This is a genomic window from Luteolibacter pohnpeiensis (assembly GCF_016595435.1).
Classification (GTDB): Bacteria; Verrucomicrobiota; Verrucomicrobiia; order Verrucomicrobiales; family Akkermansiaceae; genus Luteolibacter; species Luteolibacter pohnpeiensis.
Genome location: NZ_JAENIJ010000011.1, coordinates 57672 through 113398, shown reverse-complemented (window position 1 = coordinate 113398; position 55727 = coordinate 57672). Strand labels below are relative to the sequence as shown.

Sequence of the window (55727 nt, the reverse complement as noted above, 5' to 3'; positions counted from 1 at the left end):
TTCGCTCCGGAACGGGCGGAGGTCGATGCGTTTGGTCGCACAGATGCCGATGAAACGATTGAACGCTTCTTTCCGCTTCCGGGGCTTTCCGGCATACTTGCGGAAGCCTTCGTGACTGGCGGTGACCATTACAAAGGGACATTACAAAGGGACAGGCCTTGGCCTTCATTACAAAGGGACAGGCCTTTAGTAAGAATCGAGCTTGCCGAATTTCTTGGATTGGGTAGGGTGAAGCTATGAGACGGGCGCGTTGGCTGGCTGAATGGCGGAACTCGGATGGGAAACCGGTGTTCTACCATTGCATTTCACGTGTGGTGGAGCGGCGGTTTGCGTTCGGGGCGGAAGAGAAGGAAAAGTTTCGCGCACTGATGCGCATGCAGGAGAAATTTACAGGCTGCCGGGTGGTGGCTTATTGCCTGATGTGCAATCACTTCCATTTGCTGCTCGAAGTGCCGCCGATGAGTGCAGAGGGGATTTCAGACGAGTTGCTGTTGAAGCGCTTATCTGCGATTTACAGCGAGGCGTTCGTCGCAGAAATTGCGGAGCAACTGGCCGATGCTCGCAAGCTCGGTCAGGAAAAGCGCATCGCGGAAATTCACGAGCGCTTCACGTATCGCATGCACGACCTGGGCGAATTCATGAAGGGCCTGCTGCAGCGATTCACCCAGTGGTTCAACCGCACGCAAGGCCGGACAGGTCGACTTTGGGAAGATCGATTCAAGAGTGTGATCGTCGAAGACGGATTCGCTGCGAAGACAATGGCGGCTTATATCGATTTGAACCCAGTCCGTGCGGGCATGGTGAAGGATCCGGCGGATTATCGCTGGAGCAGTTATGGCGAAGCGATCGGCGGCGGCCCGAAAGGAAATGGCAAGACAGCCAGGGCGGGATTGGTGCGAGCACTGCGCGCCCATAAAGGTGTCGGTGCGGATGCGGGATTTTGGAAAAATGACGTCGCTCGGGAATATCGCAAGATGCTGATGGAAGGAGCTTTGGAGAAATCCGAAGAGGTGATTGACCGATCCGGAAAACGCGTGAAGCGGACTTTGCGAAAAGGAATTTCACGCGCGGAGGCGGAGAGATCTTCGAAAGATGACGGTGATTTGCCAATGGCTGCGACGCTACGAAGACGCGTCCGCTATTTTAGCGATGGTGCCGTGATTGGTAGCCGCTTGTTTGTGAATGAAGCATTTCGAGCCACTCGCGAGCGCTTTGGTCCTAAGCGGAAAGATGGCGCACGAAAGTTGATCGGGAATGCAGCACCATTATCCGGCCAGCTTTGGAGCATCAGAGATTTGAAGCGGGGAGTTGGGTGACTCTGATAGGTAACGCGTGACAGGTAACAGGGATTTGAGAGCTAATATTTTTCCTTCGCAGTTTCTCTTGGTGCCGATGAGAGCATTTGTGACTTGGTGACTTGAAAAATCTAAGCTGATTCATCAGATGTTGAGTCTCGGTGGAGATCTAACAAATCGAGTTTAACAACGATCAACTAGCGATCTTTTCCCATATATCCCAAGACATCTGCCTGCTCGTCGTTCGGCAGAGTGGCAATCCAGGCTTTGACAGCAGGTGCGTCGTAAGCACTCCAGTTTGCGGCCATGTTGCGAAGCGTCCATTGTCGGGTTGTTCCAGTAGGAAGCTTTTGCACCCATCGGGTTGCAGCGGATGGGTCATTCAATACTAAATTTACGGCGATCTCCGAAGCTTGTTTACTGGTTTGTCTTTCCCAATTTGACATGGTGGATTGCTCCTCATCGGTCGGAGGATGGTTGACAGCGGTAAGAATCAAATCGGCCGCAAGTTTGGTGGGGATGGACGAGACATTACCCGTTTTCACTAAACTCTGGGCCATCTGCGCTTGTTCTGCCGCAGGCAAGGCTTGGATTCTTTTGGCAAAGTTCTGCCCTTCATTTTCGGATATTCTGTAGAGCTTGTTTAGGAGATCCCTAGCATTATCGGAATCATTTGGATTTGCCAACAGCTTGTCGAAAGAAGAACTATATCGATCGGATTCACCTTGCTGGTTAAGTTTCTGGTCGAGTTGTTGCTCCAGCTTATCCTTGAATCCATTTTCATCCTCCTGCAGTTGTTGGAGCCATTCCTTTGCTGCTGCTGGATCTTTCTCAGAGAGAGATATCACCGCTTGTGAGTATGTGTAGCGGAAGGTCTGGTCGTCCAATGGATGATCGGTTAGATATGTCAATGCCTTCTCAGGTTCACTGTATCGCATCACCATCAGTGCATTCTTGCGAAGACGGTCTGCGGTGTTCGTATCAATGCCAGCTGAAGCGTAGTCGGCCTCAAGCCAGCGGCTTGGATTCGTCTGGAAAATGGTTCGAGATTGATCCTTCGCTATGACATCGATCCATTCAGCTGGAAGTTGATCTAAATGGTCAATGAATTGGTTACCGAGTTTTCTGGTGATTTGAAAATTTTGGATGAGTTTGGCAAAACGGACTTTCGCGTCTGGCAGTTCTAGCAAGTGGTCGAGCCCGCTCATGAAATCCTTCTGTAGATGGGTACCCGTTAGAATGGTTTCAGCATTTTCCCGCAGGGGGCTTGGCCATTGGGATGTTGTTGCCTCTAACAATTCAGGATGATGTTCCGCCAGACTAGTTAGCGCCGTACTTGCGTCGAAATACTGGTTTTTTGACGCTTGGAGAATCAAGTCCAGCGCCTGGCTCGGCCGTAATTCCACCAGGCCCTGTAGGAACGCAGACCGGAGCTTATTTGCGATTTTGGGGTCCTCCTGGCCTTCGACGAAAGCCAGCGCGCGATCTGGATCGAGCCGTGCCCACCGGGCGGCGATATCGTTGAACATGGTCCAGTTCTTATTCAGCCCCTCCTCCATCAAACCTTCAGGATCTTCCTCCAGCCAGCGACGGCGGCAGATGTCGAAAAACACGTTTAAGCATGCCGAATCATTGATCCCATATCCGTTGTGGGCGAACCACCCGGGCATCTCGGATACCGGGAGTTCCGATGCTAGCTGGATCGTGGCCCGTAGCCGTTCACGGGCATTCGGTGCGGAGTGCACGGGGGCGAGCCGGGCGATTACATTTGTCGGTAAGGAGGATCGCTTCGACTTGTTTCGCGTATGGCTGGATCGTGTGGATTCCAACGTCATCACGACTGGCTTGTTGGAGCGATTTGTCGGGTGCTTCATCAACCATCCTGCGCCAAGGCCCACGCAAAATAGCAATGCTGTGACGTGTATGGGTTTCATCGATTCGAAGTTTGAAATGTAGGTGAGAGTGCTTCGCGGTCTTCAGCGCTCAGGTTTGCCTGGCTGAACCAGGCGGAAGCGGCGTCGGGATTGTCTGAATACCACCCGCTGATGAATTGCCTCATGATGGATTGGCGATTTTTTCCGGCAATTTGCTCAATGGTGGGAATGAAAGCACCGAGATCACCCTGGCCTTTGTATTTGGAATAAACGACCTCCAAGGCGCTTTTTTGAATGGATGGACTATCAACATGGATTGCCCACTCAGCGAGTGCTGTGGAATCCGTGGTCCCCCATTGATAAAGCATGTTGTAGGTCGTTTGGGTATAAGCATCACCCTGCACGGATAGCGCTGCATTCAAGGTCCCTTCGGGATCGGTTTGGATCAGTCCTTGTATCAAGCTGGCCATCTCACCGCCGCCACCTTCAGAGGATGCTCCATCCTGATATTCGATTTTTTTTGAGCTAATTGCATCCACTTTATCTTCTAACATCTCGGTGAATATTTCCAGTGAACGAGCCGGATCGTCCTTGAGATTGCTTTCTGCAATTTGTGCAAGCTGCTGGGCTGCGATTTTCTTCGAAGGATTGGCTCTCGCTTGCTCCATGGCCTTTTCAGGATCCGATCGGATGAGCTGTTGGAAAATCATGGATTCCACCTGCCTCCGGAGATTTCCATGAGGAAGCGAATCTGCGAGCTGAGGGAGCTGATCAGGGTTCTCACGTTCCAGGGTTTTTAGGGTTTCAACAGTATTGATCCCGCGGATGGCAGTTTGCTTTTCGAATATCCATTTCAAGGCTGCGACAGGATCTTCGCGCAGCCATGCCTCCAGGGGTTTGGAATCGAGGTATGACTGATTCTCAAATGAAAATTTCACCGCAGCCTCAGGGTCGGTATTGGTGAGGCCTTCGATGATGCCGCGGACCGGCAAGCCATTTTTGCCGGCATCCGGGTTCATTTGGAGAAGTCGCATGGCCATTTCTGGCTCCCTTTGACCAATGCCGTAGAGAATTTGTCCGAGTTGATCTGGCTGATGCTCGCAGGCATACTCATACGCGGCAGTCGGATCGTTTTTCGACCACCCCCACCACGGGATATGACTGAAAGAGGTGCCTTCGGCTGCTTGGATGGCGGCAATCGGATCATCACTGGTCCAGCGAATAAACAGCATGTCCAGCATGCGCGTATTCGGCGTGGTTTTTTCACTGAGCGCGTGCCAGCAGTCTTCGTAATCAGCCGGTCCTGCATCGACCAGCCACAAGGCTAGCCTCGGAAAGAGATCGTCCTCATTCAGTGCCATCAAATCATCCAAGCTATCGTAGGATCTTAAATCAGAAGGGATGCTATTTCCTGAGTTTTTGGTAAATGGGCGAGTCTCGTCTTCATGACCACTGGAAGAGGACGATCTTGCCGCTTTGTCAGGTGCTGCCTCTGCAGGTGCTTCTGAATTTGGCGAGGTGGAATGAATCAAATACCCGCTGGCAAATCCCACCGCTAAGGTGGCGACCGACAAAATAGCACGCGGTAAGGATGAGTTGCTTGGAGGCATGATTGAGTTCATTGAATAGAAGAATTGTATGAACTCAAGCATCAAACTTGTGGCGTATTTGACGGTGAAAAATGGTTGATAATGACAACGAAAGGTTGACAAGGGCAACTAAATGAATTCCGTTTGGTCCGGGCTTCTACAAGTCCGATTCGTATTATGGCCAATCCAATTCCATCGCAGAAAGTCCACCGCGTCCGACATGAACTTCATCGGCGTGAGGTCCGGGTAAAGTGCATCGAAAAAATCAGCCCGGGTTTCATGGCGATCACTTTTGCCGCTGATTCGCTGAAAAACTTTGTCTCATTGTCTTTTGATGACCACGTCAAATTGTTCCTGCCCGATGGTGACGGCGGGAGTTTGCGGCGCGACTACACACCACGACGCTTTGATCTCTTGAAGGGTGAACTCACCATCGAATTCGGGATTCATGCCCACGGTGCTGCATCGGATTGGGCACAGTCTGCGAAAATCGGTGATCAAATTTCCATTGGCGGGCCTCGTGGATCGATGGTGATTTCTAAAGATTTCGATTGGCATCTGCTGGTTGGCGATGCGGCAGGACTTCCTGCCATTCACCGTCGGCTGGAAGAACTTCCCGCCGATTCCCGAGTGATGGTTTGCCTGCAGTTGCCCAATCACGAGGATCGGCGCGATTTCTCGGAATTCTCGCATGCGGAGGTTCAGTGGATGTCCGATCCGGATGAGCTGGTCGATGCAATCCATCGGCTTATCCTACCGGATGGTGAAGGTTTCGTCTGGTGTGCGGGTGAGGCAAAGCTGATGTCGGCGTTGCGACAGATATTCGCCGAGGAAAAGCAGGTGGACCGGCAACACATGCGCATCGCCTCCTACTGGAAACATGGTAGTTCCGATTTCCATGAATCATTGGTCAGTCCGGACGTCGATTGAATGACTCAAGTTTGCCATGTTCCCGTTGATTGCGACATTTTGTCTACACCTTAAGTTCCATTGGTTTGCAAAGGTTCCTGATGACGTCCGGAGATCGGATTTGTATCGTCGCGGGCATGCAAAACGTTGATCTGCCATCTTATTTCCGGCGCATCGGATTTACCGGAACCGCTTCGCCTACGATCGAAACTCTGAGCGCGCTGCACCTGGCGCACATTTCCAGCATCCCATTTGAAAATCTTGCCGCGTGGACCGGGCGGCGTGTGCATTTGGACTTGGAGTCGATTGAGGCCAAGCTCGTAGCGGGTCGCCGCGGTGGTTATTGCTTTGAACACAACGCCTTGTTTGCCGCGGTGTTGAGGCAGATTGGATTCGAGGTCACCGAGTTGATCTCACGGGTTACCTGGAATCAACCGCCTTCGGGGTTCACTCACATGCTGTTGCTGGTTGAGCTGGATGGCGATCGCTGGATTGCCGATGTTGGCTTCGGAGCTGTGGGGCAGACGGTGCCATTGCTGCTTGAACCGGATTTGATCCAATCAACACCCCACGAAACGCGGCGCTACCGGCTGGACCAAAATGTTTATACCCAGCAGATGTTGATCGGCCCGAACCGTTGGGAGGATTTATATCACTTCGAGCTCAAACCGGTTCTGCCGATCGATTATGAAGTCGGGAATTGGTATACCAACAGCCATCCGGAATCGTTGTTCCGGAAAACGCTGCTCACGACCTTGCCTTGTGCCGATCACTGGCGGGTGATTGCTTTTGGAGAATACACCTTGCGATATCTTGATGGCCGGGTGCAGACGCGTCCGATCGAAAGCGATGAGGATTTGCGTGATCTGTTAGTTCGGGATTTCGGCATGCCGGAAAATGACCGATCGGTGCTGCAGGCGAGCTTGTTCCCAGCGGAGATGATGACACCTGTGGGATAAAGAAAAAGGGACCAGGCCGACTGACCTGATCCCTTTCGGTGGATCTCAATGGATCAAATCAAGCGGATCGTTAGCGCGCGAGGAGTTCGATTTCCGAGAGCGCTACGTTGTCACCTTCCGAAGTGATCCGCAGCCGGTAGGTGCGGAACGCCTTAGGTTCGGAGATTTCAAATGGCTTGGTTTGGCGGTGATATTCAAAGCTCACCTCTTTCCGCTCGTCCAAAGTGGTCCAATCGCTGCCATTGTCACTGCCTTCCAGCACCCAGGCGGACGGGCTTTCGCCTCTGCCGGGAGCGGTCAGGGTGTAGAACGTTGGCGCGGAGGTCGCGGCTTCGAATTCAATGGTCACGGTTGGCTTGGCGACATTGAATCGGACTTGGGTGGCCGAGGAATCATCGAACAGCGGCTTGACGTTGTTAGACGCGGTCGAGCTGGTCGTCGCGCCTTTCAGGCCGGTGATGTCCGCGAGTGGTTTGGCGACTTCCGTGCCTTGAGTAAGCGATGGGAGCCCATCGTTTTCACCAGTGCCCCAATCGGAGAACTTCGAGTCCATTTCAAAGTTCATGGTGCCGCCGTTCGTGAACAGGTCCGAGTTGATCGTCACGCTGCTGTGTGGGCTGCCGTTGACCTCAAGGGACTGGACATAGACGTTGGACGGGCTGTTGTTCGTGGTGGTGATCACGAGGGATTTTCCGTTGGCCAAATGCACGGTGGCCTTGTCGAACAGAGGTGACCCGACCACCAGTTGGTTGGTTCCGGTTTGCATCGGATAAAGGCCCAGAGCGTTGAAGATATACCATGCGGACATTTCGCCGTTATCTTCGTCACCGGGGTAGCCTTGGCCGATTTCGGTTCCGGCGAAGGAACGTTGCAGGGCATCGCGGACGATCTCCTGAGCTTTTCCGGGAACGCCGGCGGCATTGTAGAAGTAGGGAATGTGGTGGCTCACTTGGTTGCTGACGCCCCATTGGCCGAAGCGGCCGTCGCGAGCTTCGACTTCTTCGTGGATCGGCCCGAGCGAGGTTTCCGGAGTCGAGAAGAAGGCATCGAGACGCGCCTCAAGCTTGTCTTTGCCGCCGTAGAGATTCGCAACTCCTTGCGGATCTTGCGGCGCGTGGTAGCCGAAGTTCCAACCGTTGGTTTCGGTGTATGGACCGAACCATTTGGTCGGATCATATTCTTCCGGTGAAAGGTCCCAGGTGCCATCCGCATTGCGAGCTTGGAAGTAGCCGATCGATGGATCGAACAGGTTCACGTAGTTCTTCGCACGCTCAAGATAGTAGGCCGATTCTTCACGGAGGGTTGCTTTGCGGCTTTCCGGTGTGGCGGGATCTTCCGCGAGTTTGGCCGCCATGTTGCCGATGCCAAAGTCGTTGATGAATCCTTCAGTCGCCCAGGAAACACTCTCGTGCTCCGACTTCGGAGTGAAGCCGAGGAACAATGAAGTGGTCAGGCCTTTGCGTCCGACGTTCTGGTTGCGCGATGGAACGGAGGCGTTTTTCACAGCCGCGTCATAGGTCGCGAGCGGGTCCTTGAGTTTCACGCCGCGGATGTAGGCGTCTGCGAAGGCAACGTCCGAGCTGGTGCCGGTCATGATGTTGGCATAGCCAGGTGAGGACCAGCGGGCGATCCAACCACCATCCCGATATTGATCGGTGAAACCATCGATCAGGTCCGCTGCGATGTTCGGATAGAACAAGGAGTAAGCAGGCCAGGTCGTGCGATAGGTGTCCCAGAAGCCATTGTTCACATACATCCGGCCGGCGACGATTTTCGCGTTGGTTTTGGTCGCAGTCGCATCGCCGGATTTCGGACTGACCGGGCTGGCGTAGCGATAGTCGGGTTGCGCCTCAGTGCCGACGTTTTCGAACTGGGCGTTCGGGTAAATGTTCAAGCGATAGAGGCAGCTGTAGAGCGTGACCAATTCGGTTTCCGATGCGCCTTCAACGGTGATGACGCCAAGTCGATCGTTCCAAATCTTTTGCGCTTCAGCCCGGATGTCATCGAAACTCTTTTCACCGACTTCCATTTCCAAATTGCGGCCCGCTTGTTCCAGACTGATCAGCGAGGTTGCGAGACGGACGGTCACCACTTTGTTTTCACTCGTGTCAAAGGCGGCGTATTTGGTCAGCTGATAGCCGCCTTCGGCAACTCCGGTGGCGATTGGCAGTTGATCAAATTTTCCGGAAACGAACATCCGGCTTTGGCCAACGACGAAGCCGGCGCCTTTGTCGATCCAGCCCGTGATGATGCCGGTTTTGGGATCGATGTTGAATTCTCCGTCACCCGTCGGCGAATCGAGAACCACGCTGCCGCGATCACCCGGGAAGGTGAAGCGCATGATCATGCCGCGATTGGTCGGGGTCATTTCCGCCATCGCGCCGCTGTCCAGTTTCACTCCGTAGTAGTCTGGCTGCGCGGTTTCATTCGCATGATCCATGGTTGTGCCGCGCACGGACGGGTCGCCGCTTGGAGCAGCGCCACCTGGCACCGGCATCAGCGAGAATTGATCGCGGTCGCCCATCCACGGACTTGGTTCGTGGGAGATGGAGAGGCCCTGAAACGGCGTGCGGTTCAGCGAATTGTTTTCATGCTGATACGAATACTCGCGGGATTGCGCGCGGGCATTGGTCACGGGAACCAGGAAGTTGAAACCATTCGGGATGGTGGTGATCACTTCGTTCGAGCCACGGGAAAATGCGCCGGAAGAATTGGTGCCGCGGCGGGTGTCGACGTAGTGGGTCAGGCTGGAGCCGTCGATTTTTGCAGGCTCGGCTTCGATTTTAATATCGTCGATCCATCCACCAAATGCCGTGTCAGCCGTGCCTCCGGGATTGTCGTAGCTCAGCTGGATCGCACTGATGGTTTTGCCCGCGGCAAATTTTCCGATGTCGATGCGAACCATGTTCCATTGATTCGGATACAGAATCTTGCCGGTGCCCTGGCCTTTGGCGGTCGCCGAAATTTCGTAAACGTCCAACGGATTCAGATCGGACAGCTCACTGCCATCGGTAAACTTCAAGTTCACCGCCACATGGGTCGATGGATACTGAAGATCGGTCGCGGTCAGTTCCGGGAAAATCAGGTAGGAAAGACGCGAGTCTTTACCGACCGGAATATTCACATCGAACAAGCGGTTGGTCGCAAAACCTTCTCCCGCAGCGGTGTGACGACCGGCATAGCGGAGCGCCTTGTAGCCGGTGAAGCCCATGTTTTCTTTGATGTTGTAGCCACTTTGCGGACCATTGCCGATTTGCGTGGTCATCGGCGAAAGTTTCGCGGCTGGATCTTCCTGAGTTGCGAGATCCCAGTCGGCAAGTTGCAGGGTGCCGGTCGAATGGTTGGACAGAATTTCCAACCGGTAGAAAGTGTAGTTGCCTGGCGATTTGATGGTGTATCGCTTGGTCACGCCGCGCTGGCGTTTGTCCCATGACTGATCTTTTTGCGCGTCGAGTTCCGTCCAGTCGGAACCATTGTTAGAACCCATCAATTTCCAATCGCGTGGGTCGCGTTCCGGTGCATCGTTGGCGGAAGTCAGGCTGTAAGTTGCTGCGGCACCTGGCTTGGAAAGTTCATACTGGATCCAACCGGAATTTTTGAACACGAGCCATTTGCTGCTCGCGTCCGCGTCTGCCAAACGAGCAGCGGTTTCGTTCGGAGCATTCTCATCGCTGGCGCTGATTTTGGTGATGAATTCAGCGAGGGAGTTGGCAGGTTTGCCAGCGACATTTTGCTGGAACGTCCGTCCGGCGGTCGCGGGCTCTGCCTTGTCGGCGAAAACCTGCGGTGTTTCGTAGGATTCGAAAGACGAGGAAAAGCTCGTTGAATCCGCTGCTACCGATGCGAGTGGCATCGCCATGAGCATCATGGAAGCGGTAAGTCCTGTTGGAAGTTGGTGGCGGAAATGAGGTGTCATGTTCAACGCCGTGAAACCTGACCCACACCCTTCGCGCGGTCAACCTGATCATGGCTGGTGAAGCCGCAGCCGCCGGACCAAAACGAAGGCCGAATCCCCGACGATCCGACCTTCGCCCCGGCAGATCTTTCCTACTGAGTCCCTTACCGCTGGCGGCGGAAGAACCATGGCAGCAGGCCCGCGATGCAAAGAAAAATGGCGCTCGGCTCCGGAACGATCGATACGGTGACATTGTCGACATAACCGTCGATGTAAGCACCCTGCGGAGTTTTGTTTTCGGAAACACTCAACAGCATGCTGCGTGCGCCGACGGGAATTGCCGACTCCAGCGAGTCCGTGTCCCAGCCCCTTGAACCGGTTCCGCCGCTCAAGGTTGAAACGAAATCCGAACCGCCGATTTCGATCGGGCTTCCGAGGTTACCGCCCAATGCATCCAGGAACTGGACGGACACGATCGCGAAATCGTTCTGGCTTTGGTAGGTGCTGAACTGGGCGGCGAGCGTGAGATTGAGCGTGCCGGAATCCACCATCTCGTTGGTGTATCCCAGCTCGGTCAGTGAAAGCTCAGGCGCGCTGAAGGAAACTTCGAACATGACTTCGCCCGCACCGGCGGGATTTCCGCCGTGGGCATAGCGCGAACCGGCTGCCGGTGTCAGCGAGTTGGCCAGCGTGTAGTTTTCGTTGTAACCGTAAGTCGGAAGGCCGAACGCGTTGGTTCCGCCTTCAAAGTCTTCAGTAAAAACGACGGCGGCTGAACCGATCTGGGCGAATGCGATGAGCGGAATGGCGAATCGAACGAGACGATTCGCGAAGTGGGTTGGGTGGATCAACTTCATGGGTATTGCAGTGAGGTATCAAACACCCTGAGGCTCAGTCGTTCAGCGGCGAAAGTTGCATTTTCGTCGAACGCCGTGGATTTTCGTCCAAGCCGGATTTCACTGCGGAATCGTGACCCGATAGAATCGGGCCGCTGCCGCAGGAAGTGGATCTCGAATCGCGATTTTCCAATCGCCGAATCCCTGCGGAGTCGCTGAGTCGATCTTAGAATCCGTGAATGACGGGTCTTCATCGAAAGCCCAGAATGGCAACCATTGCCGCATGTCAGCGGAATGCTCGATCATCAAGCCGTAGCCCAAGGCAAAGTCGGAGATGGAGAAATTGAACGTCGCGCCCGGGCTGGCTGGCGGCTCGATGGCCGGTTGCGGCTCACCGGTTGGAGAAATTCCCAACAGCATGGAGTCCCGGTTGCTGATGCCGTCGTGATTGGCATCCGCTTCCGGCGAATTGCCGAGCTGGGCAAACCAGCGCTTTTCCCAACCATCAGCCATGCCATTCGAATCGGCATCGGCTGCTCCCAATGCGTAGGTGCTTAGGACTGCCGCGTGGTCAGACGGCCAGGAATTTCCACGGATCGGGCTGATGTCGGAGCCATAGCGGCCGATGGTCACTTCGACTTCAGTGTGAAAAACCTGGGAGTCGATCAGTTTCAGGCCAGCTCCCTTGTGATAAACGAAATCGATCCGGTCCTGCGGTTCCTCTCCTTTTTGCAAGGTCGACCAGGTCGTGCCCGGTTCGCTCACCGGATCGGCATGCTTGAGGCGGAATGAATCGATCATGCCAGCAGCGGCGATCTGGCTACTGACCGGCCAGGGAATGGCTCCCACATGGTCGTGCGCGGCTGCATTTTCAGCCGTCCAGTCGAGGTGTGATGGTGCGTTGAAGTCGCCTGTTAGAAAAACCGGGATTTCATCCGCAGCGGAAAGTTTTGCCGTCATCGCTTGCAGGATCGCAGCGATCTGGGTCGCCCGCTGCGATTTGTTTTCTTCGGCCAGCACGCTGCTGACGGTGGCGCCGTCAATCTCCGCCGCATACGGTCCATAATGCGATGAATCGAGATGGCAGTTGAACAGGATCACATCGCGCACCGGATCGGTGGCCAATCGAATGCGCGCACCCACCGCCATGCCAGCGGTGTAGGTTTCCACGATCGGATACCGGCTGATGATTTGTGCGCTGCCGCTGCCACTGGAAGCGCGATGCCATCCCAGTTCATCGGCTGCTTGCTGGGCGACAGCGTTGGTCGATTCCTGGAGGCCGATGATGTCCGCGCCCGATTTCACAATCCCTCGGATCGCCTTGTTGAAACCGTCGTCCATCCGCGTCCATTGATACCAATTGTTGAAACTCATCACCTTGAACCGTGGAACGAGTTGCTCGCCGGGATGGTCGATCTGAATGGTCGCGGAAATTTCGGCGACCGCGTCCGGTTGCGCGCCCGCGACTTGAAAGGTGAACGTCTGCAGCCCGTGGTCGGCCTCACCTGGAGTCCCGGACAACTCACCATTTTCCGCGACGGCCAGCCAATCCGGCCCGGCAGTTTTGGAAAATTTCCTCAAACCACCAGTCGTCGCATACGCGGAGATTTTTCCGGTATAGGGCGACCCGCCGACTGCGTGAAGCAGCTCGATTTTTTCAACCTGCCAAACCGGGATGAAGTTCACATCCGCAGCAACGACCACCGGCACCGGGCCGGCAAGTGCGCTGTAGCCATCGTTCGCCAAAAACCAGGCCTGATAGGTTCCTGCGGCAAGCCCCGGCTCGGTGAAATGGACACTGCCAGAAGTCAAAGACCCTCCGGCGTTCTGGCTGTCGCTGGTGTATTTCCAGATCAAGGAAGGAGGGTTCCCGGACGGTGTGATGCCGGTGGGATAAAGGCCGATCCAATCGGTCGCATTTCCCGGACCGCCGGAGAAATGGAGTGTGATGGTTTCCCCGATCTGGAATTCCGGTTCGCTCGGTTCGAGTGTGGCAGCGCGTGCGATCATGGCGCTGGCGCACAGGCTCAGCGCCAATCCCGACATCAGGCGGATGCCGAATCGCCGGGCAGGCGTGAACGATTTGAAAATTGAGGGTCGGGTTGGGTTCATATCGGTCCCGATTGTTGCCATAGCCGCGTGTTGTGCATGGGTAAGAATCGCTTTCGAGGTGGCATTTTCGTCACATGGACTTTGAATAGGAATGCATTGCCCAGATCCGGGCATCGCTGATAGGACGTCTCACGCACATGAAACAGAAATCGGAAATCCGTCGCCAGATCGGTGTGCGTTATCCCGATTGGACGGGGCTGACGCCACGGGTTTTGCCAGGAATTGTCGATTTCATGCGCAATGGCGAGGTCTGGAACATCGCCACGGAAAATAGCTCCGCTGGCGAAATGGAAAGCATCCGACTGGATGGAAAATGGCAGGGCGACGGGCTGATTTTGTATCGCTCGACAGAAAAAGAACTGGCAGAGCTGCGGGCGCGGCGGATCGCCGTGGTTCTAACCAGCAGCGAAGGTCCGGACGGCGGATTTCCGCGCGTGGTGCCGGACAACGAGCAGGTCGGGCGCTTGGCGGCCCGGCATTTGATCGAGTGCGCGCTGCCGAATTTCGCTTTTCTCGCCCGTGGCGAAACGCTCTATCAGGAATCCGAGTTTGCCCCAGGATTCCGCCATTATCCGCGCCAGCGGTTGATCGGATATCGCTCCGAGCTCGCCCGATATTCGATCGCACCTCAAGTCCACTATTTGGAAGGACGCCCGCTTTGGAAAAAAGAAAGCTGGATCGAAGTGCAGGCAGAAGTGAGCCGGATTCTAACCGAATTGCCAAAACCTTGCGGGCTGTTCGCTGTGGATGATGCCCTCGGCGCGGTGGTTTTGCGCGCGGCGGATCAACTGGGCATTCGCGTGCCGGATGAACTGGCGGTGATTGGATTTGGCAATGATTTCTCCTATTGCCACGCCAACCACCCAGCGCTCACCAGCATTCCATTTCCGGCGGAAGAGTTAGGCCGGGCTGCGGCATCGGTTTTGTCAGAAATGATGCGTGGTGTAGTTCAGGAAAATCGGGTGATCAAGATCCCGGTCGATCCCGTGGTTGCACGGGATTCAACGGACACGTTTGCCATTCCCGATCCGGAAATTCTTCAACTGGTGCGGAAAATCCAACGTGAAGCCCCTGCGGATCCACTGCGTGTGACCGAGCTTGCAGAGTCGTCCTCGCTTTCGCTCACCACCATCAAGGCGCGGTTCATCAAATACCTGCGACGCAGTCCCAAACAGGAAATCCAGCGGGTTCGACTGCGCCATCTCTATCATCTGTTAGATCATTCATCGCTCACGCTCGCCGAAATTTCGGAACAGATGGGCTTTGTGAGTGCTCACGAAATGAGCCGATTTTTTCAAGCTGGCACCGGTCGGCGTCCGGCAGAATACCGGGAATCCCGCAAATGATTTCGCAATCGCGGCTGTAACAAAACTGGCGAATTGCTTATGAATGGAATCGCCAGCCATGCCGCTCAACTCAGATCCAAATGCCAAGAAACGCCTGTTTCTGACCACCCGTTGGTCCGTGGTGGCGGATGCGCGCCAACCAGCATCCCAGGATGGTGCGGATGCCTTGGCATCACTCTGCGAGACGTATTGGTATCCGTTGTATGTCTACGTAAGGAGCAAGGGGCATTCCATCCACGATGCTCAGGACCTGACCCAGGCATTTTTTGCCAAATTGTTAGAGAAAGGCTATTTGCATTCGGCTCAGCGTGAAAAAGGCAAGTTCCGCACGTTTCTGTTAATGGCATTGAACCGGTTTTTATGGAATGAATGGGATCGCGGGAACGCAAAGAAACGCGGTGGCAACATGACTCATTTTTCGCTGGATGCCGACGTTGCTGAGCATCGCTTTGCGAGGGAAGCTACTGCTGGATTGGCACCGGATGAAATCTATCAGCGGAGGTGGGCGCTTACTTTGCTGGATCAAGCCATGGCGCGATTGAGGACGGCTTATTCCAATTCGGGCAAGGAGAGGGAATTTGATGCCTTGAAGACCACTCTCACCGCTGATCGGGCAGGGGTTTCCTATCAGAACATTGCTCAAGCTCTGGATATGACTGAAGGCGCGGCAAGGGTGGCGGCGCATCGATTGAGAAAACGGTTCCGTGAAATGTTTCGGGAGGAAATCGCTTCCACGGTAGCCAACGATCAGGAAATCGAGGAAGAAATTCGTTATGTCGTCTCTGTATTGAGTCGGGGTTGAGTCAATTCATCCTCGATGTGTAACAAATGGAATCGCAGTCTTATTCCATAGGCATGACTTCATCCGAATTTTCCTCACCAGCATGCCCGCGTTGTTCATGCCCGCTGCCTGAGGATGCACCAGAAGGGCTTTGCCCGCGTTGTTTGGCTGCGATCAATTTGGAGACCCAGTCTCTGTTCGATGAACAGATGAGCACCGCTAGGCCAGTTCCTCGTATTGCAGACATCGCAAAATATTTTCCTCACTTGGAAATCCATGCCTGCCTGGGGCGCGGTGGGATGGGAGTGGTTTACAAGGCCCGGCAAATATCACTCGACCGATGGGTCGCCTTGAAGCTGTTAGCGCCCGAGTGCCAGCAGAACCCCGAATTCAAAGAACGGTTCATGCGCGAAGCGCAGGCATTGGCGAAGATCAATCATCCGAACATCGTAACGGTGCACGATTTCGGGCAGATCGATGAATTCTACTTTTTGCTCATGGAATTTGTCGACGGTGCCAATCTTCGACAGCTGCTCAACTCCCATCAGTTCACTCCGGAGCAAGCGCTCGCGATCGTGTCTCCTCTGTGTGACGCGCTGCAATACGCGCACGACCGGGGAATCGTCCATCGCGACATCAAGCCAGAGAATTTGTTGATGGATTTGGATGGGAAATTAAAGGTCGCCGACTTCGGACTGGTGAAATTGTTAGATGCTGTTTCTCCTACGGATAAACACTCTGTAGGCACGCCATGCTACATGGCACCTGAGCAGAAGACTGATCCTGAAAACGTCGACAACAGGGCGGATATTTATGCATTAGGAGTGGTGATTTATGAAATGCTGACCGGTGAGTTGCCTGGAGAGTCTTTCATGGCTCCATCCGTGAAAACCCCGGTCGATGCGCGGCTCGATGATGTGGTGAGGAGAGCCATGAATCCTGAGCCGGCGAATCGGTATCAACACGCCAGTGGGCTAAAGACGGAGGTGATGTTCATTTCGAGCAGTTGGAACAAATCAGAATGTTCATCTGCACGTGCGGAACGGCCAGTGGGAAGAATGAATGTGAATCGTTTCATTCTACCTGCATGCGGACTGATGATTGCAAGCAGCCTTGCCGCCGGATTGAATCTAATTTCGGGGTTGGCATTATTCATCCGATTCAAGAATGGGGATTTCTCAGCCAGCATTCCCTATCGAGGTTTGTTGCCATTGGAACTTGGCTATCACCATCCCGCTTTTACGATACCTGCTCGGTATGCTGAAATGTTATACGGCTACACACCGGGCTTTGTGGTTTTAGCTTACCTGATTCTTTGTTTGGCCCTGGTCCTGAATCTCCTCGGTGTCTACGGCGCCCATCGTATGAAAATCGGCAGCTCTAGGAATTGGTCAGTCTTTGGCTGCGCAATCGCTTTGCTGCTCGGATTTTTCATGATGGTGGTTCGATGGAGCGATGTTTTGAGTGCCATGCTTGCCTTGGCACAAATTGGAACCGGTATCTGGGGGCTGATGATGCTTGTGAGTGTCCGATCCCATTCATTCCCGCAAGTGCAGGAAAAGTTAACGGACCATTCTCAAGTGATTGAACTCTCCAATCAGGAACACATCTGGTGGATCAAAATTCCTGGAATCGGGCTGATAAGCGCTGCTGGATTCAATTTGGCTCTACTCCTGATAGCAGCGCTGGGAACATTGCAGGGTCCCATGCATTCCCCGGACTCTTGGGTGCAAGTCAATCTGCTGCCGGTGGCTATTATTCTCCAAGCATTGGTGCTTTGGGGGAGTATCGAAATGCGTAGCAAACGCGGCTACCCTCTGGCGCTTCTTGGGGCACTTTGTTCGATGGTGACAACCCATATTGTATTTGTTGGGTTGATCTGGAAGATATGGAGCCCGTTGTTACTGGTAGGTATGTTGCTCGGGCTGGTATTTGGCGCCTGGGGGTTTCTTTCTCTTTTGAATCCAAGAGTGAGTGGCTCATTTCAACGTCATGGCAGAGTGATACCCAGATGGATTTATTGTTGTTCAGGAATGATGATTATCCTGCTTATGATAGTTCTGCAATGGCGCTGGATTATGTTGTGAATAAGGAAGTTTGTGTTATATAAAATCTAAGTTCGCAAGGTGGATTTACTGAGTTCTATTCAGTGACAATATATTCACTTTAAATGGCGGCCCTTTGAATTGACCCATAAGCTAAACAGCGTTTCTCTGCGATCGCCGATGGCGGGGATATTTCATCTTTGATGATCCATCGGATTGATATTTCAAAATCCATGACAGCATCGAATATGAAATTGACGGTGGGTCGCCTGCTAGTTGCTACGGCACTGACGGCTATGCTCTCTACCAGTAGTGACGCGGCAATGGTAGGCCAGTGGGTAGGTGATGATTATACCCAAGGTGATAGCTCCTGGGCCTCGAGGGTTGATAACATTCCAGCGGTTGCTGTGAATGGACCATTTACCACGGAAGAACATTTCAATGGTCACCGGGCGGTTGATTTGATCAGTGAATACTTTCAGGTGGAAGCTGCAGATAATCCATTGGCAGCATCTACCCAATTTACTTTGGCCGTTGCCTTCTACCCGATGGAGGAGGGTGCCAGTGCGGCGAATTATTACCAGGCTTCCGGTTTGGTAGGAATGGAAGAAGCCGGCATTGTCAACGATTGGGGCTTGGGCTGGGGTGGGGCGAAGGTCGTCGCCGGGATCGGTAATCCGGACCTTACGATCAGTTCCCCGGTAATTGAACTCAGCAAGCTTCAAGTTGCGGTCCTCACCTGGAATGGTGCGACAGGCGTGGAAACGCTCTACGTGAACGGTCTTCAGGTTGCGACCCAATCTGGCACAGGCAGCAGCGATAGGAATTCCAATGGTTTTTCGATTGGTGCCATGACTGCCACCGGCAGTTTGCCGTTCAACGGACAGATCGGTGAAGTCAGACTCTATAACACCGATGAAACGGAGAACGTGCAGGCCATCACCAGTGATTTGCTGCAAACCTATTTGGCAGAATTGCAACTTCGAACGGTCGAGGTAAATGCACTCAACTCGGGGACGATCACCATCAATGATGCTTCGAGTGTCCAAGCGGATGCTTCCGGAAATTTCACACTTTCCTTGAATGGTGCAGAGGTTCAAGCGGAGAACCTTCAAGTCGAAAAATCTGAAGGAACGACGACGATTCATTTCCAAGCCGCTCTAACAGCGAGCACTGCCTACAATTTCAGCTTGGGTGTTCCACTCATCGGCGGCGGAACCGCAACAGTCACGGGAACGTTCGACACGTTGCGGCTGCCAACCAGCATCCCGGGGATTGAAGGGAGTGTCGGCACTTGGGGGATCCGCGAGATCGTCACCAGCGGAACCTCATCGATCGCTGATGCAGTGTTGATCGCGACCCAGGATGCCTCCACCATGCCGGCTATTTTTGAGGGATCGTCACCGGTTTTCAACCATTCAGATCCTGATACCAATGGTGTGACGACTTGCGGCAATTTCAACAATGACTTCGATGTGCTGAGCAATACAAGCGCCGGGGACGACTGGGTGGTGGTTGGCAAAACCAAGATTCAAGTCCCGGCTGCAGGAACCTATACTTTTTCTGTTCACAGTGATGACGGGTTCGCCATGCGAGTCAGTGGTGCCTCCGGTGGCAGATTCATTTCTTCGAGTGGTGATGGTTCCATTGATGCACTGGATGCGAAGACTATCTATCGAGATGGGGGAACATCTGACTCTAACACCCGCGGAGTCTACCAATTCGATGCGGCTGGAACCTATGATATTCTTTATCTCGGCTATGACGGGACCGGTGGTGGATTTTATGAAGTTGCCTGGGCTCCGGGCGAATATGTCTACGATTTTGATACCAACCTATGGAAGTTGGTTGGCACGCCAGACGATCCGAGTATCCCAGCATTTCGTGAGCGGTATCTGGCCAATCTCCCCGGACCCGATGGCGATAGCGGAACCTTTGGAATGCGAACCTACCTTCAGGCCGGTTCACCAGGGACTCTCGTAACCAATTTGGATGAAGCGAACACATTTCTCAGCAATACCATGCGAGATGCGACCGACAGCGATCAAATGACGATTGATTCGGTTCAGCCTTATTTGAATTTCCAGGACCCAGACAGTGGGGGCGCGCCATATTTGTCATTCGTGCAAACATTCCCCGGCAATCAATCGGGAGATGACAATAATGTCGTGACCACAGCGAAGGGCAGAATGGTGGTCTCAACCTCAGGGACATATACCTTTGCGATCGGCAGTGACGATAGCTTCCTGCTGCGTTTCACCGGTGTGAATGGCACGCCGACACCCGCCTTCAAGCGCGCGACTTTTGTTAGAGCCGATCGCGCAGGGCGATTTGAGATGTCGCATCCAAACGAGCTGTTTTTCAATACAACCGGCCAAACCAACACCCGCGCTACGATAGATCTGCAATCCGGGACATACGACATCGATTTTATCCATGTCGAAAATACCGGGAACTACTACTATCAAGTTGGATATGCCTTTGGTGAGTTCCTTCACGGAACCGATCCCGCAGATGGATTCAAGCCTGTGGGCTATAATCCCCCTGCAGTTGTGAATGTCCCGTCAATCGAAGACCCTGGCTGGACCATGGAAAGCTCCTTGTTCGGCCTCAGTCAGTTTCCAGATACCGTTGCAGGGGCCAATCAACGGATTGACTACACTCTCGCTCAGGACCCGGTGCCAACTGGCGCGGTCACGACTCAGCCTGATCTGAATTTCAGAGATCCAGAAGATGGGGTCGAAGGACCCATTGGCAACAGTCGTGCCTGGCCGCTCGATACATCCGCTGTGGATAACTCGGGAGCAGCCCGTGCTACGGGAACTTTAGTAGTGACGCAGGCAGGAAGTTATGTCCTGGGGTATCGTGGTGACGATGGAGGCGCACTGTATATTTACGGGGAAGACGGCTTGCCGGATCCTGCATTCAAACAAATCATCGCGACCAACCTGCCAAACTCCGCGCGCATCGATCAAGCCCCGGACAGTGATGTGAACAACGCCATCATCACGGACGTAACGACAGGAAACAGTCTAACATACGCCAATGTCGACTTAGCAGTCGGGCGCTATCGCATTGAAACCGTCTATTTCGAAAGCACTTCCGGATCATGGTGGGAAGTTGTCGGTGGACGGGATGCGGGTGCGTTTTTCAGCTACCCTCTGCTTTCATCGGGGACGGAGCAAAGCATCATCCCCACTGCTGGCTTGGCACTGGTTTCGAAAGATACCGTGGTTGAGCCACCCGTGGAGGAAATCAAGATCGCCAACTTCACTTTCTCAGGCACGCCACCTAGTTCGGTAAACTTCGAGTTCAACTCAGCAACAGACGAAACCTACGTGGTGCAGGCATCGATGGATTTGTCGAACTGGATCGACATCCAAACGATTGGGGACGTTACGGGTATCACCACCAGCGTATCGATCGATCTAAGCACGATTCCAGCTTTGAATGGCGAGCCAAAGGTCTTCTTCCGGGTGATACAGAATCCTTGAGATTCGGCATCGAAAACCCCTCTGGTGTTGCAAGCCATCAGAAGGGTTTTCATTTTGTTAGAAAAGGACAGTATAGTAGATTATCTGCGTCGAAATGGCTGATTGGTTTGCTGTTCTGGTATTCACTCTTACATGATTTTCACTTCGGTGAAGTGCTGCGTTTGAGTCGAGGAGAACATTTTACGAAAATTTTTTGTCCGCATCTGGACTTGTCCAGGTGTTATATGGGCAAAATCGATGCAATTTTCCGACGAATTCCTTCTTCTTTCTTACGCACAGCACCGCGATGAAGCGGCTTTCCGTGCCTTGGCGGAACGATACCTTGGGTTGATCTTTCACGTTGCATTGCGTCGCACCGGGAACCGTCAACTTGCCGAAGAAGCCTGTCAGAACGTGCTGTGCGCGGTGGCCAGTAAAGCGGAAAAGCTTGCGCGGAAACCTGACTTGCTTCCCGCCTGGCTGCATCGTGCGATAGTTTATGAATCCGCCAAAGCCATGCGCTCCGAGTCATCACAACGACGCCGCAAATTTCTTGCTGAACCTCCACAAACTCAGGAAGAATCCGCTTTTGTGGAAACATTTCCTCATCTCGACATCGCGATCGACAAGCTCTCGGAAAGCGATCGCAGGGTGATCTTGTTGCACTACTTTCAAGGGCTGCCGTTTTCACAAATCGCAGTGGTGTTGGGGAAATCGCCTGCAGCCGTACAGAAGCAATCGCGCCGCGCTTTGGAAAAACTATCCAGATTGCTTCGAGCAAAAGGCGTGTCGCTTGGGGGTGGCACGATCGCAACCGGTTTGACCGCAGAGCAGGCAAAAGCCGCGCCTCCAGCCCTGATGAAATCCGTGATCGGAGGCGCTCTCCATGGCACAAGTGGATACTCGAGCACTGGTCTGAACTTGATGTTTGCCATGAAATCCAAGGCTATGATCCCCTTAGCATTGCTGCTCTGTTTCCTCCCAGCCGGTCTCCAACAAATCGCGATTTCGCGGACTCAGACTCAATTGTTAGGCTTGAAACAAGCAGCTTCCAATCGTGGAAGCGATCTGCTTCACGTTAACCGCCGCTTCCGTTCGAATATCGATCGAACAACAGGTATCGGTTTGATCCCGCTGCTCAATGAGCAAGATCAAGCGCGGAGAACTGGCGGTGCTGTAGAAAAGCGCTTTATTGCGCAGCTTGAGAAAATTTCTTCTGAGGAGATCATCCGATTGATCAAAGGATCCGCTGTTCTCAAATACAATCGAACGAAAATCGATGTCTTATTAACGAATTTAATCAACACACTCGGCGCTAGAGACCCCGGACTCGCTGTTACGACGGTCACTGATGCTTATTCCGCCAAGGGAGCTAATATTTTTCTGATTCCTGATTCGATTGGTCCAATGGTCACCCTGTGGGCCAAAGAAGATGGCGATATCTGTTATCAATGGTATCTGAATCTCAGCGCGTCGGTCTCTATCTATCAAATGAACTCTACATGGATTCTCCGTAAATTGAGTGGACCGCTGATATTGGGATTGATTCATGATCATCCCGATAAAGCACGTGAAATTATAGAAAAAACTCCGGCGAATGATTCGTCGGGGCGCTATAATCTTCTGTCGGCAGCACGCCCTCAATTTGGTTCCGAGGACGACACGCTTCAGACCTATTTAGAGCTCCTGCCTTTGTGGAGGGAATCTCTGCCAAGTTCATCCTCTGCTCAAATCATCTCAAAAATTACGTCGTTCATCCAAAGCGATTCATCTCTCAACCTTCAGAAAGCGACTCATTTTCTTTCAGAGGTCAATGTCACCCGCGAGGAGAAATTATTGCTCACAGAATCGGTTGCCAAGCGCATGCTAATTCATGACAGCATCCCCTATGACGTAATAAATGAATCAAAAATAACAAATGAGTTAATCCAATGGCTGGATACAGAACTGTCGGTGGAAGACAGCAAGGAAGTATTTCGAAAAGCAAAATTTGCTCAGAATGAGCATCGAACCAATATGGCATTGCTCGCACTTTCCGATTTGGCAGAAATGAGAAATCGCTCGGACGATGACATCATCAGCACCCTCTCAAAGCACGATTTTTCAGGCACAATGGATCGAGCGTTGGAGGCTGCCTCGCAGATTCAGAATCCCGATAAAAGAAAATCAATAACTCAGCAGTTAAAATCCCAAAGAACGAATCAATGAAAATTGCTTTTGTTGTCTTCTTTATTGTATCTGGAGCTATTTTGTGCGGTATCCAGCATGCTCGACATGCGAGATTTTGTCATGAGTTGGATAAATATAGGAAACATGACAAGCTTAGATCACGGGAGGTGCGGATCGAGCGAAAGAATCCAAAGAATCCAAAGAATTTAGTTAACCCAATCGATGCAGCGGAACGAATTGGGATAATTATGGAATTTGTAAAACGCCGTCAACTTGAGAGCGGACCCAGATCCAACGATGATCAGAGAGCTTTAGCGGAACTGAATCAGGCATCACAAAATGCTGACATGGATACCGAAGAAGTTCTAGAATTGATTCCGTCGTTGAATGTGAATCAGATGAAAGAATTGCTACAGCTTCTTATCCACGATTCATCACTCGATGAAGAAATGCGTGGCAATTTAGTTTCCAATTTCATGGAGTGGTATAGCAGAGAACATCCCATCGATGCCGTAAACATCGTCGCGGAAATACCTGATTTGCCCGAAAGAGAAAAAATTGCGGGTCATGTTTTCCATGATTGGTTTTTAACCAATCCAATCGCGCTTAAGAAGTGGTATGAACAGCAGTCAAGGATAGAAAATCCGATCTGCGGGAATCCGAGAATTTTTAAAGTCTATGCTGAGGTACTTGCATTGACGGATCCAGAGAAACTCTTCAATAACGACAATTTGGATAAGTGGACCCAATCTTACAGCTCATTTGAATTGTCGAATCACTATTTTGACACGTTCGGGAGGCAGGTTGCCAACGATCTGAGGAATGAGACCGAACATCTCGCATTTTGGAATGCACTCACAAATGCGCAAAGCCGTGTGTCTAATCAACATTCCGCTTATTTGGATATGATCAGGAAAGATTATTTATCTGCAGTTGCCAATTCCATCCCGAGTTGGACATTTGATGATGGGCGCAGCTTGATGGAGAGCGGGTTGACTCAAGACGAGCAAACTGCAATTGTTGCAAACCTCATTCAATGCCCTCAAATTCTGGAAACCGAGCGATGGGCTACATGGCTGACGAGCCTACCACTTACACCTGGTATGGCTCATCCTCTTGAGCAGTTTGTAGTCCGTTGGTCTCCGACGGATCCTTACGTTGCTTCAGAATGGTTGGATACTGTGCAAGATTCAGATCTGAGAACTGCACTGATCAAACAATTTGTTTTCTCGGCTGCTCACTTGGCTCCTGACGAGGCAATTTCAAAGATTGCCACTCTTCCCGATGGTGAAACTAGGGCAGCATTGGAGGAGCGGATGAACTACCTTTTGCGAAAATAACATGTTCGGTGATTGAGAAAGGACAGAGGTGCAATCTTCGTGTTCGAGGCGTGACAGGCAGGTCGATTGTGCGAAGCTCTGCCGCGTGAGTCCCATCAGCATCGCCACCCTCAAAGAACAAGCGGGAGAAGTTCCCATTTCGGCTACGGTCGCTTCGCAATTGCAAAGCCGGTCGGTTCGCACGACGAAGGGTGGAAAGCCGTATCTTGAAGTGGTTTTCTCGGATTCGACCGGGAGTTTTCCTTTGAAAATCTGGTCTGATTCGCCGGTTTATGAGAAGGTCAACGATTTGGCTGACGGCGCGATTCTTCAGCTCGAAGGTGAATGGACTCAGAACCAGTATGGGCTGAATGCCAATCACTTTGGCTGGTCGTTGCTTGACGATGAAGGGATCGCGGATTTCCTCTCGGGTGATCCGACGACCCGCGCGAAACAGGATGCGGCTTTTGCCGAAATTCAGCGGCTTTCCGCAAGCATCGGAGATCCACGCATCCGTTTGCTGTGTGAACGATTTCTCAGTGTGTTCGGGGACCGGTTTCGCCGCACTGCAGCTGCGAGAAAAAACCATCATGCCCGGCGCGGTGGCTTGGTGGAGCACGTTGCGCAAATGATGCAGGCGGCAGAAGCGCTTTGCCCGGTTTACCCGGAGTTGAACCGTGACTTGCTGCTTTGTGGAGTGCTGTTCCACGATTGTGGCAAGCTCTGGGAAAATACGTATCCAGAAAATAGCTTCGCCCAGGCGCACAATCTTCATGGCGAAATGTTAGGGCATATTCCGCTTGGCATTGAGCTGTTGAACAAACTCTGGAATGATTTGATGGATTTGCCTGAGGCCGAGGCATGGGCGGATCTCTCGCCTTCGGCGGAAATGACTCGTTTGCATCTGCTCCATCTCATCGGAGCGCACCACGGCCAGCTTGAGTTTGGCTCGCCGGTGCTGCCTCGCACGCCTGAGGCATTCGCCCTACACCACATCGACAATCTCGATGCGAAGCTGGAGATGGTGCGGGTCGCCTATCAGCAGTCCAATGAGATTGCACCTGGAATCTATGATCGGATGTTCCCACTTCCGGCAAACCTAGTACGACCTTTGCCGGAGTTCATCGAGTCTCACAAAGCTGCTCCCGAGGTGACGGACGGCGAAGACACTGCGCCAGATAGTCCATCGCCTGCGGAGCCCGATTGAGGGCGATCGAAAAATGCCCTTCGTGCAGCTCTTCATTCAGGATTGCGTTGGGCAGGAGAGCGACCATTTTTCGAACGAGGCCGAGCGGAATATTGCGATCCTGTGCCCCGTGCCAGTAGCGGATTTCGCTTTGTAGCGCGGGCCAATCCAATTGCCAGTTTTGCAGATAAATCTCCGCATCCGATCGGATACCGCGCCATCCTTGGTGGATTGCGTCGCGGAAGCTCGCGGTGAGGATCGGGACAATGTCCGGATTTTCGAGCAAGATCCTTCGATCCGCTCTTGGCAGAGTTCGAATCATCCAGGAGAGCGGTGGAATGGTTACGGGAAGTCTAGTAATGGCATTACCAAATCGAAGCCCGGGGTTGAACACCAGCGAGGGCATTTTTCGCAAGGGGATCAGCAACCGATATGCCGGGTGCAGTCCGAGATGGGAAAATCCGGGGCCTAGAGGGACCGCGCCGCAAAGCACCGCAGATCCGGCGACTCGTTCAGGTATCTGCATCGCGACCGGCAGAACGTACGGGCCACCACCGGAAACGGCAAGTTGGGCGAAGCGATCGATGCCCAGCGCATCGGCGAATTCTTCTACCAAATTTCCCCAGTCTTTGAGTTTCCGGCTGGGAACCAAGGTCGATTGCCCGATGCCCGGCCGGTCCATCGCGATCAAGCGGATGCCCCGCTCGGCAGCCAAATGGTGCAGCACCCGGCCTTGCACTCGTGAGCTAGGCCAGCCGTGGTAAAACATCAGCGTACCGCCGGAAGCGGCGGGGTCGCCAAATTCATTCCAGGCGATTTTTAGGCCGGATTTGCTGTGCCAAAACGACGGACCGCTTAGGGGCGGAAGGGCTCTCATGTAGGACAAGCTGCCGGACGATTCAGTCATTGCCGGGAAGGATTACTCGGATTTCTTCCGCTTTCAAACCTTGATGATCGCTAGGGTTGCCGGGATTTCCCATTTTAAGACATGGACAAGCGGGTTCTCTCGTCGAACATCGGGCGAACTGATTTTTTTCATGAATCCATTCCTAGCTCCAGAATTTCACGTCCGTTGGTCCAAACTCGTTCCATCCGCTGTGGAGCCCGACATTCGCACTGCTCTCGATACCGCGAAGTCTCACATCGAGATCATTTGCAATGTTTACCCCACCGAGACCACTTACGAAAATACCTTCCTGGCGCTGGAAGAGGCCGGCAAATCGTTGAACGAAGGATGGGGCCGCTTGAACCACCTGGATTCGGTTTCCGATAATCCGAAGCAGCGGGAGGCGCTGAACAAGATGTTGCCTGAGGTCAGTGATTTTTACTCATCCATCGCTTTGAATGATCGGCTCTGGATGGCGCTGAAGAGTTTTGGTGAGAGTGATGGGGTCAAGAGCCTGAGCCCGATTCAACAACGGCACGTTGAGGAAACGATGGCCGAGTTTCGCCAGGCTGGTGCGGATTTGCCGCCGGAGCAGAAGTTCCGGGTAGCGGCGATCGACGCGGAGCTTTCCAAGCTGACCAAGCAGTATTCCGAGCACGTGCTGGATTCCACCAACGCTTGGGAATTGGTGATCACCGATGAGGAAAAGCTCCCTGGATTGCCGGATTCCGCCAAGGCGGCAGCAGCTGCCAATGCAAAGGCAAAAGGCGTGGCAACCGATGACAAACCAGCGTGGCGATTCACCCTGCAATTTCCATCGATGCTGCCGATCATGCAGCATTTGGATGATGACGAGATTCGCCGCCAGGTCTGGCAGGCATCTGCCAACGTCGGCCGTGAAGGGGAATACGACAACAGCTCACTGGTTTGGGAAATTCTCAAACTGCGCCAGGAGAAAGCGGAAATTCTCGGCCACCAGAACTTCGCCGATCTCACCGTGTTGCGCCGCATGGCACGCACGGGGGAATCCGCGCTGAAATTCATCGAGGATCTGCATTCACGAATCCACCCGGCGTTCATCGCGGAATACAAACAACTTTGCCAATACAAGGCGGCCAAAACCCAGCAGCCGGAAGGCCCGCTGGAGCCATGGGAAGTCGGCTACTGGTCGGAGCGGCAACGCAAAGAAAACTTCGATTTGGATGACGAAGTGCTGCGCCCGTATTTCCCGGTGAACGGTGTGATGGCCGGTATGTTCGAAATTGCGACCAAGCTATTCGGCATTTCGATCCAACAAAAGAAGACCGTCTATCTGGAGCCGGGCTCTGGAGAAGATCCGGGCGATGCGATCGAAACCTGGCACCCGGAGGTCGCGTTTTATGAAATCCACGACTCCGGCACCGGTGCTCACCTTGGCTCGTTTTATGCCGACTGGCATCCACGCGAATCGAAACGCGGCGGTGCTTGGATGAACTCACTCTACACCGGTGGCCCGGGCGATCCGCACCTTGGCTTGATCATCGGAAACATGACCCCTCCCGTGGGCGATCAACCAGCGCTACTGACTCATGGTGAGGTGGAAACGATTTTCCACGAATTTGGTCACCTGTTGCATGGATTGCTCAGTGACGTGCCGGTGAAGTCGCTTTCAGGAACCAACGTTGCCTGGGACTTCGTCGAATTGCCGTCGCAAATCATGGAAAACTTCTGCTGGGATCGCGCGTCGCTCGATCTGTTTGCCCGGCATTATCAAACCGGCGAAGCCATCCCGGATGATCTGTTTGCCAAAATGATTGCGGCGAAGAACTACCTGAGTGCTTCCGGTTTCATGCGGCAGCTTTCGCTCGCCAAGCTTGATCTGGAATTGCACCTCCACCTCGATCAATACCTTGGCAAGGACCTCGATCAGATGGATCGGGAAATGCTGGCCGATTACAAAGCTCCGCTCAAAACCGAAGCTCCATCAATGGTGCGCCGGTTCAACCACCTCTTCAGCAGCCCGACCGGCTACGCGGCCGGTTATTATTCCTACAAATGGGCAGAGGTCCTGGATGCTGATGCGTTCACCCGCTTCCAATCCGAGGGCATTCTTAATGAGAAAACCGGCCGTGCATTCCGTGAAAATATCCTGAGCAAAGGCAATTCGCTGCCACCGGACGAGCTCTACCGCAAGTTTATGGGCCGCGACCCGGAGCTGGAACCCCTGCTGGTCCGCGCTGGTCTGGCCGTGCCGGTTTTGGCATGATCCAATGACCTGGTTGGGCTTTCGTTTAACGGGTGGTTTTTGGTTGGCATATATCAGATATGACAACCACCACGCTTTTCATGAATGGCTGCAGCCAGGCAGTGCGATTGCCGAATGAATTGCGTCTTCCCGGGAAAGAGGTGTCGATCCGGCACTTCGGTTCCGGGATTTATTTGCAATCAAACCAAGGCCGGGTCGGTGCCTATCGTGCCTTCCAGGCTTTGCCGGTAGGCGGGGGACAACACGGACTCGAGCGTTTCGCGGGTGCTGTGAATCCGGTCCTCAATGTGAAGGCGGCCTAGTTCGCTTTGGTAGTGCGGCTTGGTGGAGAATTCCTCTAAGTACGATAGATGCCGTTGCCACAGTGACTGGTCGATGCTGGCTTTGGCGTCGAGCCGGGCCTGATACCAATCGGAGGAGATCAGCGATTCGCGGGTAAACATGCTGCGGATCGACGGATCATTGACCGTTTTTCCTTCGTATTCTCCGTAGGCCATCAAATGCAGCAACGCCTTCAACGGCGGGCAGGCGGCATCGATGCTGCCGTCCTCAAAGTAGTTGAGAGCAACCGACTTTTGAGTGGTCACGATGTTATCGATGCCGTCGACGAAATCCTCCATCGACTGCAGTTCCGGGCGCAGCATGTCATCGGTGAAAACCGTGTCCGGTGCGGAGAACATCCGACCGAAAAAGGTGGTGACGAAGCTTTTGGTGATGCGGTAACCAAGGCGGCTGGCGGCGATGGTTTTTCCTTCGTGCTCGAAATCTTCGAGCTTTTCCAGATAGCCGTTTTCAATGAGGTAGGCAGGGTCGCGCTCGGTGATGAACAGCCGTGACCAGACTTCCGGCACCAGCAGGCTGATGTCGTGATCCACCCGATATTTCCGACCGATGAAGCCGGCGGCGCTGGTGAATCCGTGGTAGCCGGTCAGAAGGTAGGAAACCAAGGCCGCGTTCACATCATGGATCGGCAACAGCGCGTTAAATGGTCCCTTGGTCAAAGCGCCTTCGCTGCCCGCGCCGGTGGTCGATGGGCTTTTGCCGGTGAGCGAGGCGATGAAATCCATCAGCAGCTCCGGCAATTCCTGATAGTGAATCGGGTTGTAAACCGCCAAGGCACGGATGCCGGCTTCCTTGTCTGGTGGGTTGTTGCGTCGGCCGGCCAGCACCGAGTTGACCGGCATGGGAACCGGAGCTTCGATCGGCAGTCGACGGATGAAACGCGCACCGAGGTTGGCGAGGTAAACTGAGCGCGGATCTTCCAGGTCCGGGCGGTTTTGCAGATAGCGTGGATTTTTGGTCGGCTTGCCATCGACGATCCGTGGTTGGTGCGTGCTGACGGCAAATTCGGTGGTGCCGTGTTCGACGAAATTTTTGAATGTCTTGCGCAGCGGTAAGGTGAATCGCTCGAACCGGATCGAGTCCTGAATCATCGACTGGACCTCGGTTTTCGTGATCGGCTCGTAGTTGGAAAAGAACACGCCTCTTTGGCTGAAATCGCTTTCGGCTTTCTTGTCGTAACCCCGATGAACCGCATCGTCCGGCCGCTGGAACAGGCGGTATTCGCAATTGCGCACGAACTTGAGCGACGGATTTTTGACGTCCGGATGGAGGCCGTTAATCCAATCGGCAGGGACGACCATGGAGGCACTGATGTCGTCTTCGGTTTGGATTTTCCGCGCAGGGCTGAAGTCTTTGCGGATGCCGAAAGTGCGCCAGCTGCCGTCTTCGGTGAAGCCGACTCGGAGGTATTGCGAAACCAGCCGCTGACGGCGGTAGCTAAGTTCCCGACCAGGCTGGCCGTTGATGAGATCGACTGAAAAGCGTGATTTCCAATCCGGGCCCCAGTCCGGCTTGTAGAATCTTTTGATCACGAAAACCAGATCGCGCACCGGCCGCTCGATCGTGGCGAGCCAGGCATTGTATTCCTCCGTGTAAGCGGCGTTTGGCGTGAGCAATCGCACGACCGAGCCAAGCGAGCGGGCCTTGTCGAGCAATGGTCGTCCAGGTTTGCCGGGATCGATCGGGTTTTGGTAACGGTGGGAAAAATCACGATTGATGATTTCTTCAGCAGCATCCAGGTCGGCCTTGAAATCATTCACCAACACCGGCCCGGAAATCATCGCGTCGGAGAGTGATTTGGAAATTTCCGATTTGCCGCCGCCAGACACGGTGCAGGGTTTGTGGCAGAAGGTCCCTTCTGCATTGGTGCCGATCAGTCGCCAGCGTTGGCCGGTGGATGGCTTCATCATCTCCACCTTGTAGCCGGATGGCAGGACGTAGGTGATGCCGGGTTGGAGCGAGATTTTTTGAGCTCCGGCGGCATTTTTCCAAGTCACCGACTGATGGTGAAGATCGATGTGAACGTCCTCCGGCACATAGAGGATGTTCGGATAAATTTTGTCGATGCCGTATCCTTCCGGCTGCAAGTGGAACAGTCCGGCGTAACGCGATTTGATTTCCTCGAACGTGTGGTCGACCGGGCGGCTGAAGTCGCTGAGTGAGAAATCTTCGCCGAGGTCGAAGCTCGGAAACGCGATGGCGCCGCCGGCGTGTTCTTCTTCGGAGTTTCCGGATAGGTTCGCCGCGTAGCTGAGTTGGGTTTTGACCTCCTTCTTACAGTAACCGTAGTAGTTGTCGGCGATGAGTGTGACGATGATCCCGCGTTTGTCGCGACAGGTGATTTTGAAGGCTCCGCCGTCGTTGTAGAGTTCGTCATCGGACTTCCAGCACATGCCATCGCGCTTCTGGCGATCGGTTGCATCGGCCACATGAGGGAGGCCGAGATCTTTTTTGCGGAGTGAGATCAAATGCGGCGCAAGGATCACACAACCGGTGTGGCCGGACCATTTTCCAGCGTCCAGGCGGGCATCATTCACAGGTAAAAACGGATCTCCCGCGTTGCCGAAGATACTTTCGACGAAGTCCAGATTGCTGACCAGATTGCCGGGCGCGAAGAAGCGGACTTCCATCGATTTTTCCGGTGAAACGCCAGGGATTTCAGGGGCGACGACTGGCCGCAGCAGCAGGGAAACAAAGCTCCTGGCCGGTGTCGCCGTATTGCTGGTGAATGGCAGCGTCATGATCTCGTCCGGAGGGGTCAGGGCGCGACGCAGCAGGCGCGCGAAAACCGCTTTCGGCACGGATTTCTTATCGGCAGGAACGGGCAATCCTTCCTCGGCTACGTGGAACACACCCTTGGTGGTGCGGCGATCGCTGGCAGGGTTATGGCAGACGCCTTGGTGAACGCGGTATGAGCTGAGAATGGACGATTTGAAAACATCCTTGTCTGGCGGAAGCGAGAGCATGCGGGCGATGCCGTGCCGCTCCGCGATCAAAGGGGAATCGGGCAGCAGATGCTTCACATCATGAAAAACCTCAGTCACCAGATCGTCGCCTAGGTAGCTGCGAAGGAATTGGTCGATCGTGTGGTCCGCCGGGCACAGGTAATCTGAAAGCAACCGGGTTTTTTCCTGAAAACTGGCGATCAGCGAGCGGCCGAGATCGAGGAACGGGTAGTCCGATTCATTGCCAACGATCGGGTATCCACGGGAAGCGAGCTTGAGATTGACGAATTCGCGCAGGCGGCTTTCGTCGTTAGAATCCGCAACGCTGGAGTTTCCGGAGAATCCGATTTGGTCTTTGAGGTTTTTCATGGTGAGGATCGAGAGAGAATGGGTTAGTTCGCACGATTCGCCGATGGAGGGCTTCGCCGGGGATCATAAAGTCGGCGGGGTTGATTTGACCAGCGTCAACACGGGTTGGGGCTAGGGCCAGGACCGGCAATGGCAGGCCTCCGGAAGTTGGCGCTTGAATGTTGCGCCCTGCGATCGTAGCCAAGGGGCCGCATGGATTGGATGCACCCTTACGAGAAGCTGCCATTGTTCGGCACGGGCATGTTTTTAGCGGTTTGCTTGATTGGCACGCATCTGGCGATGTTGTTGAAGCCGGAGCCCATTCAGAGTTTTCTGAAAGTTTTCCCGCGCAATAACCAGTGGGGGCAAATCTTGCTGGGAATCGGACTCGCTTGGTTCTGGTTGCTGGTCGCGCCTGAAGGTCACGGCCTGGTCAGCTCACTCGCGATGGATTTGGGCGAGTTCAACAATGCGAAGCCTCTGCTGCGGATTTTGGTGCCGGTTTCCTTGATTTTGGTCTCGATGAGCGTGCGCGATTTCCTCGCAGTCCGCGCCCTTGGATTGCTGGGCTTGATGGCAGCTGCCCCGCTGTTGGGCGCTGCATTCCTGAAAAATCCGGATACCCGCTTGTTGATCCCGATTTACACCTACGTTCTCATCACCGTATCGCTGTTCTGGGTGGGAATGCCCTTCCTTTTCCGCGATGCAGTCACCTGGGTCACCGCCGATCAAAAGCGCTGGAAGGCCGCAAGCATGGGCGGTCTTGCCTACGGGGTGATCATGTTCATTTGCGCCTTGGCCTTCTGGCGCGGCTACTGATTTTCCGCGTTTCCACGCCGCCAACTTCTTTCCCGCAGTCCTGAAACGACGGGAAAGTGGTGGGTTTTAATGGAAGAATTTCAGCGCTGGATCAGTAAACCGGAGCACCGTAAGTGTCATCGGAACTTCCGCCGCCCTGGACCTTATTGGCGGATTTCTCCATTCCCTCGCCGAGGAGACGGAGATCCCGGCCAAAACCAATAGTGGTGTTGCAGGAGCTGAGTAAAGAAGCGGTGATGACGGCGGCTATGAGCAGGAGCGATTTCATCTGGCTCTTTCAATAGCGCATTGCCATTTCGTCGCAATGCTTAACTTTGCTTAAGTTCACGCCTTAACTCGATGATTTCGTCGCGGATTTCGAAGCACGAGAGCAGTAAATTCTCAAGCGCGGCCTTGTGATCGGGGTCCGCTTCGTCATTTGCAAGGATGCGGCAAGCGCCGACGGCTTTGTTCAGCCAGCCGAGGCAGCGCTTCAGGACAGCGAGGACAAATCCGGTTTCCGGTTCATAGCCGCTCCCTTTGCCGTTGAGTGCGCCTGCGAGTTTGCCGCTGACCTGTAATAGGCTGGATATCAGCTCGTAAGATGGTGATTCAGGGCTGTCTCCACATTCCGCGAGATCCACCGCGCGCAACGCCAAATCCCGAGATTTCAGATGCAACGGGTGAGTTTGCCCGTCATCAGGGGCGTCCGGATCTTCCTCGTCGTCCAGCTCACTTGCCTCATAAATGCCGAGTGCCTGATTTTGCTCAATCTCATACGGATCCGGGAAATCGGCTTCGTCGGAAAATTCCTCGTCGTCCGAATCTCCCGCCTCATCGCGCTCGGCGAGGGCGTCGAGGAGACCGTCCCAGCCCATGACAAAGGCTTCTTTGCGCTCACTGTCTCCATCCTCCATGTACTTTTCCAGCACTTCCTGGTAGGCATCGGTCAGGCGGTCAGACTCCTTGAGGCGCTCTTCCCAGGCGAATTCGTCCATTTCACGGGCGGGTTTCGGCTGGGCTTCGCCATAGTTTTTGCGGCGAATGACCTGGGCCATGAAATCTCGCATAGAGTTCAGGTTTGCCAATTTTTGCGCAGCTTCGGCATCCTCATCCATCATCCACTCATGAGCCGACACCGTGAGCTTGAAACTGGTGGACTCGACAACCACGCGCCCATTGATCTCGCTAAACCATTCAAGATAAAGGCTGTTTCGCCATTGGATGATGGGGTCTTTGCCGCCGTTTTCGACCATGGTTTTGGTCTTCCGGGAGGCGGTGACATCACCGATGACGCCGGTTTGATCCTCATCCAAGGCCATCGCGTCCTGGTTGGATTTTGGCGATGGATTTTCGAATATCAAATGCGAGCCAGCGAGGTCCCGCCAGCAATCACCGTCAAGCTGGAGAACGATCGGGTCTTCGCGGCCAACCAACCAGATACGACCCGTGGTTCTGCCCTCGATCGTATTGTCGATTTCTCCGCGCCTCACCGCTTCATCGATCCTCCATGCCATGGTAGGGAGTCTTTTCAGTACTGAGCCCGGGCGTCAAGCAGTCGTCTCAAAATCAGTACAGCTGTTTTAGGGGTAGTTGGGTATACTCGTCGGCAAGCCTCAAAGCTGCTTCCCGACACGACGTGGTGGAAGGGATTTTCCGCTGTTCTACAGGCAGGGAAAACTCTCGAAAAAATGCCCGGTCATCGAAGCCAATACGGGCCGCATCCTCGATGCCAAAGCCGTAGTAAATGCAACCGATGCGGGCCCAATGAATGGCTCCCAGGCACATCGGGCAGGGCTCGCCAGTGGTGTGAATTTCACAGCCTTCGAGGGACCAGGTGGCTAGGTTCCGGCAAGCATCACGGATGGCGGTGACTTCGCCATGGGCCGTCGGATCGTTGGTGGAGAGAACTTGGTTCCAGCCTTCGCCGACAATTTGGCCATTTTTTACGACCACGGCGCCGAATGGACCACCGGCACCGCCAAGCATGCCTTGGCGTGCCAGCTCGATGGCGCGCATCATGAACGATGGGTCGGGCCCGGTCATGGAACTGCTTTTAGCAGATTCCAGACCGAAATCCAGAGTGGTCGATTACCACTCGCCGCCCAGTGCTTTGATCAGGGAAACGGAGATCGCGAGACGCTGAGCGCGGACAGCATTATTGGCACGCTCGGCATCGAGACGGGTGCGTTCGGTATCCACCACATCCAGGAAGCTGACCAGGCCTGCATCAAATCGCTTCGATGACAGATCATAAGCTTTGCGAGCGGAATTGACGGCGTCTTCCTGCGCTTTTTGCTGCCTGACCAGGATCTCGCTGCCTTGCAAGGCGTCTTCCACTTCACGCATGGAATCGAGCACCGTCTGGCGGTAGTCCGCAGTCGCTGCTTCGTGGGCATTGACGGCTGCGTCCTTGCGGTAGCGGAGGAAAATCTGATCCGTCAAAGGAAGGGAAATGTTCGGCCCGATCGACCAGACAAGCGAGTTCGATTTGAACAGCTGGCTGAATGTTTGGTTCTGAACACCGCCCGACGCGCCGATGCTGATGGATGGATAGTAAGCGGCGGTGGCAACACCGATGTCGGCATTGGCAACTGCGACCTGGCGCTCCGCCGCGCGGATATCCGGCCGTTGCAACAACAGTTCGGATGGAACCGATACCGGAATGCTAGGCGGACTTGGTAATTCCGGATTCTCTGGAATCGTGGATCCCGTAGCCGCCGCGCCCGTGAGAACAGCCAGTGCGTTCACCAGCTGAGCCCGATCTTGGTCCAGGCTGATCCGTTCAGCTTCCGCCGTGGAAACTTCGGTTTGAGCCAGGGAAAGATCCAAGCCGCTGATCGCGCCGGCGTCGCGTTGCTCGGTCAAAAGATCCAGTGCCTTGCGGCGCAACTTGAGCGTTTCATCCAAGACCGCGCGGTCGGCATCGACAGCACGGAGGGCAAAGTAGTTTTGAGCTACCTCGCTGGCGACCGTCAGACGCATCGCGTTCAGAGTCTCTTCGCTTGCCTGGGCGGACGCTTCCGCCCCTTCAACTTGGCGGCGGACTTTGCCCCAGAGATCGAGCTCATAGGACAAATCAAGTGGCACCGAGTAAGTGGTGTTGATGGTGGTGGTGCCGGTGTTGACGATGCGGGATTTCGCACGCGTCGCGGAGCCGCCAACACTGATGATCGGGAAATACAGACCGCGCGTTGCCAGCGAAAGATTGCGAGCTTGGCGCAGGCGTGCATCCGCGGCGACGATTTCCTGGTTTTCCTTCAGGGCACGTTCCACCAGGGAATTCAGAGTCCGGTCCTTATAAAGCTTCCACCATTCGCGTGGCTTCGGCAAGGAATCGGGAGAGGTTTTACGCCAGTTGATCCCACTGTCCGAAAACGAGGTAGGAAGATTCATCGTCGGCGTTTGATAATCTGGGCCAACCGATTTGCATGCGGAAAGACCAAGAATCGCCGAAAGCGACAAGGCGGAGACAGAGAGGGTGGAAATAGATGAGGCCTGTGACATGGCGTGCTGCAATTCAACCATCAAAATCGGCGCACGCAAGTGACTACTTGCAGTGAACGCAAAAAAATCGAACTATCGTTTAGTTTTTGCAGATTTCCAGCCATTTTGAATCTGTTTGATTTTCCGCAATGGATGTGAATCAATAGGCAAACTCTAAAAACCCAAATTTATGAAATCGATCCTTATTGCATTGTTCGCAGGGACCCTAATGCTCCATGCTGAAAATCCTCCATCTGCAATTGATAAGGCGGAACTGTCTTATCGTAAAGGTATTGCGGCTGAGAAAGCGGGTGATCCAAGCGCTGCCCGCACGGCATACACCGAAGCACTCAAGCTCAACCCACAACATGCCAACGCACGCTACCGGCTGGGCGAGCTGCGGCTGAAATCGAAGGATATCGCGGAAAAGGGCAGAGCTGCGCAATATTCCGACATTATTTTGCCAAAAGTCGAATTAGAGGACGTTCCACTCGCTGATGCGCTCAATTATTTGACCGCTTTGATCGGTGAGCAGGCAAAAGAGGCAAAGAAAGATGCGCCACCAGGATTTGTCGTTCAGGATCCCGATAAAAAGTTGGGAGAGGGCCAAGTCACTCTCAAGCTGAAGAACGTCCCGGCTAAAACGGCACTGGAATACATCCTAAGCCAAGCCGGAGCAAAAGCCCGATACGATGAGTTCGCAGTGGTGATCCTGCCCGCGAAGTGACCTGTTGCCAGATCGGCCACATTTGACAGTCGTCGGCTGATCCGCTAGGTGAGGCCATGGCTGAAACGGCGCAGGATGCTTGGTATTTTTCTCGCGACGGGCAACAAAGCGGCCCGTTGCGATTTTCTGAGATCCAGGAGAAAGCCAATCAGGGGCTGCTGCGACCGCGGACGGATTTGATCTGGCGCGAAGGAATGCCGGATTGGCGTCCAATTGGTGAGATCGAAGGCCTGTTTGAGCGCAAGCCCGTCCCGGTTGAGCCGGTCGCCTTCGATCCCTACATTCCACCGGTCGAAACGGCGGCGGATACATTGGCCAGTCAAGGCGGCTGGCCCGGTTACCGGCGGCGCGCGTATCTAGCCGTCATTTTTGGACTGCCCTGCCTGTTTTTTGTCGCTGCATTTATCCTGGCCTTTTTGTCCCATCCCGTCCCGTCGAGCCAGCAAGCGCCGAATCCGATTCTGGGAGGCCCGGTCTTGGTGGCAGTGCAGCTGGCCATGACGATTCTCTCCATCTGGGCTGGGCTGCAGCGCTTGGTGAATTTGGGAATGAGCCGCTGGTGGTATTTCGGCATGCTGGTCCCGATTTTGAATTTGTGGGTCGCTTACCGTTGCTGGGCCTGCCCGGCTGGTTATGCCTACCACAAGAAAATGGACGGAGCGGGGATCTTCCTCGCGATCGTCTACTGGCTGTTTCTGATCCTCATCATAGTTGCATTCGTTGGGCTGGGTTTGGCCCTCGAGCAAGGTAGCCCTGAGCTCAAGCATAGCCTGCGCGAAATTCTTCAACACAGTTCTACCCGCCGATGATCCAATTATCCAAAATCGCAGACGAAAAACGAGATGGCGGGCCGATGGAATGTTGGCTTCTGCACGGTGGAGTGGGGATGGCTGCCGATTGGCGCGCGACGGCGAAGCGGCTGGCAGGGCGGGCGATCAGCACGCGGGCGGTGGATCTCTGGCGTTTTCTTGAATCCGGGCCAATCGGCATGCCGGATTTCGGCAAAACGCTCAATGTTGAGGCGGGCGGCGAGGTATTTCGCGGAACAGGCCGGGCGTTGCTCGGGTATTCGATGGGAGGACGCTTGGCATTGCATGCCTTGCTGGAAAAAAATCATCCTTGGCAAGCGGCGGTGATTGTCTCCGCTCATCCGGGCTTGGAATCTGAGGATGAACGATCCGCTCGCCGCACCAACGACACCCAATGGGCGGGGCGCGCGTTTACCAGCGATTGGCGACAATTTCTGGAAGCGTGGGAAAAGCAGCCAGTGCTGGCGGGGGCTTCCGCGCGCGACCCGCAAGCCGGTGCTGGCTTGGTTTCCCGCCGCCAGGAAATTGCCCGTAGTTTTGTCGACTGGTCCCTGGGTGCGCAGCAGCCGTTGTGGGAGCGCTTGCGAGAGATCGACGTGCCAGTATTGTGGGTCGTCGGCGAACGCGATGAAAAATTCTGTGCCCTGGCAGAACGAGCGGTATCGCTGATTCCCAAAGTCCGTTTGGCGATTGCGCCCGAAGCGGGTCACCGGGTTCCCTGGGCGGCTGAAGAGTGGTTTGCTTCTCAGGTCGCGGATTTCGTCAATCTCGGAGCGTGAGCTTCGTTCTCAAAGCCGGTTTTTGATCGGGCATATGGACCATGCTGAATACCCAATCATCAATCGTTCCCTGATTTGCGATCTTCACCATCACGGTGGCGACGCTGATAAGCGTGATGAGTTTGATACTCCATCTGCCATGAGAGGGCGAGATCGATCTGACCATTTCAGAAGGCAATACCCGAGGTTGCGGCGAGGGGCGGGATCGTCCAGAATGTCTCGTCATGTGGACTACCGTATGTGAATTTGAGGACATCCGTTATGAGACGACGGATGAGGGCGCGATTGCGAAGATCACCATCAACCGGCCGGAGGTGCGGAATGCGTTCCGGCCGAAAACCGTGGGCGAATTGCTGCGCGCGTTTGATCTGGCGCACGAAGACCCGAAGGTCGGCGCGATCATTTTGACGGGCGAGGGCGACATGGCGTTCTGCTCAGGCGGGGACCAAAAAGTCCGCGGGCATGCGGGCTACGTCGGTGAAGACGGAGTTCCACGGCTCAACGTGCTGGATTTGCAAAAGAAAATCCGTTCGCTGCCAAAACCGGTGGTCGCGATGGTGGCGGGCTACGCCATTGGTGGCGGCCATGTTCTTCATGTCGTATGCGACCTCACGATTGCTGCGGACAATGCTCGATTTGGCCAAACCGGGCCGAAAGTCGGCTCCTTCGATGGCGGTCTGGGGTCCAGCTATCTCGCCCGCATCGTCGGTCAGAAAAAAGCCCGGGAAATCTGGTATCTTTGCCGCCAATACGACGCGCAGCAGGCGCTCGACATGGGCTTGGTCAACACCGTGGTTCCTCTCGCCGAGTTGGAGACTGAAACGCTCAAATGGTGCCGCGAGATGCTCGTTCATTCACCGCTTGCCCTGCGATGCCTCAAGTCCGCGCTCAATGCGGATTGCGATGGCCAGATGGGACTGCTCGACCTCGCTGGCAATGCGACCTTGCTCTACTACATGAGCGAGGAAGGTCGTGAAGGGAAACAGGCGTTTCTCGAAAAACGGCCGCCGGATTTCTCGAAATTCCCGCGTGTGCCCTGAGTCTCCCTAGCTTCCATTCTTCGGAAATCGCAATCGCATGTTCGGCTTCACTGGCCGTGGCCGAGGTGCTTTACCACGGCTTCGGTCCGGGTGCGGACATGCAGTTTTTTGTAAATATTGTGGAGATGGGTGCGTACAGTTTCGAGGGTAATCGAGAGTTCCCAGGCGATTTCTTTATAGAGAAAACCTTTCACCAGGAGATCTAAGATTTCGGTTTCGCGTGGGGTGAGCTTCGGCTTTTGCGTTTTGTCCGGGACCTCATTCTGGAAGTGATGGACGACTTTTCTGGCGATGGCTCCGGACATGGGCGAGCCACCGGCGATCAGGTCATCGAGTGCATCGAGAAGTTTGGTGGGAATGTCCCGCTTCAATAAGTAACCCTCGGCACCGGCGGCGAGGGCGTTGAAGATTCGGTCATTGTTGTCATAAACGGTGACCATGATGACCTGGGTCGCGGGCTGGAGCGCTGTCAACTTGCCGACGCATTCGATTCCCGACATGCCGGGGAGCTGAATGTCCATGAGAACAACGGAAACCGGGGATTGGACAAGGGCGTCCAGGGCCGAAGCTCCGTCGGAGAAAGCAGCGGAGACTTGCCAGCGAGAGGAGCAATTGATGATTTCGATGAGGCTTTCCCGCAAGGTGGCGTCATCTTCGACGATAGCGATGGAATAGGGAGGGGCTTCCAGGGTTTCGTTCATGGCGTGCGGAGATGCGGGGTTTTCGGAACAGGACATTGGAGCACAAGGAGGGTGCCTTTATGGCCTTGGGATTGAATTTTGGCGGTTCCTCCGAGTTCGCGGATCCGGTTTCGGATGTTGATGAGACCGTTGCCATGGTTGGCTGCCGTCTCGTCGAATCCGCGGCCGTTGTCACGGATTTCGATCTCGAGCTGGCCTGCCTCGAAGGTGAACTTGAGAAAGACTTCGCAGGGGCCAGCGTGTTTTAGAATGTTGTGGAAGGCTTCGCGCACGGCCATCGAGACATGGTGCCGGAGGTCGGAGTTGATCGGATGATGCGGCAGTGATGGCGGGATGTCGAGACGGCAGCGGATTTCACTGTCCTGAAAAACTTCCTCGGCATGTCGGGTCAGTTGCAGGGCAAGGCTGTCGAGATGGTCGTTTGAGGGATCGACAGCCCAAACCAACTCGTCCATGGCGGCGACAAGCTCACGGCTGGCGGTGGAGATCTTGTCGAGATGCGCACTCGCCTTCTCCGGGGCACAGCCGATTGAGCGGCGGGCAAGCGAGGCGGTCAGGTTAAGGACGCTCACCCTGGTCCCCAAATCGTCGTGCATGTCGCGGGCAATCCGGGTGCGATCTCGTTCCAAGGCAGTTTGCAAGGAAAGCTCGTGCATGCGGCGATGGTGGCGGCGGTGGCGGTGGCGCAGAATCGCGATGGCGATCAGTGAAATGATGGAGGCGGTGATCGCGGGGGTGAACCAAGTCGTTTCCCAGAAATAAGGCTTCACCTCCAGTTCCAGGGAGACACTTGCGGAAGTTGGCGGGCCCTGGTCGGTCACTCCAATCGCGCGGAAGTGATAAGTTCCAGCGGGGACGTTGAGGAATGTGGCACGTTGCTGGTTTCCGGGAATGATGTTGTAAGCTTCGCTCCATGAAACCATGAGCGATCTGTCTTCCGCATGGCCGGGATCGAAGTCGATCTTCTGAATGGCCGACCATTTTCCAGACTTCGTCTGGTCTCCGTCGATCAGACAAAGAATCGTCGAACCTTCACCGGTAGAAACGAGAGCAATTGCCGGCTCGTCACCGCCTCGCTGCCAGCCCGACGGGGCCCGCATGGGTGAAAGTATATTCACTCCGCCCTCGAAATCCCCGTTCTCCCAGAGAGAGAGCTCAGGGCGGTTCGGGCGCACGATGTGGAGATTGTCGATTCCCAGGCTACCGCTGGTGTCGGGAGCTCCTGAGCTGAGCGTGACGCGTAGAAACTGGCTATTGGGTGGTGCGAGTAGCGGCGCTCTGCGGTGGATGAAGCGGGAGAAGGCGAAACCCGTATCCCAACCCGGGCTATGGCCATTCATGTTGAATTGCGCCTGGGAAAGTGGCTTCAGCTGTGCATCGAGAAACTCAAAGCTAAGACTCATGCCGAGGCTGCTTTCTTTCCATTCTTCGTTAAATCCTTCGAGTTGAGAGCGCAATTGCACGGCGCGGCGGAGTCCTGAGATGGCTCCGATGTCGAAGTCGAGCCGATGGAGACCGGGCTTCAACTGCAGCGGTGAGCCATTCTGGGGGATGTGGTGAATGGTCTCCCCATCCACATCGATTCGGTTGATCTGCAGCTCGAATCGCTCGCTGCTGGATTCATCGTTTGCTCGTTCCGCCGCAAGTTCCGGAGAAACACGCTTTTCCGGAGGAATGAAAATGAAGTCGGTCGGATGACGCGCGACAGAGCTCATGCGGACTTCATCGATCAAGCCGGGAAAAGGCTCTGCTTCGGCGTTTCCGTCGCCGGAACTTCTCGCTTCGTTACCAATGGCGAAGTCTCCGGTGGTTCGAGCAAGGTTTGCGGTGAGCATGCCGGAGCCGATCGCATTGGCCTCCTCGACGCCGCTGCCGATGCGGGTCCAGAACAGCCGCAACGCTCCGGGAGTCCCGGGAAGTCCGTTGTAACTTACGGCTACATGGAACCAGTCGCGGGTATTGATCGCGTGAGGACCGGTGGTGGGAATGGATGCCAGTGCGCCGCCGGCGGCCCCGCTGTCGGGAAGTGGGGAAAATGAAAGGAAACCTTCCCGCTCGATCCGGAAGCTGAAGATGCGATCGTCGTTTTCTCCATCCATCGTCAAGATGGCCAGAGCAATCGTCTGAGATTGTTCCGGGAGCAGATCAAATTTGATCAATGCTTCGTAAGTGAAGGCACCGTCGTCTCCCTGAAAGCGAAAGTTATCTGGCGCGTTGTCGGATTTATCGCCGGAAAGTTCCGGAGCGATGGTGAGGATCGCGCCCTTAAGATTGGACCAGAAGGGGGTGCCTCCGGTGTGGTGGTTGAAGGAAATCGCATGTCCAAGGCCGGGATTGGATAGCTGGCCGGATTCTGCTCCGTTGTGTAGACTTCGTAAGGGGAAGCCATCGGGGGAGGAATCGATGAAAGGCGGAGATTTTTCGTCCAGGTGCCAGAGGTGGAGCGTGTGCGGGTCCACTTGGTAGGGAGTGAGCGCGACAGCCGCGGTGCATCTCACGAGAGTGAGAAGGAGAATGGTGGCGATCCGCGGTGACATCGGCTAAGTGCAACTCGTTTCGTATCCGCCGAAAATAGCTTCCATACGGCTGCCGATCTTCAATCGCTTCGAGTGAGCGTGAAGTGGCTTTTTAATGGTTGCAATAGAGTTGCTGAACGAAGGTGAAGTCGAGTCGAAAATACAGAAGCTCAAGGATGGAGACTATCGTGACGATAACCCCGGTGCCGACGGCTTTGCAGAAGCTATTGATGCAATTTTCGCAGAGCCAATCTAACAAATGGTAGCACTTGTGAATTGCAAGCAGTGTTCCCTCTGGATCTACGGTTTTTGTAGTAGTTTATTTGATCCGAAGAGCTCCATGTGGATGTGAATGCAGCCTCCATGGAGCTTTTTTGATTTGGAAATTGAGGTAAACCGATTTGATTCAGGCGCTGCTGGGGAGAGTCCGAATTTGGTGCATTAGCGCTGCCGACGCAGGAGACTGAGGATTCCTAGACCACACAGGCAGATCACGGAAGGTTCGGGAACGGCGTCAGCGCTGATGGAAAGGTTATCGATCAGGTTCGGGTTCCCGTATCGTCCTTCAAGTTCGAAATGGATTTCCGAGCCGTCATCGAAATTCCAGGAAAACGTGGACACTTCGGAATCTAGTGTTTCGACGCCATCGACGAGAATCGATAGGAGGGTAAGATTGCCGCCGTTCTCGAGACTTGCGTATTCAACCGACAAGGTAATGGGAATCAGCCCGGAAGCGCTGTGTACCCCGGTCAGGGTTGTGGCGACGCCGTTATCGAAATACTGCACATCCCCATTGAGTTTCACGAGGACGCCTAAATCGGTGGTTGTGTCATTGACGCGGACATCTGGCTCTCCGCTGGTATTGTTGTCGGTTCCAAAGGAAAAACCTGTCCAGTCACTGGAATCGGCCAGCGTTGCGTCCCAAAGCCAGGAAACCGTGATGATTCCGGAACTGCCAACCATCGCCAGGGCGGGTGCGAAATCGTAGCGCTCTGCGGGATTGGCTTCATCGTGAAAGCGAGCACGGGAATGGGAAGGCAGTGCAAGTTGGCCGCTGATGATATCGAGAGTCTGTTTCGAGGAACGGATCTCGATGCTGTTCGCGAGAGTTCCGCCCTGTGACGAGTTCTGCGAGCCGGCGGCATCGATGTTATCGGTGTCGCTCCGATCAAAGTTGTCGGTGAAAAGTACTGCGGCGCCGGCCGTCTGGGAGAGGGCGAGCAGGCCGATGGCTGCGGCGAGGAATGCGTGTTCTTTCTTCATGATTTGGTGTTTAAAGGAGGTCGGAATGGAATCCAGACCATGAACTTTCATTCTCTTGCGGTTGTGAGCTGAGGGTCAAGGTGTTGACGCTTTCTCCCCCTTAATGGGGATGCACCGTTTGTTTCACGGTGGAAGTCATGGCGGTTCCACCCGGACCCGGTAGAAAGCCCGCGAGGCGGGTGGAGAGTCATCGGCCATTAGCAACTCTCCGGAGGTATTTTGAACGACTGAAGAACTGATGGATTCCCACGGGATTTGGGAAAGGTCGGTGGTTCGCTCCAAAATGTAGATCCGACCTTTTCTAACAGGAATGACGAGTTCAAAACGATCCGCCGAGTTGTGGATGTAGTGGGACTTGATTTTGAAATTGTCGTCCGCGTTGAGAGGGTCCGTGTTGGCGGCAAATTCTTCCAGGTTGGATAGGCCATCTCCATCGGGATCTGCATGGTCGTCGGAGAGTGAGGATGTCTCTTCACCAGTCCCGAACATCGCCGCTTTCCAATTTTCCTTCAATGTCTCGGCATCTGCCGTGGCGGTGTCGCTCAACCAGATCTCATGTTTCCCCGGGGTGAGGTTTTCAAGGATCAGATAGCCGTTTTCGACAGGTGCTTGGGTGGAGACTCCATCAACCATGAGGAATGGGTTTGTTAGACCCTTGGAAGGAACCATGACCGTCGCTAGCATGGTTCCGGGCAGAGCGACCGTCAGCCGGAAGGATGAAGGGGAGTTCTCCACCGAAATTTCAACGGGGCCGCGAATGGTTGGGATCACGCCGGAGGCGTGAGTGAGACCCAGGATGCCGTCGCCGGTTCCGAGCTGTGGTTTGATGCGGGCAGTGGCGAAACCAGGAGAGGAAGGCGTGAGTCCAAGAACGTAACGTGGTATGATATTTGCTGGAACAGAACCCCAGGCGTGGCTCCAGTCCTGATTGGGTTTGTAAGAGTTATCCCAGGCCTCCATGGTGATGGTGGCACCTTTTTTGATCATATTCCACCAATGCCGGTCATAGGTGGTCGAGTTGTCCTTCATCAGACCGATCGCGTAGTCGGCCTCTTCTCCTTCGAACAACGCCTCGAGCAGGTACTGGCTGCCGTAAACGCTGCAAGCCATGCGCTTCGTCTTTAGGAAATCGAGAACCGATTGTTTATCTGGCGGCTCGATCCCGAGGGCTAGTGGGAAGAAGTTTGAGTGGGCGGAGGTGTGGGTGGTCGATTCTCCGTCCTTGAAGAGCGAACCGTTCCAGAAAGCTTGGTTGAAGGACGATTCAAGACGATCGGCACGGGAGGTGAAGGTCGCCTGGTCGGTGGTTTTTCCAAGCAGCCCCGCGATGTCGGCGAGGATTCTACAGGATTTGTAGTAGAACGCGTTGACCACCGTGTTTTCGGAGGTGAGGACATAGCCGTCTCGTTCGCCTGTTGGCCAATCGACGATGTTGTCCGTGGAGTGGGAGAGTATGCCGTCATTCCGGACATCGCTCTGGTATTGCGCTACGTGGGCGACGAGCGAATCATAGTTGGCTTCGAGCGCATCCAGATTCCCCGTGTACATGTAGTCGGCCCAGGCCATGAGTGGAAAGTGGAGCTTCCATTCCGTCGGCCAGGTTGAGTGATCGAGCAGCCATTCGAGGGAATAACGTGCGGTGGTGAATTCACGGTCCACGGAGTAGTGGCCGAGCTGGTTGATGTAGGCGTCCGCCTCGTAGGGCAGCCGCTCGCGGTCGCCATCGACATAGACGCCGGCAAAGCTAGTGGCTTCCATGCTGTAGCGGCACATTTCCCAAACAGCGTCGAGGGTGGCGTCGGACGAAGCGAAGCGCGCGGCGCTTTCATCGAAGGGAACGTGAAGCACGTGCTGGCGGATGTTTTCAGCGGTGATTTCTGCCGGGCAGTCGGAAATTTCCACGTAGCGGAAAGGGACAACCCTGCCGCCCGCAATTGAACTCACGTCGATGCCGCTGCCACTCACATTCGGACTGTGGATTTCGTAGAGGGTTTCTCCATTGGCCAGACTGGTGGTGGTGCGAGCATTATCTGGATTCGTGGTGGTGCCTCCTCCTCCGACCACGGTGCTGCCCGATGCCTGCTCGCTGAACCGGGTGGTCAGGGTTTTCCCCGAAAACGCACCGTTGAGACGTAGGGTGAGATAGCCGAAGCCGTCACGGCCGAAATCGATGAAGTAGCGACCTTCGCCCTTATCGATGACCCGGATCGGAGCGACGACGCTGCCGAAGGAAGGCTTGTAACGCCCGGCCCAGTTGTAGCCATTTCGCTCGTTGGATGAGGACTGATAGATGGTCCGCGCGTTGGATTGTGGCGCCGTGGATTCAATGGTGAAACTTTGGATGGCAGACCATGCACTGGGCGCGTCATCTGTCCCCCAAGTCCTGACCCGCCAGGAGTAGGTTGTACCTCTGCTCAATGCCGTTCCGAGGTAGTCGATGTTGACGGAGTCACTTCCATCGATTTTGCCACTATCCCAGACATCACCATGGTTAGTGCCTGCGAGAAGGGGAGTCGATGAAACGAGAATCTGATAGGCGATTTGGGATTCTCCGCGCTGACGGGGGTTGAATATCCATGTGAACTCGGGGAATTGATCTGGGATGGTGGTCAGGTGCGGCATCGCCAGCAAATCGACCATCAAACCATTGGGGCGAAACGGATCGGCCGGGCTTCCGGGTTTGTCCTCTGGATCGTTCGGGTCGGTGCCAGCTGCCTGTTCACTGGTGTTATCAAAACCATCGTTATCCGGATCGTCGCCAGGGAGGGCCGTTGTGTTGGCGAAATGCCGCAGGACCCAATCATCGGAGAGCCCGTCGCCATCCGCATCGCCGGGAACTGAGCCCGCGTCATTGGGGAGGGTTTCGGCGGAAAATTCCGCTGCATTGCTGAAGCCATCCCCATCTGGGTCGCCACTGCCGTCTTGCTCTAGACTGCCGAAATATTGTTCCTCCCATGCATCTGGCAAACTATCGGCGTCCCGGTCCTTTGGATCATCATCCACCTTGGGATCGGTCCCGTTCTGGTATTCTTCGAGATTGGTGAACAAATCTCCATCCGGATCTCCGGCAGCATTTTGAGCAAAAATGGAGCCGAAATGAGTGGTTTCCCATTCGTCTGGCAGACTGTCACCGTCTAGGTCAGCCGGGTCTTCGGCAACCGTGGGATTGGTGCCGATTTGATATTCCTGCAAATTGGTCAGTGTGTCGCCATCGAAATCATCGTCAGGGAGGACGTCCGCAAGGGTTCGGATCGCATCGTCGTCATCGGAATCGATGATCTGTTGCTCCCACTCGTCTGGAAGGCTATCCCCATCGTCGTCGGTCATGTTGACGAAGATGAAATCGTCGGCAGCTTTCGGCCCCTCGGAAATGGTGACTTCATCAATCTGCCCCCTGAGGCCTTCGGATGAACCACCGGTATCGCGGAGCTCATTTCCGATGGCGAAATCGCCGGTGCCGCTGGAGACATCGGCGGTCATGGAAAACGATCCAATAAGATTGGCTTCGGTTACTCCTGCATCGACCCGCGTCCAGTAGATGCGGAGGTTGTTCGCCTGGGTTTCATCACCGGTATAGGTGACGGCTACGTGATACCAGGTGTTGGCGACAAAGGCGTGGATGCCGCTAGTTGGTATTGGTGCATTGTGCGGCGTGCCGTCTCCGCTGATCGAATGAAAGCGGAGATTGGAACCATTGTCGGAGAGAACGAATTGGAAGGGGCGGTTGGAGCCTTCGTTGTCCATGCTCACGATTTCCCTTTGCCCGCCGGTCACCGAGCTGAAATTCACCAGGGCCTCGATCGTCCATCCGGCGGTGGTGTGATTTGGACCGAGAATGTCGGCCACTGCATTCTCTTCCACACCGCCGAAAAGCCCGTCGCCTGCGCCGGACAAAGTGACCGATGTGCCGAAATTTGAAGCACTTTCGGCTCCGGGTGTGATCGATCCGATCGCGACGAGAGGGAAACTGGGTCCAGTGCCTGTATCTACGAACGGGGTTGTGCTTTCATCCAAATGCCACTGGTGATAAAAACTCGAGTTCGGGTAGGGGCGGGTGGCTGGTGTTGCCCCTCCGGCGGCTAAATTCGAAACAAGGAATGCAGTGAGTTGGATGTTTCGCGAAGCGTACATGAATGAAAAATCGGATGAAGGTGGAACTCATGACGGTCGATCCGAGGCGCCGCGATGATATTCAGAGATCTGCTACGAAAGGGGGAGTCGTTAGAGAAAGCAGGGCATGGAGATTCCGGCAGCCCGACGGAACGCCTGGCTGCCGGAAAGATTCCTCAGAAGCTCAGCGGCTCACCGAAAGTCTCCAGAAGAGCCTGGATGCATCGTCGGTCGCTGGAGTGAGCACAAATCGGCGGGTTTGACTCGTTCCATCGCCAGTTGGCGTGCCGACTTCCGTTGCCATGAGACCATCGCTAAAGGTGAGGTCTTGCGAAACCTCGAGCTTCAATGACATGCCTTGCAAATCCGTGGGAACTTCGACTTCGACGAGGCGGTAGCTCTTGGCTGGATCAAGAGAAAGGCTGTAGGTTTCGTTAAGCGCGGCACCGGTCATCACTACACCTGTTGAGAGAGGTGCGGGTTTTTCGGCACTGTTTTCTGGATCCGTGTTGAATGCGAATTCGATCAAATTCGAATAGCCGTCACCATCCGGGTCGTCGTTTTCTCCGCGCTGGTCGGTAGGGAGGCCGGATACGAAGTCATCATAAGCATCGTTCGGTTCACTTACTTGCGAAAAGAGGAAATCATCCGCATCGCGGGCGATGTTGCTGATGCGAACTTCGTCGATGACGCCCAGGAACGCGTCGGATGCACCGCCATTGCTTTTTCCTTCATTGCCAATGACAAAGTCTGGAGTGAGATCCGGGTTGAGCGATTGCTCCAGCTGCCCGGTGGCAAGAACGCGGGCCGATGTTCTTTCTGGATCAAGCAAGGTCCAGTAGAGCGTGAGATTGTCCGGTGTGGCGGGATTTCCGTTGTATGAGACGGCAACGTGATACCAGCGCCCTTCCACTGCCGCATCTGGATCGTCTCCAGTGGGAAGTGGGGCTTTTACCCGTGAAACATCCGTTCCGGTTCCATTGTAGTTTAGACCGAGAAATTCGAGTTCGGCCACGGGACCGCCGCCATGTTCGCTATTGAAAACGGGAAGAATGCGGAACTGGAATCCACGTTCGAGCGCCGTTTCCTCACCGTCCCCTGAGAGAATTTGCATGGGATTCACGCTGTAAGGAGCGGTGGTGGGATCGAATCCAAGTTTGACGATGGCCTCAAACGTGAAAGCTCCGTTTTCTCCGGCTAGGGTGATATTGGTATTGTCAGCATCCCCGTCTGCGAGGGGCAGCGCTGACAAATAACCGCCTGTGCCGTTGGTGTCGGACCGGTTTGGATTCAATCCCGTGCCGAATCCGGCGTGCGAGGGTGCCCAGAGGTAGGCATCACCTTCGAGCGATTGCAGCGGGACCGGGTCGCTCCCTAAGTCAGTTGTTGGCGGTAAGGTTTCATCAAAATGCCACAGGTGGAGCGTGTTGGCATCGACCGTGTAAGGTTGGAAGTGCTCGTTTGCGTCTAGGGTGCCATTGCCATCGAGATCCGCTGGGACCGAAGAGGCAATCGTCGGATCGGAACCGGCGTTCATTTCTTCAAGGTTACTGAAGCCGTCTCCATCAGGGTCACCATCTGCGGCTTCGTTGAGATCGCCAAAATAGGTCGTCTCAAACGTATCGATCAGACCGTCGCCATCAGAATCGTAGCCAGGAGAAATGTCGGCAATGGTGAGGTTGTCAACGGACCCCAGATACTCCGTTCCATCCCGGACGTCGGCATAAATCCCGACCGCGTTCGCTGAGTTCGGGGTGGCCGGAGTGCGGGTCGCGATCACAATCCGATTGGTGCCTGAGTAATAGCCGGCTTCATACGTGTTCGTATCGGTTCGGGCAATGAACAGAGTGTCGTAGCCGATATTAGCGCCAGTAGCGGCAACGCCGAATTCTGAGGTTCCGTCAAAGCCTCGGGAAGAAACTTGGCCGGTGTTTCGGGCATATACGGTAATGTAATTTTCGCGGACTCCGGCGACGGGTGCATTTCCTCCGACATACAACCCCATATCCAAGTTTCCGTAATGATCGATCTGAGCCCGGACTTCCTTTCCTACTGGGAGAGTGAGACCGTCGCGGATGTAGGCCCATTGTTCAATGCCATCGAAGCTTGTTGTTTGCACTTCGAGTTGCTCTTCATACGTTTGCCAGGTGCTCACATTGCTCGCGCCGCCATTGGCGTCCAGGATCACGGTCGCGGTATAGCCGGAAAGTTCTCCCGAAAAGTCGTCGATGACTGTGACTTCGGCTCCGGCACTTCCACATGCCGCAAGAAGTGCGATAAAGATACGGGTTTTGTTTTTCATGGAAATGAGGTTTAGATGGATCCCCATTCCAGTTGCATCGAAGGAAGCGGTGCAAACATCTTTGGCTTTCTCCCCTTAAAAGGGGATGGCTAGAAGAGGTGATGAATTGGTGTCGATTCTCTGGCAAAACCGGTCTTCACTACCGCCGTGCCTAACTCATCCATGAAGGCCTGCTTTTTGGCGGCCCGACCCAAGACCCTGCCTGCGGCGATTGTGCCGGTCTGGGCGGGGTGTGTGCTTGCCTGGAAAGTCACCGGGAAATTCGACCTGATTCTGGCGCTTTGCACAGTGCTCGGCTCCATTGCGATCCAGATTGCGACGAATTTTTTCAATGACGCGATCGATTCCCATAAAGGAGCTGACACGGAAAAACGGCTCGGGCCGAAGCGGATGACCGCATCCGGTATGATGACTCCGGCTGCGGTGATCCGCTGGGCGTTGGGATTTCTGGCGATCGCCGTGGCTTGTGGCGCGGTCCTGTATCACGCGCGCGGCTGGCCGATCATTGCGATCGGCATCCCGTCGCTGTTTCTTTCCTACGGGTACACAGGTGGACCGTTTCCGCTGGCGTATCGCGGGATGGGAGAAATTTTCGTAGTGCTGTTCTTCGGATTCGTCGCGGTTTGCGGCACGGTCTTCATCCAAACCGGGCTTTGGCTGCCGGAAGCACTGCTGCTGGGCGCGCAAATTGGCCTGCTTTCCGCAGTGATGATTTCCATCAACAATTTGCGGGACCGGGATGAAGACATGCAAACCGGCAAACGCACGATGGCGGTGCGGTTGGGCCGGAAATATGGCATTGCGATCATTTGGGCGGAAACCCACCTGGCCATGTTTTTAGGGCTTGTTTGGTATTCTTTTGGATTGCTTCCCCTGGCGATCGCAGGCGCTCCGGCACTGCTTCTGGGATTGAGAATCGTGCTCGGAGTGATGACAACCCCGCCTGGACCGGCTTATAACCGATACCTCGCCCTCGGGGGCCTCCAATTGATCGCATTTGCCGGGCTGTTCCACTTCCTGGCGGTGTGGCGGTGAGTCCGCACGAAATCAATCTTTCGTCACGCTCTGGCTGAGAAAACGCTTGGCCAGCCGGTCCACCGGAGTGCCGGGAACCAAATCCGATTGAATGTCCTTCCATGGCAGGACGAGCTTGATTTGTCCGTCCGCGAAACTGGCGATTTCGTAGGGATTGTAGCTGATGCCGATCCCTCCCGGGACCACAAACCAGTCGCTGCTCAGGTGAAGATCGTCGTCAAACAAGCCGACATCCGTCATGGGCGCATTTGCCGCCACTCCGGCTCGTTTTCTGAGGATTCCCTCGGCCAAGTCGGTCCATTTTTGCTCGTAACCGGGTTTTACCATGGAGTGTAAATCGATTTTTTCACCGGTTTGGATGTCGAAGGCCGAGTGTTGGAAAGAATAGTTCCCGTGCGCGCCGCCGGTGTAGGCGTAGAAGAAATTCGCGATGCAAAGCACGTCCGACTCATTCATGACGACATCCATCCGGTTCGAAACTTCCTCAACGTAAGCGAGATCCCAGTCGAGTTTTTCCGGCGGAACGGTGATCATGGCATTTTCCAGATCGGCGATCTGCGGTGTAGCTGGCTTGGCTTTATTGCTTTTTTCGTCCTCTGGATTGAACGGGAATTGTTTCTCAAAAACCTCATTCCGCAGGTTTTGATTGAGCTTCTGAATCGCCTCTCCCTCGCCCTTCAACTGGATCAGGGAGAGCATGTTTGTGACTCCAAGCTGCTGGTGACCCCGAGAGCGGGCCCATGAGCTGGAGAAATTCAGAACCTCCAGATCAGCAACGCCTTTCGGGTGTATCTCGTGCAGTTGGATTTGCAGCGTTTTGGTTCCTGTCGGCGAAAAATCATCACTCGGAGACAGCCAGGTCCCGCTGACATCCTGGTCTTTGAGTTGGATCTGCCACTTACCGGTCGGGCTCAAGTTGTCCGACAAATTTTCATACATCGACGTGATCCCCTTGGAGGTGCTCGACCAGCTGAGCCCGATTGGCTCACCGCTGGAATCGTAATAATAAGAGCCGTCCAGTTTCTCTGCCCAATTGAGATCCATGCTGGTGCGCAAAGTGGCGTGAATCGGTATTTTCCCGATCGTCCCCTCATACTGGCGGTAGGTCGTGCCGGGCTGTTGCGCATTTACGGTGCCTGCAACGAGCATCGAAGCGCCGAGCATGACATGGCAGGCAAGCTTCGCCCACCTCGCGCGGGGATGGGAGATGGACCGGGAAATCAGAAATTTTTGCATGGTAGCCACATCCTAGTGCTGAAGGTCGAGTTGGCAAACTCGGTGACACTCGGTAGCGGCGCGGAGTGAAGGGTTGAAAAATCAGCGATCGCGCGTGGGTAATAGACCGGCATGCTCCAGAATTGTCCAACCAGCCATTGCAAACGCGGGGAAATCAGGTGAAATCAAGCCGATGAGTGAATGGGTGCAGCAGGATGTGCCGGCCTTTGCGGTGGTCGGTAGGGTGAACATGGGGAAATCCTCGGTGCTTGCGACACTTTTGGAAATCGATGATAATCAGTTGATTCGCGTGAGCGCCACGCCTGGCGAAACCACCAATTGCCAGACCCACCGGGTGGTGTTTTCCGATCGGGATTGCATCCGTTTCATCGACACTCCCGGCTTTTCGCGTCCGGTGGAGGCCATGCGGGAAATCCAGCGTCTGCACGGCGAAGGCACGCCTGGAGTGGAAGCCCTCAAGGAATTTGTCGCCAAGGTCGGAGAGGAATTTGGTGATGAAAAGCGCTTGTTGGAGCCGCTGTTGGAAGGAGCCGGTGTCCTCTACGTGGTGGATCCGGCGAAACCACTGCGCGATGATTTCCTGGCGGAAATGGAAATCCTGCGCTGGACCGGCGTGCCGCGCCTGGCCTTGCTGAATCGCCGAGCAGCCAATGCCGGAACCGACGAGGAAGCTTGGCGGAAACGCCTCGGTGGTGCGTTCAATTTGGTGCGGACATTCGATGCCCATCAGGCCCGATATGAGGAGCGATTGCGATTGCTGAAGGCACTTTTGGAAATTGAAGAGCGCCATCGCGGACGCTTGGAGGAGACGATCGCTTTGGTGGAGGAGGAATGGGATCGCCGCCGCGAAGAAGCGGTTGAGGTGATCATTGGATTTTTGGAAGAGTCTCTTTCTCTGAAAGTTACGGCTACTCTCGAAGAGCGCGACCTGACTTTGCCCTCGCGCCGTCACCGCAAGGAAGAGCTACTGCAGCAGGAGTATTTCGGGGATTTGGCGAAGCTGGAGCGGAAGTGCTTTGAGAAGCTGTTGAAGATCCACCGGCATCATTTGCTGAAGGCGGATTCGAGCGCGGAGTCGTTTCAAGGGATCGATCTGGAAAGTGCGGAAACTTGGACCAAATGGGGACTCGGGCGCGGTCAGTTATCGGTCGCGGCAGCGCTGGCCGGTGGCGCGGCCGGATTGGCAGTGGATGTGGCGACAGGCGGACTATCCCACGGTGCGGGCACGATTTTTGGCGCGCTCGGCGGGGGAGCGGCAGCCTGGCTGAAAGGCGGAAGCCTGCCTGATTTGCGAATCGATCTCCGCGGTGGCGTGAAACTCGGGACCGGCGAGGGCAAGGCGCTTTCGATGGGGCCGCCGAAGAATCCGAACTTCCCGTGGATTTTGCTGGATGGAGTGCTGACCCGTTATCAGCGCATCGTCAATCGGTCGCATGGCCGGCGGGATGAGGAAGTTCTGAAAGGCCAGGAAGCCGGATTTACCCGGGATTTTCCGGCAGATCGGCGGTCGGTTCTCGCCAAATGGTTCGGCGGTTGTCTGAAAGGCAGTCCGAACCGGGCGCTGGAACCGGAAATCTTCGAAGCACTTCTCGAAACCCTTCAGGAAGTGGCGGAGGAAAAGTAATCCGGCTCAGAACAGTTCCTTCAGATGCTCGACGCTGGTGGAGCCGATCAGGACATAGACTTGCTTTTCATCCAGCCAGCGGGCGACCGCCCATGTTCCTTGTTGGGAAATTTCCGGATGATCCCGGCCCGGTAGCTCCCCGCAAACGTCCTTGCGACGGAAAATCACCAAGTGGACTTTGCTGCCGTCAAGGCGCCTGAAGCACACGAGAGAACCTCGTTTTCCATTGATTTCCAGTTCTCTGCAGGATGCGCGATTGATTTCCTGCAGGCCCTTGGGGAAATGATGAGGGCTTGGCAATTTCATATCCTGCAAGTGCGCGATCAGCTGGCTGGCCTGCTCTGGAGGATCTTCGATGCTGAATTGCGGTGATTCGAACGTGTGAATGAAGCTCGATTGGACCACTTCCACCGGGACGGTCGTTTCCGCAACGATGATGCCGGGTTTCGAGGGACTGGTGAGGAGGAAAGCGAGCGCGATGCCTGCCGCGGCTGCGAATGGCAGCGTTGCGCGTTGCCAAAATGATTTTTTAGGAGTAACCGCCGCGTTGGTGCGTTCCATCGAGGCAAGAATTTCCGAGCGGAGTGAGCGTGGTGGTTGGACAAATGCGAAGGAGCCGATCATTCCCGAATCGAAATGATCTTCCGGGTGTGGCAAATCTCCCGGATGCATGGCCAAGCCGGAAAGCACTTCTTGCCGCAATGAGTCCGGGATCTGGATTTGGGTCATCGCTTCCGCAAACATGCT

At 54.7% G+C, this 55727-nt stretch carries 39 protein-coding genes (1 of these 39 only partly in view); 19 read left to right on the top strand and 20 right to left on the bottom strand.

Features of this window, described 5'->3' with window-relative positions; translation table 11 throughout:
* Together JIN85_RS21355 and JIN85_RS08980 are read left to right on the top strand one after the other, a co-directional pair.
* A partial coding sequence (locus JIN85_RS21355) for a hypothetical protein (RefSeq protein ID WP_234047327.1) occupies window positions 1-240 on the top strand: 240 nt, incomplete at its 5' end.
* Window positions 237-1316, top strand: a complete 1080-nt coding sequence (locus JIN85_RS08980) for a transposase (protein ID WP_200269808.1) — start codon at window positions 237-239, stop codon at window positions 1314-1316. The genes JIN85_RS21355 and JIN85_RS08980, both read left to right, overlap by 4 nt.
* A gap of 176 nt (window positions 1317-1492) precedes the next feature.
* Here the strand turns inward: JIN85_RS08980 and JIN85_RS08975 are convergent, their stop codons facing one another.
* Window positions 1493-3229: a hypothetical protein gene (locus JIN85_RS08975; protein WP_200269806.1), complete on the bottom strand. Its 1737-nt coding sequence runs from the start codon at window positions 3227-3229 to the stop codon at window positions 1493-1495.
* Window positions 3226-4779: a hypothetical protein gene (locus JIN85_RS08970; protein WP_200269804.1), complete on the bottom strand. Its 1554-nt coding sequence runs from the start codon at window positions 4777-4779 to the stop codon at window positions 3226-3228. The genes JIN85_RS08975 and JIN85_RS08970 overlap by 4 nt, the downstream gene beginning before the upstream one ends.
* 156 nt (window positions 4780-4935) lie before the next feature.
* Between JIN85_RS08970 and JIN85_RS08965 the strand changes: the two genes are divergently transcribed.
* Together JIN85_RS08965 and JIN85_RS08960 are read left to right on the top strand one after the other, a co-directional pair.
* Entirely contained in the window at window positions 4936-5688 is a 753-nt protein-coding gene (locus JIN85_RS08965; protein WP_200269802.1) for a siderophore-interacting protein, read from the top strand.
* A 116-nt stretch (window positions 5689-5804) separates the two neighbouring features.
* Window positions 5805-6626, top strand: coding sequence for an arylamine N-acetyltransferase family protein (locus tag JIN85_RS08960; protein WP_200269800.1), 822 nt, complete (start codon window positions 5805-5807; stop codon window positions 6624-6626).
* Window positions 6627-6696: 70 nt separating this feature from the next.
* On the opposite strand, the gene JIN85_RS08955 is transcribed toward JIN85_RS08960, so the two are convergent.
* The 3 genes from JIN85_RS08955 to JIN85_RS08945 all read right to left on the bottom strand — a co-directional run bounded on the left by JIN85_RS08955 (window position 6697) and on the right by JIN85_RS08945 (window position 13469).
* Entirely contained in the window at window positions 6697-10542 is a 3846-nt protein-coding gene (locus JIN85_RS08955; protein WP_200269798.1) for a GH92 family glycosyl hydrolase, read from the bottom strand.
* A gap of 143 nt (window positions 10543-10685) precedes the next feature.
* Complete coding sequence (locus tag JIN85_RS08950; protein ID WP_200269796.1) at window positions 10686-11378, bottom strand: hypothetical protein; 693 nt, start codon at window positions 11376-11378, stop codon at window positions 10686-10688.
* 99 nt (window positions 11379-11477) lie between these two features.
* The gene (locus JIN85_RS08945; RefSeq protein WP_200269794.1) at window positions 11478-13469 is read right to left on the bottom strand and encodes an endonuclease/exonuclease/phosphatase family protein; all 1992 of its coding nucleotides are present in this window, start codon (window positions 13467-13469) and stop codon (window positions 11478-11480) included.
* 137 nt (window positions 13470-13606) lie between these two features.
* On the opposite strand from JIN85_RS08945, the gene JIN85_RS08940 reads away from it, so the two are divergent.
* Together JIN85_RS08940 and JIN85_RS08935 are read left to right on the top strand one after the other, a co-directional pair.
* On the top strand, window positions 13607-14815 hold the full coding sequence (locus JIN85_RS08940) for a substrate-binding domain-containing protein (RefSeq protein ID WP_200269792.1): 1209 nt from the start codon (window positions 13607-13609) through the stop codon (window positions 14813-14815).
* 43 nt (window positions 14816-14858) lie between these two features.
* Window positions 14859-15617 carry an RNA polymerase sigma factor gene (locus tag JIN85_RS08935; RefSeq protein WP_234047326.1) on the top strand — a complete coding sequence of 253 codons (759 nt, stop codon included), beginning with the start codon at window positions 14859-14861 and terminating at the stop codon, window positions 15615-15617.
* A 40-nt stretch (window positions 15618-15657) separates the two neighbouring features.
* On the opposite strand, the gene JIN85_RS21350 is transcribed toward JIN85_RS08935, so the two are convergent.
* Window positions 15658-15843, bottom strand: a complete 186-nt coding sequence (locus tag JIN85_RS21350; RefSeq protein WP_234047333.1) for a hypothetical protein — start codon at window positions 15841-15843, stop codon at window positions 15658-15660.
* On the opposite strand from JIN85_RS21350, the gene JIN85_RS08930 reads away from it, so the two are divergent.
* Both JIN85_RS08930 and JIN85_RS08925 read left to right on the top strand, forming a co-directional pair.
* On the top strand, window positions 15806-17683 hold the full coding sequence (locus tag JIN85_RS08930; protein ID WP_325108829.1) for a serine/threonine protein kinase: 1878 nt from the start codon (window positions 15806-15808) through the stop codon (window positions 17681-17683). The two genes, JIN85_RS21350 and JIN85_RS08930, sit on opposite strands and share 38 nt — an antisense overlap.
* Before the next feature lie 191 nt (window positions 17684-17874).
* Window positions 17875-21135: a LamG-like jellyroll fold domain-containing protein gene (locus JIN85_RS08925; RefSeq protein ID WP_200269788.1), complete on the top strand. Its 3261-nt coding sequence runs from the start codon at window positions 17875-17877 to the stop codon at window positions 21133-21135.
* Window positions 21136-21315: 180 nt separating this feature from the next.
* On the opposite strand, the gene JIN85_RS21345 is transcribed toward JIN85_RS08925, so the two are convergent.
* Window positions 21316-21600, bottom strand: a complete 285-nt coding sequence (locus JIN85_RS21345) for a hypothetical protein (protein ID WP_234047332.1) — start codon at window positions 21598-21600, stop codon at window positions 21316-21318.
* On the opposite strand from JIN85_RS21345, the gene JIN85_RS08920 reads away from it, so the two are divergent.
* From JIN85_RS08920 to JIN85_RS21940, 3 genes are all read left to right on the top strand, one after another.
* Window positions 21481-23322 carry an RNA polymerase sigma factor gene (locus JIN85_RS08920; protein WP_234047330.1) on the top strand — a complete coding sequence of 614 codons (1842 nt, stop codon included), beginning with the start codon at window positions 21481-21483 and terminating at the stop codon, window positions 23320-23322. The genes JIN85_RS21345 and JIN85_RS08920 overlap by 120 nt on opposite strands.
* Window positions 23319-24623, top strand: coding sequence for a putative NADH:ubiquinone reductase complex subunit (locus JIN85_RS08915; RefSeq protein WP_200269784.1), 1305 nt, complete (start codon window positions 23319-23321; stop codon window positions 24621-24623). Before JIN85_RS08920 ends, JIN85_RS08915 begins: the two co-directional genes overlap by 4 nt.
* Before the next feature lie 85 nt (window positions 24624-24708).
* Complete coding sequence (locus JIN85_RS21940; protein ID WP_200269782.1) at window positions 24709-25809, top strand: 3'-5' exoribonuclease YhaM family protein; 1101 nt, start codon at window positions 24709-24711, stop codon at window positions 25807-25809.
* Here JIN85_RS21940 and JIN85_RS08905 read toward each other — a convergent pair.
* Entirely contained in the window at window positions 25724-26695 is a 972-nt protein-coding gene (locus tag JIN85_RS08905; RefSeq protein ID WP_200269780.1) for an alpha/beta hydrolase, read from the bottom strand. The two genes, JIN85_RS21940 and JIN85_RS08905, sit on opposite strands and share 86 nt — an antisense overlap.
* Before the next feature lie 130 nt (window positions 26696-26825).
* Between JIN85_RS08905 and JIN85_RS08900 the strand changes: the two genes are divergently transcribed.
* A complete protein-coding gene (locus tag JIN85_RS08900; protein WP_200269778.1) occupies window positions 26826-28919 on the top strand; it encodes a M3 family metallopeptidase in 2094 nt (697 codons plus the stop codon).
* Window positions 28920-29098: 179 nt separating this feature from the next.
* Here JIN85_RS08900 and JIN85_RS08895 read toward each other — a convergent pair whose 3' ends face one another.
* Window positions 29099-32575, bottom strand: a complete 3477-nt coding sequence (locus JIN85_RS08895; RefSeq protein WP_200269776.1) for a PPi-type phosphoenolpyruvate carboxykinase family protein — start codon at window positions 32573-32575, stop codon at window positions 29099-29101.
* Between the two features lie 192 nt (window positions 32576-32767).
* Between JIN85_RS08895 and JIN85_RS08890 the strand changes: the two genes are divergently transcribed.
* Entirely contained in the window at window positions 32768-33373 is a 606-nt protein-coding gene (locus tag JIN85_RS08890) for a hypothetical protein (protein WP_200269774.1), read from the top strand.
* A gap of 91 nt (window positions 33374-33464) precedes the next feature.
* Here JIN85_RS08890 and JIN85_RS08885 read toward each other — a convergent pair whose 3' ends face one another.
* The 4 genes from JIN85_RS08885 to JIN85_RS08870 are packed head-to-tail and all read right to left on the bottom strand — an operon-like array spanning window position 33465 to window position 36859.
* Entirely contained in the window at window positions 33465-33641 is a 177-nt protein-coding gene (locus tag JIN85_RS08885; protein WP_200269772.1) for a hypothetical protein, read from the bottom strand.
* A 40-nt stretch (window positions 33642-33681) separates the two neighbouring features.
* Window positions 33682-34869, bottom strand: coding sequence for a hypothetical protein (locus JIN85_RS08880; protein ID WP_200269770.1), 1188 nt, complete (start codon window positions 34867-34869; stop codon window positions 33682-33684).
* A gap of 52 nt (window positions 34870-34921) precedes the next feature.
* Window positions 34922-35398, bottom strand: coding sequence for a nucleoside deaminase (locus JIN85_RS08875; RefSeq protein ID WP_200269768.1), 477 nt, complete (start codon window positions 35396-35398; stop codon window positions 34922-34924).
* 45 nt (window positions 35399-35443) lie between these two features.
* Window positions 35444-36859, bottom strand: coding sequence for an efflux transporter outer membrane subunit (locus tag JIN85_RS08870; RefSeq protein WP_200269766.1), 1416 nt, complete (start codon window positions 36857-36859; stop codon window positions 35444-35446).
* A 169-nt stretch (window positions 36860-37028) separates the two neighbouring features.
* On the opposite strand from JIN85_RS08870, the gene JIN85_RS08865 reads away from it, so the two are divergent.
* The 4 genes from JIN85_RS08865 to menB all read left to right on the top strand — a co-directional run bounded on the left by JIN85_RS08865 (window position 37029) and on the right by menB (window position 40193).
* On the top strand, window positions 37029-37565 hold the full coding sequence (locus JIN85_RS08865) for a tetratricopeptide repeat protein (RefSeq protein WP_200269764.1): 537 nt from the start codon (window positions 37029-37031) through the stop codon (window positions 37563-37565).
* A 56-nt stretch (window positions 37566-37621) separates the two neighbouring features.
* A complete protein-coding gene (locus tag JIN85_RS08860; protein WP_200269761.1) occupies window positions 37622-38374 on the top strand; it encodes a GYF domain-containing protein in 753 nt (250 codons plus the stop codon).
* Window positions 38371-39153, top strand: a complete 783-nt coding sequence (locus JIN85_RS08855) for an alpha/beta fold hydrolase (protein WP_200269759.1) — start codon at window positions 38371-38373, stop codon at window positions 39151-39153. The genes JIN85_RS08860 and JIN85_RS08855 overlap by 4 nt, the downstream gene beginning before the upstream one ends.
* 224 nt (window positions 39154-39377) lie before the next feature.
* Entirely contained in the window at window positions 39378-40193 is an 816-nt protein-coding gene (gene menB / locus JIN85_RS08850; protein WP_200269757.1) for a 1,4-dihydroxy-2-naphthoyl-CoA synthase, read from the top strand.
* Between the two features lie 47 nt (window positions 40194-40240).
* Here menB and JIN85_RS08845 read toward each other — a convergent pair whose 3' ends face one another.
* The 5 genes from JIN85_RS08845 to JIN85_RS08825 all read right to left on the bottom strand — a co-directional run bounded on the left by JIN85_RS08845 (window position 40241) and on the right by JIN85_RS08825 (window position 51085).
* The gene (locus JIN85_RS08845) at window positions 40241-40894 is read right to left on the bottom strand and encodes a response regulator (RefSeq protein ID WP_200269755.1); all 654 of its coding nucleotides are present in this window, start codon (window positions 40892-40894) and stop codon (window positions 40241-40243) included.
* Window positions 40891-43392 (bottom strand): histidine kinase, encoded by a 2502-nt coding sequence (locus tag JIN85_RS08840; protein WP_200269753.1) that lies wholly within the window; start codon window positions 43390-43392, stop codon window positions 40891-40893. Before JIN85_RS08840 ends, JIN85_RS08845 begins: the two co-directional genes overlap by 4 nt.
* 459 nt (window positions 43393-43851) lie before the next feature.
* Window positions 43852-44673, bottom strand: coding sequence for a hypothetical protein (locus JIN85_RS08835; protein WP_200269751.1), 822 nt, complete (start codon window positions 44671-44673; stop codon window positions 43852-43854).
* Between the two features lie 135 nt (window positions 44674-44808).
* Complete coding sequence (locus tag JIN85_RS08830; RefSeq protein WP_200269749.1) at window positions 44809-48804, bottom strand: alpha-L-rhamnosidase-related protein; 3996 nt, start codon at window positions 48802-48804, stop codon at window positions 44809-44811.
* Window positions 48805-48967: 163 nt separating this feature from the next.
* Window positions 48968-51085 carry a LamG-like jellyroll fold domain-containing protein gene (locus JIN85_RS08825; RefSeq protein WP_200269747.1) on the bottom strand — a complete coding sequence of 706 codons (2118 nt, stop codon included), beginning with the start codon at window positions 51083-51085 and terminating at the stop codon, window positions 48968-48970.
* 162 nt (window positions 51086-51247) lie between these two features.
* On the opposite strand from JIN85_RS08825, the gene menA reads away from it, so the two are divergent.
* Window positions 51248-52120, top strand: a complete 873-nt coding sequence (menA, locus tag JIN85_RS08820; protein WP_200269745.1) for a 1,4-dihydroxy-2-naphthoate octaprenyltransferase — start codon at window positions 51248-51250, stop codon at window positions 52118-52120.
* Between the two features lie 12 nt (window positions 52121-52132).
* On the opposite strand, the gene JIN85_RS08815 is transcribed toward menA, so the two are convergent.
* Entirely contained in the window at window positions 52133-53356 is a 1224-nt protein-coding gene (locus JIN85_RS08815; RefSeq protein ID WP_200269743.1) for a DUF3298 and DUF4163 domain-containing protein, read from the bottom strand.
* Between the two features lie 172 nt (window positions 53357-53528).
* Here JIN85_RS08815 and JIN85_RS08810 point away from each other — a divergent pair, with 172 nt between their 5' ends.
* Window positions 53529-54980, top strand: coding sequence for a DUF3482 domain-containing protein (locus tag JIN85_RS08810; protein WP_200269741.1), 1452 nt, complete (start codon window positions 53529-53531; stop codon window positions 54978-54980).
* A gap of 6 nt (window positions 54981-54986) precedes the next feature.
* Here JIN85_RS08810 and JIN85_RS08805 read toward each other — a convergent pair whose 3' ends face one another.
* A protein-coding gene (locus JIN85_RS08805; RefSeq protein WP_200269739.1) for a hypothetical protein crosses the window boundary here: on the bottom strand, window positions 54987-55727 show its 3' portion. Its footprint extends 147 nt past the window's final position; 741 of the gene's 888 nt are visible here — the last part of the coding sequence; its start codon lies beyond the right edge, outside the window — the gene reads right to left on this strand; its stop codon occupies window positions 54987-54989.

Bases quoted from the DNA above. Each gene is read 5' to 3' on its own strand.
- JIN85_RS08980 (WP_200269808.1), top strand. From the start codon at position 237: ATGAGACGGGCGCGTTGGCTGGCTGAATGGCGGAACTCGGATGGGAAA.
- JIN85_RS08975 (WP_200269806.1), bottom strand. From the start codon at position 3,229: ATGAAACCCATACACGTCACAGCATTGCTATTTTGCGTGGGCCTTGGC.
- JIN85_RS08970 (WP_200269804.1), bottom strand. From the start codon at position 4,779: ATGCCTCCAAGCAACTCATCCTTACCGCGTGCTATTTTGTCGGTCGCC.
- JIN85_RS08965 (WP_200269802.1), top strand. From the start codon at position 4,936: ATGGCCAATCCAATTCCATCGCAGAAAGTCCACCGCGTCCGACATGAA.
- JIN85_RS08960 (WP_200269800.1), top strand. From the start codon at position 5,805: ATGCAAAACGTTGATCTGCCATCTTATTTCCGGCGCATCGGATTTACC.
- JIN85_RS08955 (WP_200269798.1), bottom strand. From the start codon at position 10,542: ATGACACCTCATTTCCGCCACCAACTTCCAACAGGACTTACCGCTTCC.
- JIN85_RS08950 (WP_200269796.1), bottom strand. From the start codon at position 11,378: ATGAAGTTGATCCACCCAACCCACTTCGCGAATCGTCTCGTTCGATTC.
- JIN85_RS08945 (WP_200269794.1), bottom strand. From the start codon at position 13,469: ATGAACCCAACCCGACCCTCAATTTTCAAATCGTTCACGCCTGCCCGG.
- JIN85_RS08940 (WP_200269792.1), top strand. From the start codon at position 13,607: ATGAAACAGAAATCGGAAATCCGTCGCCAGATCGGTGTGCGTTATCCC.
- JIN85_RS08935 (WP_234047326.1), top strand. From the start codon at position 14,859: ATGGAATCGCCAGCCATGCCGCTCAACTCAGATCCAAATGCCAAGAAA.
- JIN85_RS08930 (WP_325108829.1), top strand. From the start codon at position 15,806: ATGAGCACCGCTAGGCCAGTTCCTCGTATTGCAGACATCGCAAAATAT.
- JIN85_RS21350 (WP_234047333.1), bottom strand. From the start codon at position 15,843: ATGTCTGCAATACGAGGAACTGGCCTAGCGGTGCTCATCTGTTCATCG.
- JIN85_RS08925 (WP_200269788.1), top strand. From the start codon at position 17,875: ATGACAGCATCGAATATGAAATTGACGGTGGGTCGCCTGCTAGTTGCT.
- JIN85_RS21345 (WP_234047332.1), bottom strand. From the start codon at position 21,600: ATGCAGCCAGGCGGGAAGCAAGTCAGGTTTCCGCGCAAGCTTTTCCGC.
- JIN85_RS08915 (WP_200269784.1), top strand. From the start codon at position 23,319: ATGAAAATTGCTTTTGTTGTCTTCTTTATTGTATCTGGAGCTATTTTG.
- JIN85_RS08905 (WP_200269780.1), bottom strand. From the start codon at position 26,695: ATGACTGAATCGTCCGGCAGCTTGTCCTACATGAGAGCCCTTCCGCCC.
- JIN85_RS08900 (WP_200269778.1), top strand. From the start codon at position 26,826: ATGAATCCATTCCTAGCTCCAGAATTTCACGTCCGTTGGTCCAAACTC.
- JIN85_RS08895 (WP_200269776.1), bottom strand. From the start codon at position 32,575: ATGAAAAACCTCAAAGACCAAATCGGATTCTCCGGAAACTCCAGCGTT.
- JIN85_RS08890 (WP_200269774.1), top strand. From the start codon at position 32,768: ATGGATTGGATGCACCCTTACGAGAAGCTGCCATTGTTCGGCACGGGC.
- JIN85_RS08885 (WP_200269772.1), bottom strand. From the start codon at position 33,641: ATGAAATCGCTCCTGCTCATAGCCGCCGTCATCACCGCTTCTTTACTC.
- JIN85_RS08880 (WP_200269770.1), bottom strand. From the start codon at position 34,869: ATGGCATGGAGGATCGATGAAGCGGTGAGGCGCGGAGAAATCGACAAT.
- JIN85_RS08875 (WP_200269768.1), bottom strand. From the start codon at position 35,398: ATGACCGGGCCCGACCCATCGTTCATGATGCGCGCCATCGAGCTGGCA.
- JIN85_RS08870 (WP_200269766.1), bottom strand. From the start codon at position 36,859: ATGTCACAGGCCTCATCTATTTCCACCCTCTCTGTCTCCGCCTTGTCG.
- JIN85_RS08865 (WP_200269764.1), top strand. From the start codon at position 37,029: ATGAAATCGATCCTTATTGCATTGTTCGCAGGGACCCTAATGCTCCAT.
- JIN85_RS08860 (WP_200269761.1), top strand. From the start codon at position 37,622: ATGGCTGAAACGGCGCAGGATGCTTGGTATTTTTCTCGCGACGGGCAA.
- JIN85_RS08855 (WP_200269759.1), top strand. From the start codon at position 38,371: ATGATCCAATTATCCAAAATCGCAGACGAAAAACGAGATGGCGGGCCG.
- menB (WP_200269757.1), top strand. From the start codon at position 39,378: ATGTGGACTACCGTATGTGAATTTGAGGACATCCGTTATGAGACGACG.
- JIN85_RS08845 (WP_200269755.1), bottom strand. From the start codon at position 40,894: ATGAACGAAACCCTGGAAGCCCCTCCCTATTCCATCGCTATCGTCGAA.
- JIN85_RS08835 (WP_200269751.1), bottom strand. From the start codon at position 44,673: ATGAAGAAAGAACACGCATTCCTCGCCGCAGCCATCGGCCTGCTCGCC.
- JIN85_RS08830 (WP_200269749.1), bottom strand. From the start codon at position 48,804: ATGTACGCTTCGCGAAACATCCAACTCACTGCATTCCTTGTTTCGAAT.
- JIN85_RS08825 (WP_200269747.1), bottom strand. From the start codon at position 51,085: ATGAAAAACAAAACCCGTATCTTTATCGCACTTCTTGCGGCATGTGGA.
- menA (WP_200269745.1), top strand. From the start codon at position 51,248: ATGAAGGCCTGCTTTTTGGCGGCCCGACCCAAGACCCTGCCTGCGGCG.
- JIN85_RS08815 (WP_200269743.1), bottom strand. From the start codon at position 53,356: ATGCAAAAATTTCTGATTTCCCGGTCCATCTCCCATCCCCGCGCGAGG.
- JIN85_RS08810 (WP_200269741.1), top strand. From the start codon at position 53,529: ATGAGTGAATGGGTGCAGCAGGATGTGCCGGCCTTTGCGGTGGTCGGT.